Origin of the sequence: Streptomyces spiralis, from assembly GCF_014654675.1 — a bacterium.
Lineage (GTDB): Bacteria > Actinomycetota > Actinomycetes > Streptomycetales > Streptomycetaceae > Streptomyces > Streptomyces spiralis.
Genome location: NZ_BNBC01000012.1, coordinates 88940 through 146610, shown reverse-complemented (window position 1 = coordinate 146610; position 57671 = coordinate 88940). Strand labels below are relative to the sequence as shown.

The window sequence follows — 57671 nt, the reverse complement described above, 5'->3', positions numbered from 1 at the left end:
ATCGGCCCGCAGATCAGCGCGAGCGGGACGATGCCCACGCAGGCGATCATCCCGAACTCCACGACCCAGATGTTGCGGACCGGGTCACGGTAGGGGCCGTAGAACGCGACCGCGATGACGAGATGCGCGAACGCCAGCCAGTCCGTGCCGTACAGCAGGAACGGGTAGTCGGCGTCGGCGGTGTCGAGCCCGTGCCGCACCCGCTCGATCCAGTCCATGAGCCCGGGCAGATGATCGGGCACCCCCAGGAACCGCAACGCGCTCTCGGTCCACCGCAGTTCGTGCACCAGCGGGAAGGCGGTGGCCCCGCTGAGCACCAGACAGACGACGAAGACAACCAGCCAGACACGAATGCCCTTGAGCAGGGCGGCTCTGTCGCTCATGGCAAGAGCGTACGCCCGTCTTGAACATGTTCAAAAAGAGGGTCGGGCATTCCCGGGCCACCCCGGCTCACCCCTCCCCTGCCCGCCGCCGAGGACGCGTCGGGACGGCGCACGCCGCGGCCCCGGGTGGTCCGTCCTTCCACCCGGGGCCGCGAGTTGGGTCACGTCGGAGCCGTCGCGGTGCTCAGCCGTCCAGGGACGTCATCACGTGCTTGATGCGCGTGTAGTCCTCGAAGCCGTAGGCCGACAGGTCCTTGCCGTAGCCGGACTTCTTGAAGCCGCCGTGGGGCATCTCGGCGACCAGCGGGATGTGGGTGTTGATCCACACGCAGCCGAAGTCGAGCTTCTTGGACATGCGCATGGCGCGGGCGTGGTCCTTGGTCCACACGGAGGAGGCCAGCGCGTACTCGACGCCGTTGGCCCACTCGACGGCCTGGTCCTCGTCCGAGAAGGACTGGACGGTGATGACCGGGCCGAAGACCTCCTTCTGGATGATCTCGTCGTCCTGCTTGACGCCGGAGACGACGGTCGGCGCGAAGAAGTAGCCCGTGTCGCCGACGCGCTTGCCGCCGGCCTCCACGCGCGCGTGGGCGGGCAGCCGCTCGATGAAGCCCTCGACCTGCTGGAGCTGGTTGGGGTTGTTGAGCGGGCCGAAGAGGACGTCCTCGTCGTCCGGCAGGCCGGTCTTCGTGTCCTCCGCCGCCTTCGCCAGCGCGGTCACGAACTCGTCGTGGATCGACTCGTGGACCAGGACGCGGCAGGCGGCCGTACAGTCCTGGCCGGCGTTGAAGAAGCCGGCGACGGAGATGTCCTCGACGGCCTTGGCGATGTCGGTGTCCTCGAAGACCACGACCGGGGCCTTGCCACCGAGCTCCAGGTGGACGCGCTTGACGTCCTTGGAGGCGGACTCGGCGACCTGGATGCCGGCGCGTACCGAGCCGGTGATGGAGGCCATCGCCGGGGTGTCGTGCTCGACCATCATGCGGCCGGTCTCGCGGTCGCCGCAGATGACGTTGAAGACGCCCTTGGGCAGGACCGAGCCGAGGATCTCCGCGATCAGGACCGTGGAAGCCGGGGTGGTGTCCGACGGCTTCAGGACGACCGTGTTGCCGGCCGCGATCGCCGGGGCGAACTTCCACACGGCCATCATCATCGGGTAGTTCCACGGCGCGACCTGCGCGCAGACGCCGACCGGCTCACGGCGGATGATCGACGTCATCCCCTCCATGTACTCGCCGGCCGAGCGGCCCTCCAGCATCCGCGCCGCGCCCGCGAAGAAGCGGATCTGGTCGACCATCGGCGGGATCTCCTCGGAGCGGGTCAGCCCGATCGGCTTGCCCGTGTTCTCCACCTCGGCCGCGATCAGTTCCTCGGCCCGCTCCTCGAAGGCGTCCGCGACCTTCAGCAGGGCCTTCTGCCGCTCGGCGGGGGTGGTGTCGCGCCAGCCCGGGAAGGCCGCGGCGGCGGCCGCCATCGCGGCGTCGACGTCCGTCCGGCCGGACAGCGGCGCGGTCGCGTACGCCTCTCCGGTCGCGGGGTTGACCACCTCGGTGGTCCGTCCGTCGGCGGCGTCCCGGAACTCACCGTCGATGAAGTTGCGCAGACGACGCAGCTCGGTGCTCACTGCCGGCCCTCCTGGGTTGGTTCATGGTGTCCGATCTCTGAGACACCCACCCTAGTCCGGACTCCGACGTTTTCAACACCCCCATCGCCATCACTTCTGCGAAATCCGCACCTCCCGGTCCTTCAAACAACGAATTTCATCGCTCCAGGCTTGCGGAACTGTCGAGACGTCGTGCACAGTGAGCACGTGGCCAGTCGAAGCGCAGACCAGAAGGACTCGTCCCGCGAGTCCCGCAACGGGAACGGCACCCCCCAGCTGGACGCCGTCTCCCTCGCCATCATCGAGCAGCTCCAGGAGGACGGCCGCCGGCCGTACGCCGCGATCGGCAAGGCCGTCGGCCTGTCCGAGGCGGCCGTGCGCCAGCGTGTGCAGAAGCTGCTGGACCAGGGCGTCATGCAGATCGTCGCCGTCACGGACCCGCTCACCGTGGGCTTCCGCCGGCAGGCGATGGTCGGCATCAACGTCGAGGGCGATGTCGAGTCGATCGCGGACGCGCTGACCGCCATGTCGGAGGTCGAGTACGTGGTGATGACCGCGGGCTCGTTCGACATCCTCGCCGAGATCGTCTGCGAGGACGACGACCACCTGCTGGACGTCATCAACAAGCGCATCCGGGCCCTGCCCTCGGTGCGCTCCACCGAGAGCTTCGTCTACCTCAAGCTCAAGAAGCAGACCTACATGTGGGGAACCCGATAACCGTGAGGACCCGATAACCGTGAGCACCAAGGACCTCAGCCGCACCGCGTACGACCACCTGTGGATGCACTTCACCCGCATGTCCTCGTACGAGAACTCCCCCGTGCCGACCATCGTGCGCGGTGAGGGCACCTACATCTACGACGACAAGGGCAAGCGCTACCTGGACGGTCTGGCGGGCCTGTTCGTGGTCCAGGCCGGCCACGGCCGCACCGAACTCGCCGAGACGGCCTTCAAGCAGGCTCAGGAGCTGGCGTTCTTCCCGGTGTGGTCCTACGCCCACCCCAAGGCCGTGGAGCTGGCCGAGCGCCTCGCCGACTACGCGCCGGGCGACCTCAACAAGGTCTTCTTCACCACCGGCGGCGGCGAGGCGGTCGAGACCGCCTGGAAGCTCGCCAAGCAGTACTTCAAGCTGGTCGGCAAGCCCACCAAGCACAAGGTCATCTCCCGTGCGGTCGCCTACCACGGCACCCCGCAGGGCGCCCTGTCCATCACCGGCCTGCCGGGCCTGAAGGCCCCCTTCGAGCCGCTCGTCCCGGGCGCGCACAAGGTCCCGAACACCAACATCTACCGCGCCCCGATCTTCGGCGACGACCCCGAGGCCTTCGGCCGCTGGGCCGCCGACCAGATCGAGCAGCAGATCCTTTTCGAGGGCCCGGACACGGTCGCGGCCGTCTTCCTGGAGCCGGTGCAGAACGCCGGCGGCTGCTTCCCGCCGCCGCCCGGGTACTTCCAGCGGGTGCGCGAGATCTGCGACCAGTACGACGTGCTGCTCGTGTCGGACGAGGTCATCTGCGCCTTCGGCCGGCTCGGCACGATGTTCGCCTGCGACAAGTTCGGCTACGTCCCGGACATGATCACCTGCGCCAAGGGCATGACCTCGGGCTACTCCCCGATCGGCGCCTGCATCATCTCCGACCGCCTGGCCGAGCCGTTCTACAAGGGCGACAACACCTTCCTGCACGGCTACACCTTCGGCGGCCACCCGGTCTCCGCGGCCGTGGGTCTGGCCAACCTCGACCTGTTCGAGCGCGAGGGCCTGAACCAGCACGTGCTGGACAACGAGGGCGCGTTCCTGTCCACCCTCCAGAAGCTGCACGACCTGCCGATCGTCGGCGACGTCCGCGGCAACGGCTTCTTCTACGGCATCGAGCTGGTCAAGGACAAGAACACCAAGGAGTCGTTCAACGAGGAGGAGACCGAGCGCGTCCTGTACGGCTTCCTCTCCAAGGCGCTGTACGACAACGGCCTCTACTGCCGTGCCGACGACCGCGGCGACCCGGTCGTCCAGCTCGCCCCGCCGCTGATCTCCAACCAGGAGACCTTCGACGAGATCGAGCAGATCCTGCGCGCGACGCTGACGGAGGCGTGGACCAAGCTGTGACCGCCGCGCCGCGCACGAGCGCGGTGAGGCGCACACCTCCGATCAGATGATCATCACCGGCCCCGGAGCCGTCCGTTCGAGTGGGAAACGGCGGCCCGGGGCCGTGTGCTGTCCGGGCACCCGGCACCTGCTGCCTAGCGTCGTGACCGATCGGCTCCGCCTTCGTTCCCCCATATGGGGAATTCGTACGAAGGATCCCACGGACCCGCACGGCAACACGGACCCGCACGGCAACCCGTGCGGCATTCGAGCTCCGAACCGAGGTGTACGCCATGGTGGCCCCGCCGGACAACGACGTTCTCTGGGCACGCGCCCTGCACTACACCCACAGCGACGGCTCACCCGCGCTCGGCGGCGTCTCGCTCGGTGTCCGGCAGGGCGAGATCCTCGCCGTCGCCGGACCGAGCGGCAGCGGCAAGACGACCCTGCTGCGCTGCCTGTCCGGCATGGTGCGCGTCCGCAAGGGCGAGGTGTGGTTCAACAGCGCCCCCGTGCACACGCTCGGCCCGCTGGCCCGCGAACGGCTGCGCCGGGACCGGTTCGGCTGGATCGACCCGGCCCCCGTGCTCGTACCCGAGCTCAACGTCTGGGAGAACACCGCCCTGCCGCTGATGCTGCGCGGCACCAGCCGGCGCCGGGCCAAGGTGGCCGCCCTGGAGTGGCTGGAGCGCCTGGACGTCGGCGAGCTGGCCCGCAGACGGCCGCACCAGCTACGCCAGGCCGAGCGGCAGCGGGTCTGCCTCGCCCGCGCCCTCGCCCCCGCGCCGACGGTGCTCTTCGCCGACGAACCCACGGCCCCGCTGCACCGGGCCGACCGCGCCCATGTGCTGCGCACGCTCACCACGGCGTCCCGCTCGCACGGCATCACGGTCGTCCTGGCCACGCACGACCCGGAGACCGCGGCCCTCGCCGACCGCACGGTGGCACTGCTGGACGGACGGTGCGTGAAGACCGTGCACCTGCCCCCCGCCGGCGACACGACGGAAGGCCGGGCCGCGTGCTCGCTCTCCGTCTGACCCGCGTCGCCCACCCGGCCGTCCAGCTGCGCCGCCTGACCGTCGCGGCGGCCTCGGCGGGCACCGGCTTCCTGCTGCTGAGCAGCCTCGCCTACGCCCTCCGCCACCCCGACGACCCGTCCGCCGCGCTGCTGCGCCTGTCCTGGTGCGCGGTGCCCCTGGCCGCCACGGCGTACCTGGCGGTCGCGGTGGCCCGCACCGACCCCGGCACCCGGCCCCGCAGCGCCCTGTCGGCCCTCGGCCTCGGACCCGGCCGCCTGATGGCCGTCTCGGCGGCCACGACCGCACTGGCCTGCTCGTTCGGCGCCCTGCTCGCGCTGCTGGTCTTCCTCCAGCTGCGCGGGGGCGGCCTCGCGGACCTGCCCTTCGACGGCGCCGCCTCGCACTTCCTCGCCGCGGACAAGCCCCTGCCCGTGCCGGGGACCCTGATCCTGCTCGCGATCGTCCCGGCGCTCGCCTCCGCGGCGGTGGCGCTGGCCCTGCGGCCCCGGGAGACCAAGCCCCCGGCCCGGGCCCGCGAGGCGAAGGGGGGCGCCACGGAGCCTGCCCGGAGCGCCAAGGTGCAGGCGGACGCGGGTGGTTCTCCGGCCGAAGGGACCGGTGCACCGTCCGGGGTCCTCCTCGAGGACGCCCCCGGACCCGAGGACGACCCCGAACCCGGCGAGGCCGACCCCCAGCGTCCCCTCCCGCCCCGCCGACCGCCCACCGGCCTGCCCTGGGGCATCGCCGTGCTGGCCGCCGGCCTCGCCGTCGAGGCCTACGCCGGCCGCACCCCGGCCTCCTCCGGCGCCTCCACCACCGCGCTCCCCGGCGGCCTCGCCGCCGACTCCACGCCGGTGCTCGTCGGCTGGCTGCTGACCGCTCTCGGCCTCGCCCTCGCCGGCCCCGGCCTCACCCACCTGTGCGGGCGGCTGCTCCAGGCGGCCGGGCCCGGGGCCGTGCGCCTCCTGGCCGGCCGGATCCTGATGGAGGAGGCGGGCCGCATCGGCCGCCCGCTGGGCGTGGTGTGCGCGGTGGCGTCGGGGGCGTACGCCATGGGCGTCCTCTACGAGGGCAGCACGCCCGTCCTGGGTCCGCTGACCGCCCTGGGCACCCTGCTCGTGGCAGGCTGCACCGTGGCCACCCTGCTCACCGCGGCCGTGGAGGCGCGGCAGGCCCGCGCCGACGTCACCGCCGCCCTGCTGCGGCTCGGCGCGCCCGCCACGACGCTGCGCTCCGCCGCGGCCCTGCGCGCCGGCGTGCTCCTGGCCGTCTTCGTCCCGCTGACCTTCCTGATCGCCGACCTCGCCGCGCTGCCGCTGACCCGCTGACGAACGCGGGAACGCGAGGAACGCGGGAACGCGGACGAAAAAAAGTTCCGCGCCGACGATGAGTTCCGCGCCGAGGCCCGGTCTACCCCACCGAGCGGCACGAACGACGTGCACGTGCACACCGACGGGAGAGACCCACCATGTACCAGCAGATGATCTTCGTGAACCTGGCGACCGACGACGTGGCCGCGTCCCGGAAGTTCTTCACCGAGCTCGGCTACACGATCAACCCGCAGTTCTCCACCGACGACTGCTCGTGCGTCGTCATCAGCGACACGATCATCGCGATGCTGCTCAGCAAGCAGCGCTACGCCGACTTCACCAAGAAGGAGATCGCGGACGCCAGGAAGACCAGCGAGGTGCTGATCTGTCTGAGTGCCGAGAGCCGCGAGAAGGTCGACGAGCTGGTCGAGAAGGCCCTCGCCGCCGGTGGCACCGTGAGCGGCGAGACCCAGGACCACGGCTACATGTACGGCCGCGCATTCGACGACCTCGACGGGCACACCTGGGAGGTCATGTGGATGGACCCGGCGGCGGTGCAGGGCTGAGCGAGACGGCGGGACACGGGGCCGCCCAGGACGTTCAAACGTCTGCGCGGTTAATAAAACGGCAAAGCCAACGCCCTTGCGGGGCATATGCGTTGACAGTTCTGACGGAGCGCTTATAGACCTGAGCCTCCTGGGGGTGCCGGGGCAGCCGCGTCCTCCGTGGTCGCCCCAACGCCCCCTTCACCCCCCGCAATTGCGCATCCCGTGAAGGGCCAAGGCCATCTTGTCCATATCACTGTCCCGCCGCACCGCACGTTCCGTGCGCATCCTGGGCGTCGCCGCCTCAGCCGCCGCACTCGCGCTCGGCGTCGCAGGCAACGCGCTCGCGTGCAACATCAGCGAGTTCTCCGCCGAAGCCACGTGCGCCGGCGGCAAGGGCGTCATCGTCGTCACCGACAAGGACGGGTCCGGTACCCCGGCCGTTGTCTCCGTGTTCCTGGAGAACAACGGCGCCGACGCGAGGAAGGTCGGCACCCAGGAGGTCAAGGGCTCCGCCCAGGGCACCACCGTCACCTTCGCCGAGGACTGGCAGCCGAACGCCGTCTACCGCATCCACGTCCAGGCCCGAGGCACCAAGGTCGACAACGACATCAGCCCCAACCTGACCACCCCGTCCACGGCCTGTGCGCCGGCCACGCCGAGCGCACCGGCCACCCCGTCGAAGCCGGCCACCCCGACCCCGTCCGCATCGGCGTCGTCGGCGACGCCGTCGACCCCCGGCTCTGCGACTCCGGCTCCGTCCGAGTCGCAGAGCAGCACCGCTCCCGCGGGCACCGTGAGCAACGCTCCCTCGCCCGCCGCCGGTGACTCCAACCTCGCCGAGACCGGTGCGAACTCCAACACCGGCCTGATCGCCGGCATCGCGGCCGCCCTGGTCGTCGTCGGCGGAGGCGCGGTCTTCTTCGGCCTGCGCCGCCGTGGCGCGAGCAACGGTCGCTGACGACGCGCCTCCGTACGCCGTACGCCTCCGTACGCCGCCCGTGTGGCCCGTCCCCGAAACCGGGGGCGGGCCACACGGCTTTCACGCCGGCCGCGTGATCAGCCGAGCACCACGACGTCCGCCGGGTCGAACTCCACCCCGACCTCGTCCCCGACCTCCGGTGCCGATCGCAGCGGGCAGGCCGCCTCCAGGCGGGGCGCGTCCTGCGGCTGGAGGTGGACGGCGACGTGGGTGCCCTGGAAGGTACGGGCGGCGACCCGGCAGCGCAGGCCCTCGTCGGTGGGGACCAGACGGACACCGGCGGGCCGTACGACGAGGCTGCGGGCGCCCTGCGGGGCGTCCTCGGGCACCGGCACCTTGCCCCACGGGGTGACCGCCGCCTCTCCCTCGACCCTCGCCTCGACGACGTTCTCGAAGCCGAGGAAGCGGGCCACGAAGGCGTCCGCCGGCCGCTGCCACACCTCAAGGGGCGTACCGGACTGGGCGATCCGGCCCTCCCGCATCACCACCACCCGGTCGGCGAGCGCGAACGCCTCGCCCTGGTCGTGGGTGACGGCCAGCACGGTGGTGCCCAACCTCCCGAACAGCTCCCGCAGTTCGACGACAAGGCGTTCGCGCAGCGAGCGGTCGAGCTGGCCGAGGGGTTCGTCGAGCATCAGCAGCCGGGGCCGGGGCGCGAGGGCGCGGGCGAGGGCCACCCGCTGCTGCTCACCGCCGGAGAGCGCGGCCACGGCCCGGGCACCGGCCCCCGGCAGCCCGACCAGGTCCAGCAACTCCCCCACCCTGGCGGCCCGTTCACCCTTCGACGCGCCGCGCATCCGCAGTCCGAAGCCGACGTTCCCGGCCACGTCCCGCTGCGGGAAGAGCTGGTGGTCCTGGAACATCAGGCCGACCTCGCGCCGGTGCGCCGGCACCCCCGACTGGTCCCGCCCGTCGAGCAGCACCCGCCCGGAGTCCAGCGGCTGGAGTCCGGCCACCGCCCGCAGCAGCGTCGACTTGCCGCTGCCGCTGGGTCCGAGCACACACACGATCTCGTGCTCGGCGACCGCGAGATCGACGGCATCGAGCGCGGCCCGCCCGCCGAAGCGGACGGTCGCGGCCTGAAGGCCCAGCAGCATCTAGAACTCCCCGCTCCGGTCGGTGCGCAGCCGTTCGAGGACGAGCAGCGCCACCGCGCACACCACCATGAGAATCGTCGACAGGGCCATGGCCTGCCCGTAGTTGAGGTCGCCCGGACGTGACAGCAGCCGAGCCACGGCGACCGGCAGGGTCGGGTTGTCGGGCCGGGCGATGAACACGGTCGCCCCGAACTCCCCCAGCGACACCGCGAAGGCGAACCCGGCGGCGACCAGCAGCGCCCGCCGCACCATCGGCAGATCGACCTCCCGCCACACCCGCCACGGCGACGCCCCGAGCACGGCCGCCGCCTCCCGCAGCCGTACGTCCACCGCGCGCAGCACCGGCAGCATGGTCCGCACCACGAAGGGCACGCCGACCAGGGCCTGGGCGAGCGGGACCAGCATCCAGGACTGCCTGAGGTCGAGCGGCGGCTCGTCCAGCGCGATCAGGAAGCCGAAGCCGACCGTCACGGCGGACACCCCGAGCGGCAGCATCAGCAGCGCGTCGAAGCCGCGCACGATCCGGCCGGAGTCACGGCGGGCGAGCGCGGCCGCGGCGAGGCCGCCCACGACCACGGCGACGGCGGTCGCGGCGGCGGCGTAGGACAGGGAGGCGCCGATGGCGTGGATCGGCGCGACCAGGAAGGTGCCGCCGTCGGCGTCGGTCAGCGCCCGGTAGTAGCCGAAGCCGGGCGCGGTGAGCGAGCGCTGCACCAGCACGGCGAGCGGCAGCAGCAGGAGCAGGGCGATCGTGGCGAGGACGGCGGCCAGCAGCGCCCACTGGCCCGCGCCGCGCGGGCGGCGGGCCGTGAGGGAGGCGTCCACCAGCTTCAGCGCGGTCTCCCGGCGCCGTACGGTCCACGCGTGCACGGCCAGGATCGCGCCCACCGCCAGGAACTGGACGATCGTCAGCACGGCCGCGGTGGACAGGTCGAAGATCTCGGAGGTCTGCCGGTAGATCTCCACCTCGAGGGTGGAGAAGGTGGGGCCGCCGAGGATCTGCACCACGCCGAAGGAGGTGAAGGTGAACAGGAAGACCATGAGCGCGGCGGCGGCGAGGGCCGGGGCCAGGGCGGGCAGGGTGACCTTGCGCCAGGCCGTCAGCGGCGAGGCGCCCAGCATCCGGGCGGCCTCCTCCTGCCGGGGGTCGAGCTGGGACCACAGCCCGCCCACCGTCCGTACGACGACCGCGTAGTTGAAGAAGACGTGGGCCAGCAGGATCGCCCACACCGTGGTGTCCAGCCGCAGGCCCCACAGCTCGTCGAGCAGTCCCCCGCGCCCGACCAGGGCGAGGAAGGCGGTGCCGACGACGACGGTGGGCAGCACGAACGGCACGGTGACCACGGCCCGCAGGACCTGGCGGCCGGGGAAGTCGAAGCGGGCGAGGACATACGCGCCGGGCAGCGCGACCAGCAGGGTGAGCGCGGTGGAGGCGAGCGCCTGCCAGGTGGTGAACCACAGCACGTGCCGGATGTCGGACTGCCCGAGCACGTCCGCGATCCGCCCGACGTGCCAGGCCCCGTCGTCCTTCAGACCGCGCCGGACGATCGCGGCGACGGGGTAGGCGAAGAACACCGCGAAGAACGCGACGGGCACGGCCATCAGGCCGAGCCGCGCCGCGTTCCCCTTACGGCTGCCCGTACGGTCCTCGCCGCCGGCTACTTCAGGACGAGCGAGGTCCACGACTTGACCCACTGGTCACGGTTGGCGGCGATCCTGTCGGGGGCCATGGTCTCGGGGTGCTTGGCCTGGGGGCCGTACTCCGTGAACTCCGGCGGCACCTGGGCGGCCTCGCGGACCGGGTAGACGAACATGTTCAGCGGCATGTCGTCCTGGAACTGCTTGGTGAGCAGGAAGTCGAGGAACGCCTTGCCGCCCTTGGTGTTCCGGGCGTTGTCGAGCAGTCCCGCGTACTCGATCTGCCGGAAGCAGGTGCCGTACGCCACCCCGGTCGGCGCGGTCTTCGGCTTCGGGTCGGCGTAGACGACCTCGGCGGGCGGCGAGGAGGCGTAGGAGACGACGAGCGGCCGGTCGCCCTTGGCCTTCTTTCCGCCGGCGGATCCGGAGAACTCCTGGTTGTAGGCCTGCTCCCAGCCGTCGACGACCTTGACGCCGTTGGCCTTGAGCTTCTTCCAGTAGTCCTGCCAGCCGTCGTCACCGTACTTGGCGGCGCTGCCGAGCAGGAAGCCGAGGCCGGGCGAGGAGGTGGCGGCGTTCTCGGTGACGAGCAGGTTCTTGTACTGCGGCTTGACGAGGTCGTCGAAGGAGGCCGGCGGGGTCAGCTTGTGATCGGCGAAGTACTTCTTGTCGTAGTTGACGCAGATGTCGCCGGAGTCGATCGGCGTGACCCGGTGCTTGGCCTCGTCGACCCGGTACTCGGGCAGCACCAGGTCCGAGCCCTTCGGCTGGTACGGCTGGAACAGGCCGTTGTCCAGGGCGCGGGAGAGCAGCGTGTTGTCGACGCCGAAGAAGACGTCGCCCTGCGGGTTGTCCTTGGTGAGGATGGCCTTGTTGACGGCCTGGCCGGCGTCGCCGTCCTTGAGGACCTTGACGGTGTAGCCGGAGCTCTTCTCGAAGTCCTGGAGCACGTTCTTGGAGACGGCCCACGAGTCGTGGCTGACGAGGGTCACGGTCTTGGAGTCCGCGGCCTCGGACGTCCCCTTGCCGTCGGTCGACCCGCACGCGGACAGCGTGACGAGGCCGAGTCCGACCGCCACGGCGACGAACGTCTTGTTGTGCACTGGTTTTCCTCCTGGGGGTTGGCCAGGAAGAGACGCGGCCCTGCCCGGGATCCGCGAGGATGCCCGGGCAGGGCGCAACAGCTCGAGTGATGACCGAACTTCCTACCCAGAATGACCTGGGCAAGGTTCAGAGGGTCTGCGGCCGGTGCCGCACTCTCAGCGCTGTGGCGCTCCCCTGTCGGAATATGAAGATATGGACGGTCACAGACTACCGCCCGGCCTCCACGCGGCCGTCGACCGGCCACCGTCCGGCTACCTCTCGGTGGCCGCCAGCTGTCCACACGCCCCGTCGATCTCCTGACCGCGGGTGTCCCGGACGGTCACCGGCACCCCGTGCGCCGCGATCGCCTCGACGAACGCCTTCTCGTCCTCGGGGCGTGAAGCGGTCCACTTGGATCCGGGGGTCGGGTTGAGCGGGATCAGGTTGACGTGCACCGGCTTGCCCTTGAGGAGGCGGCCGAGCCGGTCGCCGCGCCAGGCCTGGTCGTTGATGTCCCGGATCAGCGCGTACTCGATGGACAGCCGGCGCCCGGACTTCGCGCTGTACTCGAAGCCGGCGTCCAGCACCTCACGCACCTTCCACCGCGTGTTCACGGGGACGAGGGTGTCGCGCAGCTCGTCGTCGGGAGCGTGCAGGGAGATGGCGAGCCGGCACTTGAGGCCCTCGTCGGCGAACCGGTGGATCGCCGGGACCAGGCCCACCGTGGAGACGGTGATCCCGCGCTGGGAGAGCCCCAGCCCGTCCGGCTCGGGGTCGGTCAGCGCACGGATGGCACGGATCACCCGGTTGTAGTTGGCGAGCGGCTCGCCCATGCCCATGAAGACGATGTTGGACAGCCGCGCCGGCCCCCCGGGCACCTCGCCGTCCCGCAGAGCCCGCATCCCGTCGATGATCTGGTGCACGATCTCGGCGGTCGACAGGTTCCGGTCGAGCCCGGCCTGCCCGGTGGCACAGAACGGGCAGTTCATCCCGCACCCGGCCTGCGAGCTGATGCACATGGTCACCCGGTCCGGGTAGCGCATCAGCACCGACTCCACGAGCGTGCCGTCGAACAGCCGCCACAGCGTCTTGCGAGTGGTCCCCTGGTCGGTCGACAGATGCCGCACGACCGTCATCAGCTCGGGAAGCAGCGCCTCCTGCAGCTTGACGCGGGATCCGGCCGGGATGTCGGTCCACTGCTCCGGGTCGTGCGCGTACCGCGCGAAGTAGTGCTGCGAGAGCTGCTTGGCACGAAACGGCTTCTCACCGATCGCGGCCACGGCCTCCTTGCGCTCGGCAGGCGAGAGATCGGCAAGGTGCCGCGGCGGCTTCTTGGCTCCGCGCGGGGCGACGAAAGTGAGTTCTCCGGGCTTGGGCATGGTGGTACCAGTGTCGCAGATCCACTTGGGTGACCTGGGGCTGTCGCTTCCTACGACTGTCGTCAGCAGTCGTCACCGGTCGCCGCTGAGCGGCCTCGGACGGCCCGGAGACGGCCCAGGAACGGAGCGCCGCCGCGCTGCCGCAGGGCGCCCGGGGCCTCCGTCACCGGCGGCTCAGCGGGTGGTGTCGGAGCCGGAGCCCTTACGCGACAACGGTGCTCTGCCGACCAGGCCCGCGACGTCTGAACGCCATGGACGCCTGGGCCGGGCATGGAGACGGCGCCTCTTCCGTGTCACTCGTCTGCACTGTCGAAGGCGACGGCGGACAGCCGTCCGCTGAGGCTGGGACCTGACACAGGTGCGGCGCGCTGCCTCTTCCGGGAGCCGACCGGGCAAATGGGATCGCGGCACGGCGGAACGCACTGCCGAAGGTGAGAGAAGGTGTCTCCGCATGTCACACCACACGGCGATGGCGCCGGAGGCCACCTGGGTGGCCAGGTGGGCGGGAGCTCTGCTGTGTCTCGTGGTGGCCGCCATCCATGTCGTGGACCAAGGCGGCATCACGGCGACGAGAGACCCCTACTATGTCGGCGTCGCCTACCACGTCCTGGAGATCGCGGCCGTGGTCGCCGCCGTGCTGCTCCTCATCGGTCTCGTCAGACTGGGATGGCTGCTGGCAGCGGGGGTCGCCATCGGCCCCCTGCTGGGCTACATCTTCTCCAGGGGGACGGGACTTCCCGACTACAGCGACGACATCGGCAATTGGACGGAACCGCTCGGGCTGGTCAGCCTGGCCGTCGAGGGAGCCCTGCTCCTGCTGTCAGTGCCGCTCTTCGTGCGAAGCCTGCGCCGCAGAACCTAGGAAAGCTGCGCCGAGTAGCTCGTACACGCTCCCGCCCGGACTGCGAGTGTGACCGACGACAAGGGGTCAGCCCCGGAGGAAGCCCCTCCTGAGCCGCCCCTTCGTCCGGTGCCCCCGGCAGGATTCGACCCTGTGACACCCGCCTTGGGAGCGAGGTTGGCCGATCCTGGACCTGACGTCCGGTTTCCCTGCCTTGGACACAGTCCGGTGGAACTCACCCCTGCGGACCCTGGTTCCCCGTGAGTCCCCGTCCGTTCCGGCACGGGAGTGGCACGAGCCAGGGAACCTGCCCCGGACCTCTCGATGCGAACTACGGGCGAGCAGGTCATCGAGGTCATTCGACCTGACGGTTCATCACCGAGCGGGTCCGGCTCCTCGGTTGAGGGCTCCTCGGATCGGTGGCTCAGCTTTCCGGGTCGTACATGATCTCGCGCACCTCCTGTGCGCACCGGCACGCCCCGGCGATCTTCGCGGCCCACATCAGCGCGTCCTCGCGCGACGGGACCTCGATGATCGAGAAACCGCCGACGACCGCCTTGGTCTCGGGGAACGGTCCGTCCGTGACCGTGCCGTCGGTGGCCACGATGCTCGCCTGCTGACGTTCCACTCCGGCGCCGAAGATCCAGACACCTGCGTCCTTGGCCTCCTGGACCACCCGGTGGGATGCCTCGGCGACCGCCGGGAAGTCCTCCTCGGGGAAGGTCATCGATCCGTCGTCGAACGAGATCAGGTACCGCGACATCGTGTTCGCCTCCTTGTTCAGCGACCACCCGGCCGCCTCGTCACTGCTCCCGGTCCGACAGACCGCGTGTCAGCTACTCATCGGTAGTCTCGCCCCGCTTCAAGAGAGGTCTAGGGAGTCTCAATGGGTGAGTCAACCCCGAGAGATCTTGAAAACCGCCGTGACGCGAGCCACCGTGGGTTCAAATCCCAAACCCACCGCGCACGTGAACGGCCCCTGACCAGGCGAATCGGTCGGGGGCCGGTGCGTTGTGCCGTGCCCGCTCGTCACCCTGGTTCCCCGCGCTATCGGGCACGGAGGGGGCACGGGCCCCTTGGTTACCCGCCGGATAGCGATGATCAGTAGGTGGTCAGACACTCACCCGCAGTGCGGCCCGGCGCTTAGAAGAGAGGCGGGCGCTCACGCTTACTCAGGGCTCTGACGTGCGCGTTTACTGGTGCAGGGCTGCATCCCTCGGCCAACTTAACCGCGTATTCACCGGAGAAAGGCATTCCGGTGTGCATCCCGATGCCTGATGACCGCCGTGCAGAAGAGGACTGATGCTGGTCAACCAGGAAAGTGGCGCAGGGTCAGTAGCCCCCACGGAGAACTGCCGCCCCGGTCCGCAACAGGATCGACAGGTCCAGGCCCATCGACCAGTTGTCTACGTAGTAGAGATCGAGCCGGACCGCCTCGTCCCAGGGCAGGTCGGAGCGTCCGCTGACCTGCCACAGTCCGGTGAGGCCGGGCTTGACGAGCAGCCGGCGCCTGATGTCCGGCGGGTAGGCCGCCACCTCTTCGGGCAGCGGCGGCCGTGGACCGACGAGGGACATGTGGCCCATGACGACGTTGAGGAGCTGTGGCAGATCGTCGAGTGACCTGCGGCGCAGGAAGGCGCCGAACCGGGTGATCCGCGGGTCGTGGCGCAACTTGAACAGCGGACCGTCGCTGTTCTCGATCGAATGCGCAAGCGTCGCCTGGAACGCTTCAGCATCCCGATGCTTGCTGGGCTGACCTGTGCCGGAGCGCTACGGGGCCTGACTGCCGGCGACCTGGTTCCCGCCATTCCCCGTGGTTCCCCGCACGATCTTGCACGGTTCTGGCACGACTGTTCCCCCACTCATCCGAAGACCAGGTCGAGGCAGCAGTCGCCGCTCTCCACGTTGCGGGAGAAGCGGGCAGGGGCCAGGCAGCCGCCGGAATGGGGCCCCGGGCCTTATCGGCGGACGGCCCGGTCAATCAGCTGCCGGCCCAGGGCCGGCCCCGGCCCACCGAAAAGCCCCCCTCTTTGCGGCGGGAACCGCAGGTAGGGGGCTTCTTCAGTGTGAGTTTGGAGAGCGCGCTGTCGGATCTCGCCGGCCGGGGGATCAGGGCCGGGGAGATCCAGCCGGGCGCCCAGCAGGTGCGGTTCGCGGCGGTGCTCGACCCGGACGGCAACCGGGTCACGCCGATCGAGAATCCGGTGACGTAGCCGCTCCAGGCGCGGCGGGGGTGGTCAGGACAGGATGCCGACGACGGCGGTGACGACCCAGGAGACGTACGTCTTCGTCCGGTGCCAGCCGTTGCAGTACCGCCGCGGCCTGCGCCGTCCGCCCTGTGCGATGAGCGCCTCGCACCAGCGGCACGGCAGGTCGCCGTGGTAGGTGCCGTCCTTCTCCAACCGTGCCCGCCCCATGGGCCGAACCCTAGCCGCGGGTCCCGCCCAGGGGGAGGTGCGGTCGTCAGCCGCCTCCGACGAACAGCACCAGGAGCAGCCACACCACCGGGGCCGTCGGCAGGAGGGAGTCCAGGCGGTCCATGATGCCGCCGTGGCCCGGGAGCAGGGTGCCCATGTCCTTGATGCCCAGATCGCGTTTGATCATGGACTCGCCGAGGTCGCCGAGGGTGGCGCTGGCGGCGACGGCGAGGCCGAGGACGAGGCCCTGCCACCAGGCGCCGTCGTCGATCAGGAACTGCAGGCACAGCGCCCCCGCCACCATCGCGAAGGCGACCGCGCCGAACAGGCCCTCGCGGGTCTTGCCGGGGCTGATGCGCGGGGCGAGCTTGTGCTTGCCGAAGCGCCAGCCGACGGCGTACGCGCCCGTGTCGCTGACCACTGTGAGGATCAGGAAGGTCAGGACGCGGAACGGGCCGTCGTCCGCGGTGAGCATCATCGCCACGAACGTGGCCAGGAACGGAACGTAGAACGCCGCGAAGACGCCCGCGGTGACGTCCCTGAGGTAGCCCTCCGGCGGCTGTGTCATCCGCCAGACCAGGACCGCGAGCGCGGTCAGCGCCATCGCCACCCAGGCGCCCTCGGCGTCGCGGACGTATCCGGCGACCACCATCGCGGCGCCGCCGACCGCCAGCGGCACCAGCGGAGCCCTGATGCCCTTGCGCTCCTCCAGCCGCTTCGTCAGCTCCCACAGGCCGACCACGACCGCGACCGCGATCACGCCGACGAACACGGCCTTGACGATGAACAGCGAGGCGATGATCACCACGCCGAGCCCGAGGCCGACTCCTATGGCAGCGCCCAGGTCACGGCCCGCGCTCTTCTTCTGCGGCGCGGGCGCCGGCTGCGGGGCGTCGGGCATGGGCTCCGGATTCTGCTGTGCCGTCCCGTGGGCGGGCGGCGTCTGCGGCGTGTCGTAGGGCCGGGGCTGGGCCGCCTGGTACGGCTGCGGGTCGTAGGCCCCCGGCTGCGGGTCATGAGGCTGCCGCGGGTGCGGCTGTGCGTCGTAGGACTGCGGGTACGGCTGTGCGTGCTGCGGCCTGCCGTACTGCTGTGGCTGCTGCTGCGGATGCGGCCGCGACGTCTCGTCTCGGAACAAGGGGCCGCCCGTCCGAGCGGCCCCCCGGTCGGTCTCCTGGTTTCCGCCGTCTGCGGGCACCTCGGGCACGATGGGCATGGGGCGAGTCTGCTGGGCGCCCTGCGCACCGTACGCGGGGTCCGCCGGGGCGGCCCCCGGGACGGGTCCCTGGGCGGGTGACCGGTCCGTGGGCCCCCAGTACCCGGCTTGCGGCGGCGCTCCCCAGGAAGAGTCGTTCATCAGACCTCGAGCAGCTCCGACTCCTTGTGCTTCAGGAGCTCGTCCACCTGCGCGACGTACTTCGCGGTGGTGTCGTCGAGCTCCTTCTCCGCACGGCGGCCCTCGTCCTCGCCGACCTCGCCGTCCTTGATCAGCTTGTCGATGGCGTCCTTGGCCTTGCGGCGCACGGAGCGGATGGACACCTTGGCGTCCTCGCCCTTGCCCTTGGCGACCTTGATGTACTCGCGGCGGCGCTCCTCGGTGAGCTCGGGGAAGACCACCCGGATGATGTTGCCGTCGTTGCTCGGGTTGACGCCCAGGTCGGAGTCCCGGATCGCCTGCTCGATGTTGCGCAGCGCGCTCTTGTCGAACGGGGTCACGACCGCCATCCGCGGCTCCGGCACGGAGAACGAAGCCAGCTGGTTGATCGGCGTCGGCGCACCGTAGTAGTCGGCCACGATCTTGTTGAACATCGCCGGGTGCGCACGGCCGGTGCGGATCGCGGCGAAGTCCTCCTTGGCGACCACGACGGCCTTCTCCATCTTCTCCTCGGCCTCGAGGAGGGTCTCTTCGATCACCACTTGCTCCTGCGTGTCTTGAGTGGAACCGGCTGCGGTTCCTTGTCGGGGCCGGCGGCCGGCTGCGTCGCGTCTTCTTCCTGCACGGTTCCCGACCGGCAGGACATTGTCCATCCCCCGGTCAGGGTCCGTCGGTGTTGCCGGTCAGTCCCGGCTGCCGTGATCACCCACAAGTGTGCCGATCTTCTCACCCTTGACGGCGCGGGCGATATTGCCCTCCGCAAGAAGCTCGAAGACGAGGATCGGGAGCTTGTTGTCACGGCACAACGTGATCGCCGTGGCGTCGGCGACCTTCAGGTCGCGCGTGATGACCTCGCCGTAACCGAGGGAGTCGAACTTCACGGCGTCCGGGTTGGTCTTCGGGTCGGCGTCGTACACCCCGTCCACGCCGTTCTTGCCCATGAGCAGCGCCTCGGCGTCGATCTCCAGGGCGCGCTGGGCGGCGGTGGTGTCGGTGGAGAAGTACGGCATGCCCATACCGGCGCCGAAGATGACCACACGGCCCTTCTCCAGGTGGCGCACGGCGCGCAGCGGGATGTAAGGCTCGGCGACCTGGCCCATGGTGATGGCGGTCTGGACCCGGGACTGGATGCCTTCCTTCTCCAGGAAGTCCTGCAGCGCGAGGCAGTTCATCACGGTGCCGAGCATGCCCATGTAGTCAGAGCGGGCGCGGTCCATGCCGCGCTGCTGGAGTTCGGCGCCGCGGAAGAAGTTGCCGCCGCCGATCACGACCGCGATCTGGGCGCCGTCCCGTACGACGGCCGCGATCTCGCGGGCGATGGCGTGCACCACGTCCGGGTCGACGCCCAGGCCCCCACCGCCGGAGAATGCCTCTCCGGACAGCTTCAGCAGAAACCGGCCGGTCACTTTGCCGTCGTCGCTCTTCTGGGCCTTGGTGGTCATGGAGATCCCGCCTCTGTTACGTGGTGCACATGCGAAGAAGGCCATTGCCGGTGGGGCGTGTTTCGCATCCCATGCAGCGGCAATGGCCTCCTCGTCAGATCTGCTGTCGTGTGTCACGCGCGCGTGCGTGGTGGCACTCGCGGGCGACGTGGACGACTGCTGTCGACCCTATCGGGCCGGGCGTCCGTCGCGATACGGACTTCGGCCTCAGATGCCGACCTTGATGCGCGTGAAGCGCTTCAGGGTGACACCGGCCTCGTCCAGAACCTTCTGGACCGACTTCTTGTTGTCCAGCGCGTAGGGCTGGCCGAGCAGGGTGGCGTCCTTGAAGAAGCCGTTCAGACGACCCTCGACGATCTTGGCGATCGCGGCCTCGGGCTTGCCCTCGGCGCGGGTGGTCTCCTCGGCGATGCGACGCTCGGACTCGACGACGTCGGCCGGGATCTCGTCCTTGGAGAGGAACTTCGGCGCGAAGGCGGCGATGTGCTGGGCGACGCCCTTGGCGACCTCGGCGTTCGGCTTGTCGAGCTCGACGAGGACACCGATCTGCGGGGGCAGGTCGGGCATCGTGCGGTGCATGTAGGCGGTGACGAAGCCGTCCGAGAACTGCGCGAAGCGGTCCAGGACGATCTTCTCGCCCAGGTTGGCGTTGGCCTCGTCCACGAACGCCTGGACGGTCTTGCCGGCCTCGATCTCGGAGGCGAGCAGGGCCTCGAGGTCGGCCGGGGAGGTCTTGGCGACGTGCTCGGCGATGGCCTTGGCGACGGCCTGGAACTTGTCACCCTTGGCGACGAAGTCCGTCTCGCACTTCAGCTCGACGAGGACACCGGAGGAGTTGTCGTCGGCGATGATCGAGACCACGGCGCCGTTCTCGGCGGAGCGGCCCTCGCGCTTGGCGACGCCCTTCTGGCCCTTGATGCGCAGCGCCTCGACAGCCTTCTCGACGTTGCCCTCGGCCTCGTCCAGCGCCTTCTTGCAGTCCATCATGCCGGCGCCCGTGAGCTCACGGAGCTTCTTGACGTCGGCGGCGGTGTAGTTCGCCATGAGTCTGTGAATCTTTCTCGAAGTCTGGAAGATCGAAGATCAGGGGGTCCGCGGGGCCCGTGCCCCCTCAGGGAGCCTCTCGCTCGTCGAGCAGGGCCCGCTGACGCGCCGCTGACCTACGGGTGAACGGCGGGAGCGGACTTCATGCACCGCTCCCGCCGTCAACACTGACGCTGACGGGTCAGGCCTGCTGCTCGCCCTCGGCGGCCGGGGCCTCTTCGGCCGGAGCCTCGGCAGCAGCGGCAGCCGGGGCCTCGGCAGCGGCGGCCTCGGCCGGCTTCTCGGCCTCGGCGGCCGGAGCCTCTTCGGCCTTCTTCTCACCCTCGAGCAGATCGCGCTCCCACTCGGCGAGCGGCTCGCCCGCGGCCTTCTCGCCCTTCTCACCGGCGGCCACGCCGGAGCGGGCGATGAGGCCCTCGGCGACGGCGTCGGCGATCACACGGGTGAGCAGGGTGACGGAGCGGATCGCGTCGTCGTTGCCCGGGATCTTGTAGTCGACCTCGTCGGGGTCGCAGTTGGTGTCGAGGATGGCCACGACCGGGATGTTGAGCTTCCGGGCCTCGCCGACCGCGATGTGCTCCTTCTTGGTGTCCACGATCCAGACGGCGCTGGGCACCTTCTGCATCTCGCGGATACCGCCGAGGGTCTTCTCCAGCTTGGCCTTCTCGCGGGAGAGGACCAGCAGCTCCTTCTTCGTGAGGCCGGAGGCGGCCACGTCCTCGAAGTCGATCTGCTCGAGTTCCTTCAGGCGCTGCAGGCGCTTGTAGACGGTCGAGAAGTTGGTGAGCATGCCGCCCAGCCAGCGCTGGTTGACGTAGGGCATGCCGACGCGGGTGGCCTGCTCGGCGATGGCCTCCTGCGCCTGCTTCTTCGTGCCGACGAACATGACCGTGCCGCCGTGGGCGACGGTCTCCTTGACGAACTCGTAGGCGCGGTCGATGTACGACAGCGACTGGAGCAGGTCGATGATGTAGATGCCGTTGCGCTCGGTGAAGATGAAGCGCTTCATCTTCGGGTTCCAACGACGGGTCTGGTGACCGAAGTGGACGCCGCTCTCCAGCAGCTCCCGCATCGTGACGACGGCCATGGCCGTTCTCCTTGAGTTTCTCGGTTGTGCCGCGGATGCCGGACGGCTTCCGCGCCTGACGCCCGCGGCGCGCCGTGCCACGAAGGACCGAGGGGCGCTGACACCGGCCGTTGCCGGCCAGAGTGTCGGGGCGTGCGAAGTCGACCCGGTGACCCGGATCGCCATCAGAAGTGTACGGGACCCGGGAGGCGCCGGGTGACGCCGCTACCGACAACCGGTGAGTTGTCCACAACCGCCGGGTTGTCCACAGGCTCCGGCGGGGTGCGGCGGGGGTGCGGGACCGTGGGGCCATGTGCGCAATGGGCGGGAAACGACGGGTGGGCGTGCGGCTCGGACTGCTGCTGGGGACGGTGGTGGCCCTGCTCGCGTCGGTGGCATGGGCGGGCGGGGGCGGTGCTCCGGCTCCGCAGGGGGCTGCCGGGCGGGTGGCAGTGGAGACGCCCAGGCCGGCGGCGGCAGCGGACGGGGCGGTGCCGGCGGCGGTGGGCCGCTTCTGGCCGGTGGGGGTACGTCCGCCGGTGCTGCGCGGCTGGGAGCCGCCGGCGACGGAGTACGGCCCCGGGCACCGGGGTGTGGACCTGGCGGCGCCACCGGGTGCTCCGGTACGGGCAGTGGCGGCCGGCCGGGTGTCCTTCGCGGGCCCGGTGGCGGGACGGGGCGTGGTGTCCGTGGAGCTGGCGGGTACGGGCGCCCCTCCCCTGCGGACGACCTACGAGCCGGTGCGCCCCGCGGTGAGGGAGGGCGATGAGGTGGACGCGGGCGAGGCGCTCGGCACGGTGGAGCAGACGGCACCGGGCGGCGCCTCGCACTGCGCGACGGGCTGCCTGCACTGGGGCCTGCTGAGAGGAGGGGCGTACCTGAACCCCCTCCTGCTCCTCCCCCCGTGGCTGCTGAACCCGGCTCCGCCGAGGCTGCTGCCGGTACTGGGCGTGCCGTTGCCGACCTAGGAGGTGTCTCGTCGATCATGCCGGGCTCGCGGCGCCTGGCACCGCTCCCTGATCCGCCCTGATCGACGAGACACCCCCTAGCACGCACAACCTCAGCCGCGTACCCCCCGCAGCGCCATCCCCACCGCCGCCTCCGCCACGACCGAGGGCTCCTCCGCGGCTCCCAGCTCGATCCTCCGCACGGCCGCGTCCACCACGCCCTGCAGCAGCATCGCCGCCAGCCGGGGCTGCCCGTGGCCCAGCTCCCCCAGCGCTTCGACGATCATCGCGACGAGCTCGCCGTGCGCGGCGCGGATCTTCTCGCGCGCCCCCGCGTCCAGCTCGCTCGCCGAGATCGCCACCACGGCCCGGTGCCGCCGGTCCCCGACGAGTTCCAGCTGCTTGCGGACGTACGCCTCGACCTTGGCCGCCGGGCCGTCGGCCGCGGCCATCGCCGCCGAGACCTCCGCGGCCCACACCGGGAAGTCGACCTCGCACAGCACCTCGACCACGGCGGCCCGCGACCGGAAGTACTCGTACACCGACGACCGCGCCAGCCCCGTCCGCTCGGCCAAGGCGGGGAAGGTCAGCGCCTCCGTCCCGCCTTCGGACAGCAGGGTCCGCGCCGCGTCCAGCAGGGCGGCTCGCTGCATCGACCGGTGCTCGGCCACGGAGGCCGCTCGAATCCTTGGCACGTCGACCACTGTACGGAGGCGCCACCCGGGTCGGGGCGGCCCGGGTCCCGGCGGGTCATGCCCGCGGGTCGGGCCCGCGGATCAGGCCCACGGATCAGGCCCGGCGGGGTCAGCGGCCGAAGCTCGCCAGCTTGGCGCGCAGTTGCAGCACCGACTTGGTGTGGATCTGGCTGACCCGGCTCTCGGTCACTCCCAGCACGTTGCCGATCTCGGCGAGTGTGAGGCCCTCGTAGTAGTACAGCGTGACGACGGTCTTCTCCCGCTCGGGCAGGGTGTTGATCGCCCGGGCCAGGAACCGGCGCAGCTCCCGGTCCTCGGCCACCTCCACCGGGTTGTCGGCGGCGGTGTCCTCCAGCGTGTCCATGAGGCTCAGCCGGTCGCCGCCCTCACCGCCCACGTGCAGCAGCTCCTCCAGCGCCACCACGTTGGCCAGTGACAACTGGCTGAAGACGGCGTGGAGTTCGTCGACCGCGATGCCCATCTCGGCGGCCACCTCGCTCTCCGACGGGGTGCGCCGCAGCCGGGCCTCCAGCGTGGCGTACGCCCGCTCGACGTTCCGCGCCTTCTGCCGCACCGAGCGGGGGATCCAGTCCAGTGCGCGCAGTTCGTCGATCATGGCGCCCCGGATCCGGGTGATCGCATAGGTCTCGAACTTGATCTCCCGGTCGATGTCGAACTTCTCGATCGCGTCGATCAGCCCGAAGACCCCCGAGGACACGAAGTCGGCCTGCTCCACGTTGGGCGGCAGGCCCACGCTCACCCGCCCCGCCACATACTTCACCAAGGGTGAGTAGTGCAGGATCAGCTGCTCACGCAGCCGGTCGTCCCCCGTCGCCTTGTACGACCGCCACAGCTCGTCGAGCGTCGAGGGAGCGGGCGGCCGCACGCTGCCACCGTCGCGGGCGGCTGGGGGGATCTCCGCCCGGTCGGAGCCGGAGGTGTGCTGGGGCATTCGTCGCCTTGTGCCGTTCTGCCGTGGGTGCGGCTTCCTGGGTGAGTTGTCGTATGGGTCGGGGATCGGGTTTCTGTATCGGAACCACGTGAGCGTAGCGTGACTGGAGTGTCGCGGTGCGCGAACGGCGGGGCGCGGGGCGTGCGCAGATTCGTTCCGCAGGGCGCTCCACCGGGTCAGCCGCGTCACCCTGGGTGACCGGCGAAACGCCCAACTGCGGGAATTTACGCAGGCGTCGGCGTTCCCCCGGACGGTCGAACACGCTCGGTCAGCACCCCTCCCGGCCGGCCCGGACGGAGATCATCGCCTGGCGTGTCAACTTCCATCCGTCGCCATGTCGTTCGACGTAACCAAGCGATCGGAGCTCGTACAGTCTCGCGACCGCGTCGTCCGGCGTCGTCCGGGCGCCGCGGGCGATCTCGGCCGCGTCCGCCGCGCCGCGCCCGGGGAGCGCGGCCAGGACCTGCCGGGCCTCCGGTTCCAGCAGGTCGCGCGGGAGAACGGGGCCGCGCCGGTCCGGGGCCAGCTCGCCCATGTCGCCGACCAGCTCGACGACTTCCGCGGCGTCGGTGACCAGCGCCGCCCCGCCGCGCAGCAATTCGTGGACACCGGCGGAGAGCGCGCTGGTGGCCGGGCCGGGCACCCCCATGGTGTGACGGCCCAGCCGCTGTGCGGCCCGGGCGGTGACCAGCGAACCGCTGCGGTAGGCGGCCTCCACGACCACCGTGCCGCGGGTGAGGGCCGCGATGACTCTGTTGCGGACGATGAACCTGTTCGGCGTCGGGTGGTCGCCGGGAGGCAGTTCCCCGACCACGAGTCCCTGCTCGGCGATCCTGTTGATCAGCTCGGTGTGCCCGCGTGGATAGGGCCGGTCGACGCCGCAGGCCAGGACGGCGACGGTGGCACCGCCGCTGCCGAGCGCGCCGCGGTGCGCGGCGCCGTCGACTCCGTAGGCGCCCCCGGACACCACCACCCAGCCGCGTTCGGCGAGCCCGGCGGCGAGGCAGGCGGCCATGTGGGCGCCGTACTCGGTGCAGGCCCGGGCGCCGACCAGGGCGACCGACCGCAGCGCCCACATCCGCAGGCTGGCCCGGCCGCGCACCCACAGTCCGGTGGGGCGGGCGTCGCCCAGGTCGTCGAGCTGGGCGGGCCACTCGGTGTCGCCGGGGCGCACGAACCGCACCCCGGCGTCCCGGGCGACGGCGAGGTCCCGTTCGGGATCGGCCCGCGCGGCCCGTGCGCACAGTCCGGCCCATCGCTTGTCGGACACCCCGGCGAGCCGCGGCGCGCCCTCCCGCAACCGCCGCACCAGGGCCACGGCCCCCAGTTCCCTCACCCACCGCCCTGCTGTCTCGTCCCCCGGCTCGACGACCCGGCTGAGAAAGACCCGGGCAAGCAGCTCACGCCCGCCATCGGCGCCACGGCCGCCGTCAGGGCCACGCCCGCCGGCAGGGCCGGGCACGCCATGAGCACCACGCCGGCCGTCCGGGCCACGCCCGCCGTCCGCGTCACGCTCGGCGTTCCGCCCGCCCCCGGCGCTCCGCTGCGGGGTCATGCGGGTGTCCCGATGGTCATGGGTACGCCGCGGGGGACCCCGGTGCGCAGTTGCAGTGCCAGGGCGACGTCGGAGGCGTCCGGGCGGTCGTGGCCGGCGAGGTCCGCCACCGTCCAGGCGACCCGGAGGACCCGGTCGAGTCCGCGGGCCGTGAGCACACCGCGTTCCAGATTGCGCTCCGCCTCGTCCAGCGCGCCGGCCGCCGCGTGCCAGCGGCTGCGCAGCTCACGCCCCGGCACCTCGCTGTTGGTCCGCCAGGGCGTGTCGGCCAGCCGTGCCGTCGCGCGCTCCCGGGCGGCCCGCACCCGGTCGGCCACCGCCGCCGTGGACTCCCCCCGGGCGTCGCGGGTGAGCTCCGACCGGGTGACCGGGTCGACCTCGACCCGCAGGTCCACCCGGTCGAGCAGCGGTCCGGAGAGCCGGGCCTGGTAGCGCCGGACGGCCGAGGGCGGGCACTCGCACAGGCTGTCGCGCTGCGAGAACCGGCCGCAGGGGCACGGGTTGGCCGCGAGCACCATCAGGAACGTCGCGGGAAAACGCACGACCCCGGCGCTGCGGGCGATCACCACGTGCCCGGCCTCCAGGGGCTGGCGCAGGGCGTCGAGGGCGTGGCTGCTGAACTCCGGGGCCTCGTCCAGGAAGAGCACGCCGCGGTGGGCGAGGGAGACGGCGCCGGGGCGGGCGACGCCGGGTCCGCCGCCGACGAGTGCCTGCATCGTCGCGGAGTGGTGCGGCGCGCAGTAGGGGGCGAGGTCGATGAGCGGTTTGCCCGGTGGCAGCAGCCCGGCCACCGAATGGACCGCCGTGACCTCCAGGGACTCCTGCCGGCCGAGCGGGGGCAGGATCCCGGGCAGTCGCTCGGCGAGCATGGTCTTGCCCGCGCCGGGCGGTCCCTCCAGGAACAGGTGGTGTCCCCCGACCGCGGCGACCTCCACCGCCGTGCGCGCGGAGATCTGGCCGACGACGTCGGCGAGGTCGTGCCCATGGTCGTGCTGGCCGGCGCCCACGCTGTGCATGCCGGTGGCCGCACCGGTGCCGGGCACGCGCAGCCCGGCGAGGAACGGATCGGGCCGTCCCTGCTCGTCCGGGTCCTCCTCGGGCACGGGTTCGTCGGTCAGTACGGCGATCAGCTGGCGCAGGCTGCGGACGCCGAGCACGGAGATTCCGGGCACCAGTGAGGCCTCGGCGGCCGCGCACTCCGGCACGACCACCTGTTCATAGCCGGCGTCCGCGGCGGCCAGCACCGCCGGGAGGATGCCCCGCACGGGCCGCACCCGGCCGTCCAGGCCGAGTTCCCCGATCATCACGACGTCGGCCAGTACCCGGGGGTCGATCCGCTCGGCGGCACCGAGCACCGCGCAGGCCACGGCCAGGTCGAAGCCGCTGCCGGCCTTGGGCACGGAGGCCGGGCTGAGTCCGACGGTGAGCTTCTTCTGCGGCCACTCGGCACCGGAGTTGACCACCGCCGCCCGCACCCGGTCCCGGCTCTCGGTCAGGCTCTTGTCCGGCAGCCCCACCAGGGTGAAGGCGGCGACACCCGGTTCGAGGTCGGCCTGGACCTCGACGACCACGCCCTCGACGCCGACGAGGGCCACGGAGCACGTACGCGCGAATCCCATCAGGCCGCCCCCCGTACGTGCTCGACGCGGGGCGCGCCGCGCCGGGGCAGCAGGACGCCGACGAGGTCGATGCGGACGCCGCCCGGGGGTGCTCCTCCGTGGGCGGCGATCCAGCGTTCCGCCAGCGCGCGCAGCCGCAGGGTCTTCTCCGGTGTGATCGCGGCCATCGGATGCTGGAAGGTGCCCGCCCTGCGGGTCTTCACCTCGCAGACGACCAGGACGTCCCCGTCCCGGGCCACGATGTCGATCTCACCGGTCCTGCCGCAGCGCCAGTTGCGCTCCAGGACCGTCATGCCGGTTCCGGCCAGCCGGCGGGCGGCGAGGTCCTCGCCGTACCTGCCGAGTCCGTTGCGTGCTTTGCTCATGTCGGCACCACCTCCGGCGCCAACGGTCACGCAACCGGCCCGGCGGAGTGGATCTTGGTGGGCTACTCACCGGTTGTGGACAACTCCGTCACTCACACGAGTGGTCTTCCCCACCACGGTCCGCCGCCGCCCCACGGCCGTCACCCGCTGGGCAGCTCCAGGTCGCTCTTGTTCAACTCCTCAATGTTCACGTCCTTGAACGTGAGGACACGCACCTGCTTCACGAACCGGGCCGGCCGGTACATGTCCCACACCCAGGCGTCAGCCATCGTCACCTCGAAAAACACCTCACCCTGGACCGAGTGCACCTGCATCTCGTAGTCGTTGGTGAGGTAGAAGCGCCGCTCGGTCTCGATCACGAATTTGAACAGACCGACGACATCGCGGTACTCCCGGTAGAGCTTGAGCTCCATCTCGGTCTCGTACTTCTCGAGGTCCTCGGCGCTCATGGCATGTTCCCCTTCAGCCGTACGGTCCCCCCATTGTGCGCCAGTCCCGCGAGCCCCTAGACGATTTCGGTGTCCAGAGTCACGGGCCCGGCCGGAGGACCTTCGTCGAGCAGTGTGCGCAGCAGCTCGGCGAGTCTGGTCGGATACACCGTCTCACGTGCCCGGGCCAGTTCCTGACACGTCCACCAGCGCGCTCCGGCGACGCTGCGCCGCTCCAGTTCCGTCAGGGCCGTCGCGGCGGTCGCCGTCTGGGTCGTACGGGCCAGGTAGTACCACTCGTCCTGGTCCCAGCGGCGGCCCGCGAACGGGAAGGAGCACCGGCGCCGCCACAGCACCGGCCCGAGCTCGACCTCGGTGATGCCGGTCTCCTCCGCGAGCTCCCTCAGAGCGGCCTCCTGGCGGCTCTCCTCGCCCTCCAGGCCACCGCCCGGCGTGAACCACCAGTCGTCGGCCGGATCGTCCGGCTCATGGCCGTGGAGGAGCAGGATGCGGTCCGCGGGGTCGAGCAGGACCACCCGGGCCACCTTGCGCAGCCCGTCGCCGGCCACGTCCTGGGTCTCAGCAAGCACCGGCCGGCTCCGTCCGGGCGCGGGCACGGGAGCGGCCCAGCCGCTTGGCGATCGGACCGTAGGCGCCACCGGCGAGGACCAGGACGGCGCCGACGACGACCAGCAGGACGATCGTGCGCAGCGGTCCCGGCCGGGAGAGGGCGCCCAGCTGCTCGAAGCCGGTGGGGCGCTCCAGCATGCCCTTCATGGGCCAGACGACGGCGTCGACCCGGGCGGTCACGTCGGCGCGGGCCACGGTGCCCTTGGCCGCGTCGTCGAGGTGGGCGCTGGAGTCAAGGGAGCCCTGGCGTTCGTCGCCGAGCAGGAACAGGCGGCCCTCGGGGACCTTCACGGTCGGGATGTTCTTGTCCTCGGCGACGCCGCCCTTCAGGTACGGCTCGTCGATCGGCTTGCCGTTGACGGTCAGCTTGCCCTGCGTGCAGCAGGCGACCGTGTCACCGCCGACGGCCACCACGCGCTTGACCACGGGCGCGTTCGACACCCAGCTCTTGTCGTAGAAGACGACGACGTCACCGCGGCGGATCTCGTCGCCGTCGACGCGCTGGGCGAGCACCCGGTCGCCCATGGCGATCGTCGGCGTCATGGAACTGGTGGGGACGGTGTACGGCCGGTAGACCACCGCCGCCCACGCGAATCCGCCGAGGAACAGCACCAGACCCAGCGCCACGGCCAGTCCGGACAGTCTCTGTCCCGTCCTGCCGCCCGCCGGGCCCGTGCCTGTGCCGCCGCTGCGCGGGGCCGTACGCGTCGTGCTCTCGCCACCCATGGACCCGCACCCTACCGGGCGGTACCCAGGCGGGGCAGCCCCTGCCGTGCCTGCGGGGAAGAGCTCCACGGCGGCTTCACACAGGGCGGGGCGCCACGAGCGGCTTCACCGCCAGGCCCCGCCCAGGGGACGCGGCCCGTACACGCGGAACGCCCCCGCCGAAGGGCCCTCAGCGGCTCCCGGCGGCCGTCGTCCTGTCGCCCGTGCCGCTCTCGGCCTTCGCGGTCCGCCTGCGGCGCCACACCACCAGCGGTACGGCCGCGCTGAGCGCCACGCCGCCCGGGGCCACCGTCAGGGCGCCCGCGGCCGAGGGCTGCTGCTGGCCGAGACCCGGCTGGTCGAAGGTGTCGGGCACGGGCAGGGTGCCCCAGCGGTTGATCGGCCAGGCCCGCACGATGGCGCGTCCGACGACGTCCTTGACCGGGACCATGCCGTGGTTCTTGTCGGCCTGGTTGTAGCGCGAGTCCCGGGAGTTCTGCCGGTGGTCGCCCATGACCCAGATGTAGCCGGCGGGCACGGTCACCTTGAACTGGCCGCCCTGGTCGTCCTGGCTGCACGGCGTGTTGCCGGGGTAGACGTACGACGACTCCTCCAGCGCCTTGCCGTTGACGATCAGGGGCCCGGTGCCGTGACACTCGACGGTGTCGCCGCCGACGCCGACGACTCGCTTGATCAGGTCCTTCTCCTCAGCGGACGGCATCAGGCCGATCCAGCTGAGCACCGTCTGCAGGGCGTTGGGCTTGGCCGTCGGCTCACCGGCCAGCCAGTCGTCCGGGTCGTGGAAGACGACGACCTCGCCGCGGTCGGGCTCGGAGCCGAACCAGGGGGTCAGCTTGTCGACCAGGACCCGGTCACCGCGCTGCAGGGTGTCCTGCATCGAGTCGGACGGGATGGAGAACGCCTGGACGAGGAACGTCTTGATCAGCAGCGCGAGCACCAGCGCGATGCCGATCAGGATCGGCAGTTCCTTCCAGAAGGAGCGGGGTTTCCTCGCCTCCGAGGTGGTCTCGCCGGTCCCGTGTTCATCGGTCTGGTTGTGCTCGGTCACCCTGTCGTCCTCGGCCGCTTCGCTCTCACTCCCGGAGGCCACGGCGGGGTGCGCGGGGCGGGCCGCCGCATCCACGGGGTGTCCGCGGTGCTCCTCGCCGTCGCTGCCGGACCGTGCGCCAACCGCCACATCCCCCACGCCAACTCCTTACTCCGTGCCGCTGCCCGCGCCACGCCCGGCGCAGGCCCACCACTCCCATAACGAGCGGGAGTTCCGCAGGGGTCGGGAGCTGAACCGATCTGTTGGGATCGTCCGGGGCAACCCTATGCGACAGGCGGGCGGCGGCGGTCGACCCGGCCGCCGCGTCGGACACGGCGGCGAAGGTTTTCGGCTCCTTCAGTGTGCTCCAGTGGCCGAGCGGCCAGCCGATGACCATGGCCCGGCCCACGACGGATTTCTCCGAGACCGTGCCGCCGTACGGCGTGTTGCGGTGCGCGCGCGAGTCGGCGGAGTTGCCCCGGTGGTCGCCCATCACCCACAGCCGTCCCGGCGGAACCGTGATGTCGAACGGCTGCTCCGAGGGCGTGTCACCCGGATAGATGTAGTCCCCCTCGTTCAGGGGAACGCCGTTCACGGTGACCCGCCCCTGCGCGTCGCAGCACTTGACGTGGTCGCCGCCGACGCCGATGACCCGCTTGATGAGGTCCTTCTCGTTGTCGGAGGGCAGCAGGCCGATGAAGGTCAGGCCCTCCTTGACCTGCTTGACCCCGACCGGGTCGTTCTTCTTCGTGGTCTGCTCGCCCGCCAGCCAGCCGCCCGGGTCGTGGAAGACGACCACGTCCCCGCGCTGCGGCTCGGAGCCGAACCACGGGGTGAGCTTGTCGACCAGCACCCGGTCGCCGATGCGGATCGTCTGCTCCATCGAGCCCGACGGGATCACGAAGGCCTGCACGAGGAAGGTCTTCAGGACCAGGGCTATGAGCACGGCGACGCCGACCAGGAGAGGGATCTCCCGGACGGCGGAGCGCCTGCGCTTGCGCTTGACCTTGCGCTGCAGCTTGCGCCGCTCCGCGCGGGTGCGGCCGCCGGCCGGACCGCCGGCGCGCCGGGCCCCGGTGGGCAGCAGCTCGTCGGCGGCGCTGACCGGCGCGCCACGTGGTTTGCCGCGGTTACCCATGGGCGCCGTCCGCGTGGTCGGCGGCCGGCACGCGCGCGTAGGCACCGGGGCGGGTGAGGTGGGTCCAGTGGCCGTAGGGCCAGACGATCCAGTCGGCCCGGCCGACGACGTCGCCGACGGGGATCATGCCGCCGCCCGGGGAGCCCAGATGGTCGCGGGAGTCGCTGGAGTCGCTGCGGTGGTCACCGAGGACGAACAGGGTCCCGTCGGGCACGGCGACGTCGAAGGGCACCGTGGAGGGGCGGTCGCCGGGGTACAGGAAGGTCGACTCGTCGACCGGCCGGCCGTTCACCTCGATCCTGCCCTCCTTGTCGCAGCAGACCACATGGTCACCCCCCACACCCACAACGCGTTTGATGTAGTCGGCGTGCCCGAAGTAGCCGGTGCCGTCGAACACGACGACATCGCCGCGCCGCGGCGCGGCTCCGAAACGGTACGCCAACTTGTTTACGAGAACGCGGTCCCCGATCCTCAATCCCTGTTCCATGGATCCGCTCGGGATCTGGAACGGTTGCAGCACGAACGTGTTGAGGAGCAGGACGAAGACCAGGCAGATCAGCACGGTCAGGGTGATCCGCCCACCGGGCAGCCATTCGGTGATCCCTGCCACCAACGACGAACGCGACCGGTCCTCCGGCCCCCGCGCACCGGGAGCCTGTTCGGCTCCGGCGTCGGAGGGGCGGGAGGAGCGGTCGCGCTCCGTCGACTGTGCTTCGGTGTCCATCGGGGCGGAATGCTATCCCGCCCCGCTGAGAACCCGCGCCGGACCCGTGGTGCTGTCCGGCGCGCGTAAAGCGCTCAGCTCTCGCGCTTCTCCTTGATCTTCGCGGCCTTGCCGCGCAGCTCACGGAGGTAGTACAGCTTGGCGCGGCGCACGTCACCCCGGGTGACGAGCTCGATCTTCTCCACGATCGGGGTGTGCACCGGGAAGGTGCGCTCGACGCCGACGGAGAAGGAGACCTTGCGGACCGTGAAGGTCTCGCGCACGCCGGAACCCTGGCGGCGGATCACCACGCCCTTGAACTGCTGCACACGGGAGCGGTTGCCCTCGATGACGCGGACGTGGACGTTGACGGTGTCGCCCGGGCGGAAGGCCGGGACGTCGCTGCGCAGCGACGCGGCGTCGACGGAGTCGAGCAGGTGAGACATTTCGTCTGCTTTCTTCGCCGATGCCACAGGTCATCAGCGGAAACTAGGGGGTTTTCCGAAAGGGACCGCCGTGCGGTCGGGGCGGGCGTCGTGTCCCCCTGTGGCAGGGGCGCACGCCGGACGGCGCACAGCAGCGGCCTATTCTTCCACGTCGTCGGTCCTGCGCCAAAATCGGCCGTACGACTCGCCGTCGGGGTCAGGCGCCCAGCCCAGGATGGACAGCATCTCGCGGTCCTTCTTGTCGAAGGCCTTGGGGTCGCAGCGTTCGATCAGGTCGGGCCGGTTGGCCGTGGTGCGCCGCAGGGCCTCGTCGCGGCGCCAGCGGGCGATCTTCCCGTGGTGGCCGCTCAGCAGCACCTCGGGGATTCCGCGCTCGCGCCACCGGGGCGGCTTGGTGTAGACGGGGCCCTCCAGCAGGCTCGCCATGGCGCCGGGCGCGAAGGAGTCGTCCCGGTGGGACTCGGCGTTGCCGAGGACACCGGGCAGCAGCCGGGCCACGGCCTCCGTGACGACCAGGACGGCCGCCTCTCCGCCGGCGAGCACGTAGTCGCCGATGGACACCTCGTAGACGGGCATGCGGGTCGCGTACTCGTCCACGACCCGGCGGTCGATGCCCTCGTAGCGGGCCGGGGTGAAGATCAGCCAGGGGCGTTCGGAGAGCTCGACGGCGAGTTCCTGGGTGAAGGGGCGCCCGCTGGGGGTCGGGACGATCAGCGCGGGCGCCCGGGAGCCGGTCTCGTAGCCGTCGGCGAGGACGGAGTCCAGGGCGTCGCCCCAGGGCCCGGTCATCATCACCATGCCGGGACCGCCGCCGTACGGGGTGTCGTCGACCGTGTTGTGGCGGTCGTGCGTCCAGGAGCGCAGATCGTGCACGTGCACGTTCAGCTGCCCGCGCGCGCGTGCCTTGCCGACGAGGGAGACGTTCAGCGGCTCCAGGTACTCGGGGAAGATCGTGACGACGTCGAGGCGCATCAGGACTCGTCTCCGGAGTCCTCGGCTGCCTGGGGGGCCTCGGAGTCCTCGGCGGCCTCGGGCGCCTGCCAGGAGGCGGCGTCCCGCGAGGAGGCGATCTCGGCACGGTCGTCGATCAGACCCGGCGGCGGCGCGATGACGGCCCTCTGCTCCTCCAGGTCGATCTCGGTGACGATCTCCGCGACGAAGGGGATCATCACCTCGGTGCCGTCCGGACGCTCGACGATGAACAGGTCCTGGGAGGGCAGGTGCGAGATCTCGCTGATCCGGCCGACCGTCTCACCGTCCTCGGTGACCACGTCGAGGTCGATCAGCTGATGGTCGTAGTACTCGTCCTCCTCCTCGGGCAGCTCGTCCGGGTCCACCTCGGCGATGAGCAGGGTGTTGCGGAGGGCTTCGGCGGCGTTGCGGTCGCCGACGCCCTCGAAGCGCAGCAGCAGACGGCCACTGTGGACGCGTCCGGTCTCGATGGTGAGCGGTCCCGCGGAGGCGGGATCGGTGGCGAGTACGGCGCCGGGCGCGAGCCGGAGTTCCGGCTCGTCGGTACGGACCTCCACGGTGACCTCGCCCTTGATGCCATGGGCACGGCCGATCCGTGCGACTACCAGCTGCACGTGTCCAAATCTCCTGTCATACGACTGCGGGCCGGGGACGGCCCAGTGGCCCTCCCCGGCCCGAGCCGGTTGCGATGCGTCAGCGGATGTTGTCCACGTCGACGAGGTCGACACGGACACCACGACCGCCGATGGCACCCACGACGGTGCGCAGGGCGCGTGCGGTGCGGCCGTTGCGGCCGATCACCTTGCCGAGGTCGTCCGGGTGGACCCGGACCTCCAGCACGCGTCCGCGGCGCAGGTTGCGCGAGGCGACCTGCACATCGTCAGGGTTGTCGACGATGCCCTTCACGAGGTGCTCAAGCGCCTCTTCGAGCATGCTGCTCAGGCCTCGGTCGACTCGGACTCGGCGGCCGCCTCGTCCTTCTTCTCAGCCTTCTTCTTCTGGGTGATCGCCTCACCCTTGCCCTCGTCCTCGCCGCCAAGGGCCTCGAACGACGGACGCGCGGCCTTCTCCTGCGGCTGCAGCAGCGGCGCAGGGGCGGGCTCGCCCTTGAACTTCTGCCAGTCGCCGGTCTTCTTCAGGATGGCGAGCACGGGCTCGGTGGGCTGGGCGCCGACGGAGAGCCAGTACGCCACACGCTCGGCGTTGACCTCGATGCGCGAGGGGTTCTGCACCGGGTGGTACAGACCGATCTCCTCGATGGCCCGGCCGTCACGGCGGGTACGGGAGTCGGCGACGACGATGCGGTAGTGAGGCGAACGGATCTTGCCCAGACGCTTCAGCTTGATCTTGACTGCCACGGGAGTGGGTTCTCCTGGATTTGACGTGGTTGGGCACGGCGGAGACGCCGCGTGGGGTTGCGGTACCCGAGTGCCCGACGGACGCGTCAGCCGGAGGAGAGAGGGGTCCTGTGCGGCTGTCGAGTACAGCTAGTCATTGTGCCATACGCCGCGGGTCGCCTCTGGCGCGGGGCGGAACCCGCCGCGCGCGGGCACGCCTGACCCGCACCCGGCGTTCCGGGTGCTCGAGGCGTGGCCCCGGGGTACGGCTGCCACGAGCAGCCGTACCTCAGCTCGCCGCGGCGCCCACGATCTCCGGGATCCTGAACGGCTTCCCGCAGCCACCGCACATGATCGGGGCCTGGGCAAGTACCGAGGGGACGACCCGGACGTTGCGGCCGCAGTCACAGACCGCCTTGACCCGTACCCCGCCGCCGGAGGAGCCGTGCCGGGCCGCCGGGCCGCGGAAGGTGCGGCTGGTGTCGGCGGACGTGGCGGCCGTGTGCGCCTTCAGCGCGCGCTGGAGGCGCTCGATGGTCGGACGGTAGCGCCGCTTCGCCTCGGGGCTGAGCGTGACCAGCGAGAAACCGCTGCTCGGGTGCGGCTCCTCCGGATGGTCCAGGCCCAGCTCCTCGGCGATGGCGAGGAACCGACGGTTGTGGTAGCGGCCGGCACGCGAGGTGTCGCGCACTCCGCGCGCGGCGGCGATGCCGTGGACTGCCTCATGGAGCAGTCGCTCGAAGGAGAGTTCGTGTCCGCACGCGGACGACGACTCCCCGATCAGGGACTCCGGCGCGGCGAGATCCGGCAGCTCGGGGTGGTACCGCTGAATGTCGGCCCACGCCTGCGCCAGTTCCGCGGCGAGAACAGGTGGTGTCTGTGTCGTGCTCACGTAATGAGAACGAGCGTGGGGCCCACTGTGTTCCTATTCCGGGGCATCCCAAATAATTTTCACGTACCCGTCAGTTGCCGCTGATGCGTCCTGACGAGGGCGGGTGCGCTGAACTGCGGAGAAGCCTCACAGCTCGTATCAAGGTGGTGCGTAGGCCCGCGTACGCACCCGCGCGTAGGACCGGCTCGCACACCGGTGCGCATGTCCTCGGACGATGTGCAAGAGGCGTTTCGGCCGCTTCCCGAGCGGAAGCCTGTACCTGGGTCAGCGTGCGCGACGGCCGTGACGTTACCGGGCGCGTCCCCGGCGTCCCGCACCGGCCCGCTCCGGTGGGCGACCGTACGGCGCGGCGAGGCCCGGGTTACCGGATTGTGAAATCTCGCGCCAGGTGCCCGGAAGACACCAACCATGGCCTCACGACCCCTGGACGCGTTGCGGAGCGGGGAGTTACCTGGCATACGGGAAGTGCGGCGCACGGGGGCCACGGAATCGGGCAGCGGCAACCTCTCGGCGGATTGGGGCGCTTATCCATGACACCTACGCTCGTGCGGCAGCATGCGGAACTCGCCGGGCCGCCGCCCCAGGTGGATCTGCGGGCCCGCGCGCGTGACTGGGCCGAGATCCAGGAGCGGATGCTGGTGCCGCTCTACGAGGCCGTCCACGAGCGACTGGAGGTGGGCCGCGGCACCAGGGTGCTCGCCCTCGGCTGCGGCTCCGGGCTCGCCCTGCTCATGGCCGCCTCCAGAGGAGCGGCCGTCACCGGTGTCGACCCCTGTTCACCCGAACGGCTCGCTCTCGCACGCCGGCGGCTGCAGCCCGAGGCATGGGGCACGCGCGCGCGTGCGGACGCCCGCGTGCTCGACGGACCGGTCGACGACCTCACGGACACCTCCGGCACGGGGACGCCCGCGTACACCCTGGTGACCGCCTTCGAGCCCATCGGGTGCCTCGCGGGCGACTCGGCCGCCCTGGCCGGGCAGCTCAGCGCGGCCGCACCGCTCGCCGAACGCGGGGCGCCGGTGGTGCTGGCGGGCTGGGGACCGCCCGAACGGTGCGCCACGTCCTCGGTGGTGCGCGCAGTCGTCCGCCCGGCCGATCCTCCGGCCGCGCTGCGCGACGGCCTGGAGGAGGTGGCCCTCAGCGCCGGTCTGCGCCCGGACGGCTCCGGCCGGGTGGCCTGCCCCTTCGGTTACGCCGGCCTGGACAGCGCGGTCCGCGGCATGCTCTCCACGGGGCTGTTCGACGCGGCGATCGCGGCGAGCGACGAGAACCAGGTCGGCAAGGAACTGACGGAGGCCCTGCACGCCCACCAGCGGCCCGACGGCACCGTGTGGATGCCGAATGTGTTCCGCTATCTGATCGCGCGGACCGCCTAGGTGTCCCGTCAGGAGGTCTGCCCAGGGGGCTGTCCCGGGTCTGCCGCGGCCGCCTCCGGGTCCTTCTTCAGGCGCGGTATGCCGGCGACCCGGTAGGCGTCGGCCTCCTCCAGCGTCTCGTTCTCCAGCAGGGCCGCGGCCAGCGCGTCCAGCTGGTCGCGGTGGTCGCCCAGCTTGCGGCACGCCTCCTCGTAGCACTCGTCGACGATGCGCCGCATCTCGGTGTCGATGGTGTCGAGGGTCTGCGGCGCGGCGGCCAGCCCGTATGCCTGCTGGGCGTCGCTGGGCAGGGCCGACAGACGGCCCAGGTGCTCGCTCATGCCCCAGCGGGCCACCATCCCGCGCGCGATGTTGGTGACCTGTTCCAGGTCGTTCTCCGAGCCGGTCGTGATCACTCCGTAGACCACGTGCTCCGCGGCCATGCCGCCGAGGGCGCCGATGATCCGTCCGCGCAGGTACTCCTCGGTGTACGCGTACTTGTCGGACTCCGGCGTCGACAGGGTCACCCCGAGGGCCCTGCCGCGCGGCACGATGGTGATCTTGCGGACCGGGTCGGCGCCGGGCTGGAGCATGCCCAGCAGGGCGTGCCCGCTCTCGTGGTAGGCGGTGCGCCGCCGCTCCTCCTCTGGCATCACCAGGGCGCGTTCCGCGCCGAGCTGCACCTTCTCCAGGGCCTCGGAGAAGTCGGCCTGGGTGACCGACCGCTGCCGCCGCTTGACCGCGAGCAGGGCGGCCTCGTTGGCCAGGTTGGCCAGTTCGGCACCGGTCATGCCCGGGGTCGTACGGGCCACCCGGGCGAGGTCGACGTTCGGCGCGAGCGGGATGTCCCGGGTGTGGATCCGCAGGATCGCCTCGCGGCCGCCCCGGTCCGGCTGCGCGACCGAGACCAGCCTGTCGAAGCGTCCCGGGCGGGTCAGGGCCGGGTCCAGGACGTCGGCGCGGTTGGTCGCGGCCAGCACGATCACGCCCTCGGAGCCGGAGAAGCCGTCCATCTCGGTCAGGATCTGGTTCAGCGTCTGCTCGCGCTCGTCGTGGCCGCCCATCGACGCGCCGCCGCCCCGCACCCGGCCGATGGTGTCGATCTCGTCGATGAAGATGATCGACGGGGCCACCTTGCGGGCCTCCGCGAACAGCTCGCGCACCCGGGAGGCGCCGACGCCGACGATCATCTCGATGAACTCGGACGCGGACGCCGAGAAGAACGGCACCCCCGCCTCACCGGCCACCGCGCGCGCGAGCAGCGTCTTGCCGGTGCCGGGCGGGCCCGTGAGCAGCACACCGCGGGGCATCTTGGCGCCCATGCGGCGGTAGTCGTCCGGATACTTCAGGAAGTCGACGACATCGTCCAGCTCACCCTTGACCTCGTCGATTCCGGCCACGTCGGCGAAGGTCGTGCGCTGGGTGCCCGGCCGCAGCTCCACCGGCCGGGGCGGTGTCCTGCGGCCGAAGAGGCCGCCGGCTCCGCCCAGTCCCGCTCCGATCCGCCGTGCGAAGAAGATCCACAGCACCGCCAGGACCGCGATCGGCGCCAGCGACAGCAGCAGGTTGGACACGAAACCGCGCTCCTGCACCACCGGCTGCGCGGTCACGGTGACCTTGTGGCTGCTCAGGCTCTGCCAGAGGTTGTCGCCGGCGAACGCCGGCCGCTGCGTCTTGAACTTGGTGTAGGTGCCGCCGCCGCTGGGCTTGGGACGGGCGCTCTTCAGCTGCCCCTGGATGGCGTCGCCCTTGGAGTAGATCGTTCTGACGTTGCCGGCGTCGACCTGCCTGCTGAACTCCGTGTACGAGATCGTCGGCTCGTTGCCCGTGTTGTAGTAGCTCAGCCCGCCGTAGGCCACCAGGAAGACGATCACCGCAGTGATGAGCAGCCCCCACCATCTGCCGCGCAGCTTTCGCCCGCCGGGCCGCCTCGGCGGCTCCTCCGGGGTGCCTTCGGTGCGCCACGGCTGATCAGGTGCCTTGCGTGGTGGCGCGGCATTGCTCATATCTGGACGTTACGGCAGATGCCCGGCCCTGGCACGCGCTGAGGGCGCCCCCCATGTGGGGGACGCCCTCGACGTCGTACGGCCGGGCGCGCGTGGTACGGCCGGGCGCGCCTCCCGCCGGGCGTGTCAGCCCATGAACTTCTTGAACTCGTCCGGCAGCTCGAAGTTCTGGCCCTCCTGCTGCGGCAGCCCGAGCGCGTTGCCGCTCTGGGCCGCGGCGGCGCGGCGCGCGGCCTCCTCCTGCTCCTGCTGCTTGCGCTTCATCGGGTTGCCCGAGCGCTGCTTGCCCTTGGTCTTCTTCTGCTGCTTCTTCTGCCGGCCGGGGCCGCCGCCCATGCCCGGGATCCCCGGCATGCCGGGCATGCCGCCGCCCTGGGCCATGCGGGACATCATCTTGCGGGCCTCGAAGAACCGCTCGACGAGGTTCTTCACCGCGCTGACCTCGACGCCGGAACCCCTGGCGATACGGGCGCGACGGGAGCCGTTGATGATCGTCGGGTCCTGGCGCTCACCCGGGGTCATCGACTTGATGATCGCGGCGGTGCGGTCGACGTCGCGCTCGTCGATGTTGTTGATCTGGTCCTTGATCTGCCCCATGCCCGGCAGCATGCCGAGGAGCTTGGAGATGGACCCCATCTTCCTGACCTGCTCCATCTGGGACAGGAAGTCGTCCAGGGTGAAGTCCTGGCCCTTCTTCGACGCCAGCTTGGAGGCCATCTTCTCGGCCTCTTCCTGGCTGAACGTCTTCTCCGCCTGCTCGATCAGGGTGAGCAGGTCACCCATGTCGAGGATGCGGGAGGCCATCCGGTCCGGGTGGAAGGCGTCGAAGTCGTCGAGCTTCTCACCGTTGGACGCGAACATGATCGGCTTGCCGGTGATCTGCCGGATCGACAGGGCCGCACCACCGCGGGCGTCACCGTCGAGCTTGGAGAGCACCACACCGTCGAAGCCGACGCCGTCGCGGAAGGCCTCCGCGGTGTTCACGGCGTCCTGACCGATCATCGCGTCGACGACGAAGAGGATCTCGTCGGGGCCGACCGCGTCCCGGATGTCCGCGGCCTGCTGCATCATCTCGGTGTCGATGCCGAGGCGGCCGGCGGTGTCCACGATCACGATGTCGTGGACCTTGGTGCGCGCGAAGTCGATGGAGTCCTTGGCGACCTTGACCGGGTCACCGACGCCGTTGCCCGGCTCGGGCGCGTAGACGGCGACGCCGGCGCGCTCGGCGACGACGCTGAGCTGGTTCACGGCGTTGGGACGCTGAAGGTCACAGGCGACCAGCAGCGGGGAGTGGCCCTGCTCCTTGAGCCACCTGCCGAGCTTGCCCGCGAGGGTGGTCTTACCGGCACCCTGCAGACCGGCCAGCATGATCACGGTCGGCGGCTGCTTGGCGAAGCGCAGGCGGCGGGTCTCGCCGCCGAGGATGGTGACCAGCTCGTCGTTGACGATCTTGAGGACCTGCTGGGCCGGGTTCAGCGCCCTGGAGACCTCGGCCCCGAGGGCGCGCTCCTTGACGTTCTTGATGAACGTACGGACGACGGGCAGCGCCACGTCGGCTTCCAGGAGGGCGATGCGGATTTCGCGCGCCGTGGCGTCGATGTCCGCCTCGGAGAGCCGCCCCTTGCCACGCAGGTTCTTGAAAGTCGCTGAGAGGCGGTCGGAGAGAGTATCGAACACAGCGGCGTCGGTCCTCGGAGTAGGAGTCGTCTTGGGCTGCCCTCCAGGGTATCCGGCCCTGCAAGCGATTCGTCCCCACCCGCTGAAGACAGCGAGCAGGGACACACCCCGCCCGGCGCGGACCGCGAGGTCAGGCCCGCAGCGCCTCCTCCAGCCGCCGTGCCACGGACGCGGCCTCCTCCTCGGGCAGCGGGTCGCCCGCGGGGCCGGTGACGTAGAACGCGTCGACGGCGTTCGCGCCCAGCGTGCTCACGTGCGCGCTGCGCACCCGTACCTTCGCGTCCTCCAGCGCCCGCCCGATGCGGAACAGCAGTCCCGGCGCGTCCTGGGCGCGGACCTCGATCACGGTGGCGTGCCGGGAGGCGGCCGGGGCGACCGTCACACGCGGCGGGGGCGCCACCACGCCCCGGCGGCGCGGGTAGGCGGCGTCCCGTTCGGCGAGCCGGCCCGCGATGTCCAGGGAGCCGTCCAGGGCCCGCACGAGGTCGGCGCGGAGCCGGGCGGCCTGGGGCAGCGAGCCGTATTCGGCAGCGACCCGCCAGTTCAGCAGCAGCACGGTGCCGTCGTCGACGCCGTCGGGCAGCTCCAGGGCGCGCAGCTCGGCCGTGCGGACCGTCAGCCGGTGCACGGCCAGCAGCCCGGCGACCGACGGCAGCACGCCCGGCTGGTCGGGGACGGCGATCAGCAGTTCGACGCCGAGGCGTTCGGGTTCCCCGGAGGGCTCCCCGAGGGGCGCCTCGGGCTGCGGGCGCAGCGCCAGGACCGGGCCGCCGGTGCGCCAGGCCTCGACGGCGAGCCGCTCGTGCTCGGCGGTGGGCGCGGCGGCGGTCTCGGAGTCGTCGGGTACGTCCCCGGCGAGGACCGCGGAGACCCGCCGGACCAGCTCGGCGACGAGGGATCCGCGCCAGGACGACCAGGCGGCCGGGCCGGTGGCCAGCGCGTCCGCCTCGGTCAGGGCGTGCAGCAGTTCCAGCGTGCTCTGGGTGCCGACCGCGTCGGCGACCGCGCGGACGGTGGCGGGGTCGTCCAGGTCGCGCCGGGTGGCGGTCTCGACGAGCAGCAGGTGGTGGCGGACGAGACCGGCGAGGACGGCCGCGTCGGCGCGGTCGAAGCCGATCCGCCCGGCCACGTCCCGGGCGATGGTCTCGCCGGTCAGGGAGTGGTCGCCGGGCCAGCCCTTGCCGATGTCGTGCAGCAGCGCGGCCACCAGGAGCAGGTCGGGGCGGCCGACCCGGCGGGTGAGCGCGGAGGCGCGCACGGCCGTCTCGATCAGATGGCGGTCGACGGTCCAGACGTGGACGGCGTTGCGCTGCGGGCGGCAGCGCACCCGCTCCCAGTCGGGCAGCAGCCGGCTGATCAGGCCCTCGGCCTCCAGCGCCTCCCAGACGTCGACCGTGGGGCGGCCGGAGCCGAGCAGGGTGACCAGCTGTTCGCGGGCCTCGGCGGGCCAGGGCGTGGGCAGGGGGCCCGCGGCGGCGGCCAGGCGGCGTACGGCGTGCAGGGAGAGCGGGAGGCCGGCCTGCGCGGCGGCGGCCGCGGCGCGCAAGGGCAGCACGGGGTCGCGTTCGGGGCGCGCGGTACGGGCGAGCACCACCTCGCCGTCCTGCTCCACCACCCCTTCGGCGAGCGGGGACCTGTCCGCCGCCTGTTTGCCGCCGCCCAGCATGGCGCGCAGCCTCGGCCGCACGGCCCGTGACCTGAGCACGCGCCCCACTTCGCGCCAGGTGACGTCGCTGGCGTAGGAGATGACCCGCGCCGCCTCGTACACCTGGCGCAGCAGGGCGTCGGCGTCGAGCAGGTCCAGCGCCGTGGCGACCTGGTCCTGCTCCTGGAGGGCGAGCCGGTCGGTGGCGCGGCCGGTGGTCAGATGCAGGGCGTCCCGTACGTCGAGCAGCCGGCGGCGGGCGTCGGCGAGGCCCTCTCGCGGGGCGTCGGCCAGCCAGGAGGCGGCCACGGCGCGCAGGGCGGTGGCGTCCCTGAGTCCGCCGCGGGCCTCCTTCAGGTCCGGCTCCAGCAGGTAGCGCAGCTCACCCTGACGGGCGGCACGTTCGGCGCACAGCTCCCTCAGCTCGGGCAGGCGCCTGGCCGCCTGGTTGCGCCAGTCGGCGAGGACGGTCGTGCGCAGCTGGGCGGTCAGGGTCACGTCGCCCGCGAGGTGGCGGGCGTCCAGCAGGCCGAGCTGCACCTTGAGGTCGTCCCCCGCGGTCCTGCGGGCCTCGGCCGGGGTGCGGACCGAGTGGTCGAGGGCGAGACCGAGGTCCCACACCGGGTACCAGAGGCGGTCGGCGAGGGCGGCGATCGCGCCGGGGTCGCCGCCGTCGTGCAGCAGGAGCAGGTCGAGGTCGCTGCGCGGGGAGAGCTCGCCGCGTCCGTAGCCGCCGACGGCGACCAGGGAGACGCCCCGCGGCGGCCGTCCGGCGCCCGTCTCGGCCGCGACCGCGTCGAACAGGCCGGCGAGCCAGTCGTCGGTCAGTCCGGCGAGGGCGGCACGGCGCGGCGGCCCGGACCGCGCCCCCTCATCGAGGAGGCGCAGCCGGGCCGCCGCATAGCCGCCGGGTCCCGAGTTCTCCGCTTCGTCCCGCACATCCGTACCCGTCACCCGGCGACTCCTGTTCTCGTGCTCAGAGCGCGTCTGTCATGCCGTTCAGAGCGCGTCCGGGCCGCGCTCGCCGGTCCGCACCCGGACGGCCGTGTCGACCGGCAGGCACCAGACCTTGCCGTCACCGATCTTGCCCGTGCGGGCCGCCTTGACCACGACCTCGATGAGCTGTTCGGCGTCATCGTCCTCGGCCAGTACCTCGATACGGATCTTGGGCACCAGGTCCACCGTGTACTCCGCGCCGCGGTAGACCTCGGTGTGCCCGCGCTGCCGGCCGTAGCCGCTGGCCTCGGTGACCGTGAGGCCGTGGACGCCGAAGGCCTGCAGGGCCTCCTTGATCTCGTCGAGCCGGTGGGGCTTCACGACGGCGGTGATGAGCTTCATGCGTCCACCTTCTTGCTCTGCGCGCTCTGGATGCTCTGCGAGGCGGCGCCGGCGGTCAGGGCGCCGGCGACCCCGCCGCCCGCGCCGCTGAAGTCGTATGCGGTCTCGGCGTGCTGGGCCTGGTCGATGCCGGAGATCTCCTCGTCCTCGGTGACCCGCATCCCGATGGTCTTGTCGATCAGGAAGGCGAGGACGGCCGAGGCGACCAGGGAGTAGGCGAGGACGGCGAAGACTCCGGCGCACTGCTTCCAGAACTGGTCCAGACCCCCACCGTAGAACAGGCCCTTGACGTCGGACTGCCCCTTGCCGCTGGCGAAGAAGCCGATCAGCAGGGAGCCGAGGACACCGCCGACCATGTGGACGCCGACCACGTCGAGGGAGTCGTCGTAGCCGAACCTGTACTTCAGGCCGACCGCCATGGCGCACAGGACACCGGCGATGACGCCGACGGCGATCGCGCCGAGCGGGGAGACGGCGCCGCCGGACGGCGTGATCGCGACCAGGCCGGCGACGGCGCCGGAGGCGGCACCGAGCGTGGTGCAGGCGCCGTGGCGGACCTTCTCGTAGCCGAGCCAGGCGAGCATGGCGGCGGCGGTGGCGATCTGGGTGTTGACGAACATCAGCGGGCCGACGCCGTCGTCGTTGCCGAGCCAGGAGCCGGCGTTGAAGCCGAACCAGCCGAACCACAGCAGGCCCGCGCCGAGCATGACCAGCGGAAGGCTGTGCGGGCGCATGGGGTCCTTCTTGAAGCCGACCCGCTTGCCGATGACGAGGATCACGCCGAGCGCCGCCGCACCGGCGTTGATGTGCACCGCGGTGCCGCCGGCGAAGTCGATGACGCCGAGGTCGAAGGCCCAGCCGCCGGTGCCCCAGACCCAGTGGGCGACCGGGAAGTACACGATCGTCGCCCACAGCACCACGAACAGCGACCAGGCGGTGAACTTCACCCGGTCGGCCAGGGCGCCGCTGATCAGGGCCGGAGTGATGATCGCGAACATCAGCTGGAAGACGGCGAAGACGAAGACCGGGATGGTGTAGCCGGGCCACAGGTCCGCCTTGCCGATCCCGCCGAAGCCGACGAAGTCGGAGGTCCAGCCGACGAGCGAGCCGTGGTCGGTGCCGAAGGCCATCGAGAAGCCGTAGAGCACCCAGAGAATGGTGACGATCCCGAGGCTGATGAAGCTCATCATCAGCATGTTCAGCGTGCTCTTGACGCGGACCATGCCTCCGTAGAAGAAGGCCAGGCCCGGGGTCATCAGCATCACCAGGGCGGAACAGATCAGCATGAAGCCTGTGTTGGCGGACGACAGCTTGGGTGCGTCCGCCGCAAGCATGATGGCTGGTGCCATCGGCGTCTCCTCGTCGGTTGTACGGCCCCGTGCGGGCGAAGCCTTGAGCGGTCCGGGCATCGGGTCCGGGCAGTGTCCGGGCCATGAGGGGTGGGCCGGTTATGCGCCATGAGACTGGCGCAGCGCGGTTTCAGTGGAAGCCCCTCGTTGTTTCGCCGGGGTGACGAAGGCGCCGTGCGTGTTACGCATGGATGAACTACGCGCGGGCACGAGTCCGGCCGCGGCGGCCTTCCGATGACCTGGCATGGGGGAGCCGAGTCGGGCAGTTCGGGAGGGCCGGCCGCGGCCGGGGTTCAGGGTGTCGTGACGAGGTCGAAGGTGTCGTGACGGGGTTCGGGGGCGGGATCAGACGGCCTCGGCGGTTTCGGGCAGCTCGGCGGCGAGCTGCTCGGTGAGGTCGATGACCTCGCCCAGGTCGCCGTAGTCGCGTACGGCGTTGTCGACGGTCTTGCGGATACGGGTGTTCACACGCTCGGAGCGGACCTTCTTGGCCACCTGCATGGCGTGCGCGGCATAGCGGGTGCTCTGCTCGGGCTCGCGCTGGAGCAGATGGACCGTGGCCATGCCGATGAGGTTCAGCGCGTACGACCGCTGGTGTTCGTGGTCCTCGGCGAAGAGCCGTACGGCCTTCTCCATCAGGGGCTCGGCCAGCGAGGCGTACGTGGGGCTGCGGCCGGCGACGTAGGCGAGGTCGCGGAAGGAGTGGGAGTTCTCGCCGTACAGCTCGGCCTCGGAGAAGAAGCGGATCCAGTCGGGGTCCGGCTCGTCCCAGTCCTCGGCGTCGGCGAAGGCGTCCTCGGCCATCCGCACCGCGCGCTTGCACTTGCCGGGCTGGCCCATGTTGGCGTAGGCGCGGGCCTCCATCGCATACAGCATCGACTGGGTGCGCGGACTGGCGCAGTCACGGCTGCCGTACTGGGCGAGATGGACGAGCTCCAGGGCGTCGTCGGGGCGGCCGAGGTGGATCATCTGGCGGCTCATGCTGGACAGGACGTAGGAGCCGAGCGGCTTGTCACCGGCTTCCTTGGCGGCGTGCAGGGCGAGCACGAAGTACTTCTGCGCGGTGGGCTGCAGACCGACGTCGTAGCTCATCCAGCCGGCCAGTTCGGACAGCTCGGCGGCGACCTTGAACAGGCGCCTGGTGGTGGCCTCGGGCTGGGGCTCCTGGAGGAGGTCCGTCACCTCGTGCAGCTGGCCGACGACGGCCTTGCGGCGCAGGCCGCCGCCGCACTGCGCGTCCCACTGCCGGAACATCCTGGTGGTGGTCTCCAGCAGCTCCAGCTCGGGGCGGGAGAGGCGGCCGGGGCGGCGGTTCGCGGCGGACGGCTCGGGCTCGCCCAAGGGGGCCGGGGGCGAGGGCACGAGCCAGCGCTGCAGCGGCTCGATGAGGGACGGGCCCGCAGACAGCACCAGCGAGGTCCCGAGGAAGCCGCGCCGCGCCAGCATCAGGTCGCTGCGCGAGAACTCGCTGAGCAGGGCCACCGTCTGCGGGCCCGTCCAGGGCAGGTCCACGCCGGTCGCCGACGGCGACTGGCGGACGGTGCGCAGTCCCAGGTCCTCCACCGAGACGACGCACCCGAAGCGCTCGGAGAACAGCTCCGAGAGAATCCTGGGGATCGGTTCGCGCGGGTTCTCGCCGTCCAGCCAGCGCCGTACGCGCGAGGTGTCGGTGGAGATGTGGTTGGCGCCCAGCTGGCGGGCCCGTCGGTTGACCTGACGGGCGAGCTCGCCCTTGGACCAGCCGCTGCGCACGAACCACGAGGCGAGCAGCTCGTTCGGGCGCTTGTCGCTCGCAGCGTTCGTCCCGCTACCGCCTTTGCCGCTCACTGGAACGCCCCCATTCCTGAGACCACTTGTCGCCGAGTGCGCCAAGCCCTATCAGAATGCCGGTGACCGCCGCCGCCCGTCCGCCGGTTCTCACCCGTCGAACGGAGGGCCGACTTGCCTCCGGCATACCCACGAGTGCATGTGCCCCCAGGACTCGCACACTCAGAGTAATCCTACGATCACCGTTCCAGCCATGGGGATCCTTGAAACGCCACCATTCGCCACCCCTTCGAATGAACTCTCGGTGGCCTTGGCGCGATTCACTTGACATAGGACAACCGCGGGCCGGTGAAGCGGTGCACACCGGGGCGCGTGTTGACGAGCGCACCACCTGGGGCGCATCCGGACGCCGCCTGGAGCCGGCGCGGCCGGGGAGGGCCGAGAACAGAGAGTCACGATCCGCATCCGAGTCGTAACCATCGAGGCGGCGGACCCGTTGGAGGGGGCATGGGCTTCACGATCGGCGGCATTCGCGAGATCCGCTCCGGCGCGCGGCGGCGCGGCCGGTCGTACCGCTCCTCGGAGTGCACGGCGGTGGCCGAGTACACGGGGCTGTGGGGCTGGGACGTGGTGCGGGGCGCGCGGGCCGTCGGCGGCGCCTGCTCCTGCGGCCGCGCAGACTGCCCGGCGCCGGGCGCCCACCCGCTGGACTTCGCCCCCGAGATCCCGGCCGGGGCCACGCTCGACGAGGTGACCAGGGCGTGGGCCGAGCTGCCGGGCGCCGCGGTGATGCTGGTGGCCGGGCGGGCGTTCGACGCGATCGAGGTCGCCGAGCCCACCGCGCGGCGCGCCCTGACCCGCATGGAGCGCATGGGCCTCCCCCTCGGCCCGGTGACCGCGACCCCGGACGGCCGCGCCCACTTCTTCGTCGCCCCGGGGACGGCGTCCCAGCTGCCCCGTCTGCTCTACCGCATGGGCTGGGACGACCCGGCCTCCCTCGACCTGCGCGGCCTGGGCCCGGGTACGTACCTCACGGCCCCGCCCTCGGATGTCGGCGGCCGGGGCCCGGTCCGCTGGCTGCGCCCACCTGCCCTCGACACCGCGGGCCCCCCGGAGGCCCGCCTGCTGCTGGGCACCCTGGCGTACGTGGCCCATCGCTCGAGGGCGCGGGAGAACTGAACCAGCGGCTCACGTCCACATCGGCACCGCGTCCCATACGACGGCAGCGCCCGTCCCCACTGGATCAGGGGACGGGCGCTGCCGTGCGGAGGAGGGCGGTCAGTCGCCGATGAGGGCGTCGACGAACGCCTCCGGCTCGAACGGGGCCAGGTCGTCCGCGCCCTCGCCGAGCCCGACCAGCTTGACCGGGACACCCAGCTCGCGCTGGACCGCGACCACGATGCCGCCCTTGGCGGTGCCGTCGAGCTTGGTGAGCACGATGCCGGTGATGTCGACGACCTCGGCGAAGACCCGGGCCTGCACCAGGCCGTTCTGTCCCGTGGTGGCGTCGAGCACGAGCAGCACCTCGTCCAGCGGGGCGTGCTTCTCGACGACGCGCTTGACCTTGCCGAGCTCGTCCATGAGGCCGGTCTTGGTGTGCAGGCGGCCGGCGGTGTCGATGAGCACCACGTCGGAGCCCATCTCCTTGCCCTCCTTCACCGCGTCGAAGGCCACGGAGGCGGGGTCGCCGCCCTCCGGGCCGCGCACGGTGTAGGCGCCGACCCGCTCGCCCCAGGTCTGCAGCTGGTCGGCGGCGGCGGCGCGGAAGGTGTCGGCGGCGCCGAGCACGACGCTGCGGCCGTCGGCGACCAGGACCCGGGCGAGCTTGCCGGTGGTGGTGGTCTTGCCGGTGCCGTTGACGCCGACGACCATCACGATGCCCGGCTTGCTGGTGGCGGGCTCGGTCTTCACGACGCGGTCCATGTCGGTGCCGACCAGGGTGAGCAGCTCCTCGCGCAGCAGCCCGCGCAGCTCCTCGGGGGTGCGGGTGCCGAGCACGCGGACCCGCTCGCGCAGCCGCTCGACCAGCTCCTGGGTGGGCTGCACGCCGACGTCGGCGGTCAGCAGGGTGTCCTCGATCTCCTCCCAGGTGTCCTCGTCGAGGTGCTCGCGGGACAGCAGAGTGAGCAGGCCCTTGCCCAGGGCGTTCTGCGACCGGGAGAGACGGGCGCGCAGCCGGACCAGACGGCCGGCGGTGGGCTCCGGAACCTCGATCTCGGGTACCGGGAGCTCTTCGACGACGGGCGGCTCCTCCACGGCGACGGGAGGCGCGCCGTCCGGAAGATCCACCTCCTCGATCGTCCGCCGCGGCTCCTCGCGCGGCGTCTCGGCCTCCTCGCCGACATGCGGCTCGGCCGGAGGGGCGGTGATGTCGGGCGGGCTGGGCGGTGGCGGCGGCAGCGGCTTCCTCCGCCGGCTGCCGACGACGAGCCCGCCGAGCGCGCCGAGCACCACCACGGCGATGACTACAGCAAGGATGATGGTTTCCATAACGCGTCCAGTATCGGCCATGGGTACCGGCGGGAACCGGTTTGTGTGTTCCGCCGAGAGACAAACGCCACTTAAAGCAATGAGTCGGATCAAAGTACGATGGTCCCGGTCGCGTCCGTACGCGTAGAGTCCCGACGTCACCGTCCCCCGCGAGGGCCCGCTCGACTCCCCCACGACGGCATCTCGCGCCCCCCACGAACGAGGCACGGACCACTTCTTCATGAGCAAGACCGCCGAGACCGAAGGCGCGCTGGAAACCCGTGGCATCGAACAGGTGCCCGACCATGAACGCACCGCACGGACCCGCGAGCTGTTCCCCACCTGGGTCGGCGCCAACATCAGCGTGCTGCTGCTCACGATGGGCGCGAGCCTCGTCGTGGCCTACCACCTCAACCTCTGGCAGGCGCTCGTCGTCGCCGTGGCCGCGCCCGTCGTGTCGTACGGCCTGGTCGGGCTGATCGGCATCGCGGGCAAGCGCGGCGGGGCGCCCGGCATGGCGCTGTCCCGCGCGGTCTTCGGACAGCGCGGCAACCTGCTGCCCGGTTCGCTGATCTGGGTCGCCCGCTGGGGCTGGGAGACGATCAACGCGGTGACCGGCGCCTACGCCATGCTCTCCATCCTGGACATCGTGTTCGGTCTGAAGGCGAACAGCGTGCTGGACATGGTGATGCTGCTGGCGTTCGTGGTCGCGACCTTCGCGATCTCCGGGCTCGGCATCAACGCCGTGCAGAAGTGCAACAAGTACGCGACGTACCTCTTCGGCCTCTTCTCGGTGCTGGTCCTGGGCTATCTGGTCGTGGACACCGACTGGTCGAAGGTGTTCGCCCACTCCGCCGGTTCGACGGCCGCGGTGATCACCGGTATCGGCATGATCGCGGCGGGTGGCGTGAGCTGGATCCCGAGCGCTCCGGACTTCACCCGCTACCTGCCGCGCACGGCCTCGTCCAGGGCGATCGTGGGCACGTCCGTCGGCGGCGCCGGCATCGTCGTCCTGCCCATGGTGCTCATGGGCGCGGTGATGGCGGTCTCCACCCCGGACCTGGCGTCGGCCTCCGACCCGGTCTCCTTCCTCGGCGAGATCCTGCCGACCTGGATCGCGGTGCCGTACCTGCTGATCGCGCTGATCGGCATGCTGCTGATCAACTCGATGTCCATGTACTCGGCCGGCTTCACCGCGCAGACCCTCGGCTTCAAGGTGCCGCGCCACTGGGCGGTCTCGGTCAACGCCGTGATCTCGCTGGCCTTCGGCGGGGTGCTGATGCTGGTGGCGACCAGCTTCATGGGCTCCTTCATCGCCTTCCTGTCTCTGCTCGCGGTCGCCTTCTCCGCCTGGGTCGGCGTCTTCGGCGCGGACATGCTGCGGCGTAAGGAGTACGACGGCGCGGCCATGGCCGACACCACCCGCACCAGCGCCTACTGGTACCGGGGCGGCTTCTCCCCGGCCGCGGTGGCCGCCTGGGCCATCGGCCTCGGCGCGGGCCTGCTGTTCACCACGTCCGACTGGTTCACCGGCCCCCTCGCCCACAACAACATCATCGGCGAGTACGGCCTCGGCTGGGTCGCCACCATCGTGATCTCCGGCGCGCTGTACCTGCTGCTGCCGAAGCCGACGGCGCCGGCGCCCCCCACGGCGGCCACCACGGCCCCCGTCGAGCAGCCGGAGACCGTCACCGTCTGACGCTCGGCCACAGTCCCCCTCCACGGCATCTCGGTGGAGGGGGACTTTCGCATGCGCAGGGGCCGTACGCGTGGCACCCGGCGCCCCGCAGGAGGCGCACCCCGACCAGCCGCCCACCGGACGGCGCACCACACCCCGACGACGGGAAAGCCGCAAGCGGACGGAAGCGGACCGTGGGGGTGCGTCCACAAGCCCGCCGCGTACTGCGGTCCCTCCTCCGACCAGCCCGACCCCTCCGGGCCGTATGTCCGTGTGCGGCGGGCTGGACGCACCCCCACGGCCCGCGCCCCACAACGCGCCCCGGGCGCCTTCCACAACGCACGGCAGGCACCTCCCCCACAACGCACGGCAGGGCACCCCCCACAACGCACCACACGCGCCCTCCACAACCCACCGCGGACGACCCACCGGACCGCAGACACGCGGGCACGCACGCAAAAGCCGCCGCCCCCCGGTCCGGGCAGTGGCCGGACCGGGGGGCGGCGGACGGTGCGAGGAGAGGGGCAGCGGGGATTTGGCCCGTCTCCTCGGGACTGTGGGGGCTGCCAGGCAGGAGTTACCCCATCTCCTCCAGCGACTTGCCCTTCGTCTCCTTGACGAACTTCAGGACGAACGGGATGGAGAGCGCCGCGAAGACCGTGTAGATCACGTACGTACCGGAGAGGTTCCAGTCGGCCAGCGACGGGAAGCTCGCGGTGATGGCCCAGTTGGCGATCCACTGCGCGGCGGCGGCCACGCCGAGCGCGGCGGCGCGGATCTTGTTCGGGAACATCTCGCCGAGCATGACCCAGACGACCACGCCCCAGGACAGGGCGAAGAAGAGTACGAACACATGGGCGGCGATCAGCGCGACCCAGCCCTGGGTGGCGGGCAGCCTGCCGTCCACCAGGTGGGCGGAGAACGCCCAGGCCTCCAGCGCGAGGCCGACGGCCATGCCGATCGAGCCGATCAGCGCGAGCGGCTTGCGGCCGACGCGGTCCACGAAGATCATCGCGATCACGGTGCCGACGATGTTGATGATCGACGTCGTGAACGAGTAGAAGAACGAGTCCGTCGGGTCGACACCGACCGACTGCCACAGCGTCGAGGAGTAGTAGAACGCGACGTTGATGCCGACGAACTGCTGGAAGACCGACAGGCCGATGCCGACCCAGACGATCGGCTTGAAGAAGAAGCCACCGCCGAGCAGGTCCTTGAACGAGGACTTGTGCTCGCTGGTCATCGCGTGCTCGATCTCGGCGACGCGGGCGTCGAGGTCGACGTCCTTGCCCTCGACCTCGGCGAGGATCTCCCGGGCGCGGTCGCGCTTGCCGACGGAGAGCAGGAAGCGCGGGGACTCGGGGATCGCGAAGGAGAGCATGCCGTACAGGACGGCCGGGACGACCATGACGCCGAGCATGACCTGCCAGGCTTCCAGGCCCATCAGCGTGCCGCGCTGGTCACCGCCCGCCGCGTTGAGCAGTCCCCAGTTGACCAGCTGGGAGAGGGCGATGCCGACGACGATCGCGGCCTGCTGGAAGGAGCCGAGGCGACCGCGGTAGGCGGGCGGGGCGACCTCGGCGATGTAGGCCGGGCCGATCACGGAGGCCATGCCGATGGCGAAGCCGCCGACGATGCGCCAGAAGGCCAGGTCCCACAGCGCGAAGGGCAGCGCCGAGCCGACGGCGCTGATCGTGAACAGGACGGCGGAGATCTGCATGCAGCGGATGCGGCCGATCCGGTCGGCTATGCGGCCGGCGGTCGCGGCGCCGATGGCACAGCCGATCAGGGCGACGGCGATGACCTGGGCGAGGGCCGCGGAGCCGATGTCGTAGCGGTCCCGGATGGCCTCGACGGCGCCGTTGATGACGGAGCTGTCGTAGCCGAAGAGGAAGCCGCCCATGGCGGCAGCCGCCGCGATGAAGATGACGTGCCCGAGATGTTCGGGGTGAGCCGTCCTGGCTCCTGTCTGAGGTGCCTGCGTAGTGCTGGTCACGTGTATCTCCTCGGGCCGCGGCAACGCTGCCGCGTGGGGGGCGAGCCCTTACAGGTGAGACCTGAAGGTAAAAGTGACGTTGCTGAGACTATGCCTTCAAGTTTCGAAGTCAATAGTTTCAGTCACTATGAGATTCGGGACACGCGACGCTCACCTCATGTTCACTTCTTGAACATGAGGGCTGATCTTGGGAGTCCGCCTACCGCAGGCGCTGCGAGATGACCTTCGACACACCGTCGCCCTGCATGGAGACGCCGTACAGCGCGTCGGCGACCTCCATGGTGCGCTTCTGGTGCGTGATCACGATGAGCTGCGAGGCCTCCTGCAGCTCCTGCATGATCCGGATCAGCCGCTGGAGGTTGGTGTCGTCCAGGGCCGCCTCGACCTCGTCCATGACGTAGAAGGGGCTGGGGCGGGCCTTGAAGATCGACACCAGCAGCGCCACGGCGGTCAGCGACCGCTCGCCGCCGGAGAGCAGGGACAGGCGCTTGACCTTTTTGCCCGGCGGGCGCGCCTCGACGTCGACGCCCGTGGTGAGCATGTTCTCCGGGTCGGTCAGGAGGAGACGTCCCTCACCGCCCGGGAACAGCCGACTGAAGACGCCCTCGAACTCGCGCGCGGTGTCCCGGTACGCCTCGGTGAAGACCTGCTCGACCCGCTCGTCGACCTCCTTGACGACCTGGAGCAGGTCGGCGCGGGTCTTCTTCAGGTCCGCCAGCTGCTCGCTGAGGAACTGGTGGCGCTCCTCCAGCGCCGCGAACTCCTCCAGGGCCAGCGGGTTGACCTTGCCGAGCTGCTGGTAGGCACGCTCGGCGGCCTTGAGCCGCTTCTCCTGCTCGGCGCGGTGATACGGCCGGGGCTGGTTGCGGGGGTGCTCGGGGTCGTCCGGCAGCTCCTCCCCCTCCGCCGGAGGGGACGGCGGGACCAGCTGGTGCGGCCCGTACTCCGACACCAGCGCCGCCGGCTCGACACCGAGTTCCTCCAGCGCCCTGGTCTCCAGCTGCTCGATCCGCAGCCGTTTCTCGGCTCCGAGGACCTCGCCCCGGTGGACGGAGTCGGTCAGCTTGTCGAGCTCGCTCTTCAGCTCGCGCCCCTCGGTGCGGGCGGCGGCCAGCTCCTGCTCCCGGCGGCCCTTGGTGGCCTCGGCCGCGGCCCGTTCCCGTTCGGCGCGGCCCAGGGAGACCTCGATGTGCGCCAGCAGCTGCCGCGCTCCGGAGGCGACGGCCTCGGCGACGGACGCCTCGTGGCGCAGCCGGGCCCGCCGCTGCTCGGCACGCGCGCGTGCCTCGCGTTCGGCGCGGGCGGCCCGGTCCAGGGAGTCGGCCCTGCCGGCCAGCCCCTTGACCCGTTCCTCGTGCGTACGGGCCTGGAGACGGGCCTCCATCTCGGTCTGGCGGGCGTTGGCGCCGTCGGCGGCGAGCCGGTCCCGTACGGAGGTGTCGGGCTCCTCCTCGATCGGCATCTCCTCGGCGACGGCGAGCCGTTCGGCGAGTTCCTCGACCTCCGCGAGGGCCGCGTCGAGGGAGTCCTGGGCGCGGGCCGCGGCGGCCGTGGACCGCTCGGCCTCTCCTGCGGCGCCGCGCGCCTGCCCGGCGAGCCGCCCGAGCTGCTGTGCGACCGCCGACTTCTCCCGGTCGGCGGCCCGGCGCCGCTCCCCCAGCTCCTCGACGAGCGCGGCGCACTCCCGGCGCCGCTCGCCGGCCCGCTGCTGGGCCACGGTCAGCTCCTCGCAGCGCACGGCGAGTTCCGCCAGCTCGGCGGCGGCCTCGTCCACGGAGGCCTGCACCTCCAGCAGGCTGGGCGCGCCGGCGGACCCGCCCTGCGCGAAGTGGGCTCCGAGCAGGTCGCCCTCGGCGGTGACGGCGGTCAGGTAGGGGTGGGCGGCGACGAGGTCCTCGGCGTCCTCCAGGGTGCCGACCACGACGATGCCGCGCAGCAGCCGCCGTACGGCGGGCATCAGCTCGGCGGGACCGCTGACGAGGTCGGCCGCGAGGGGCGGCCCGTCGGGGAGCGGCTGCGGCGCCACGGCGTCCTCGGCCGCGCCGCTGAGCAGCAGGGCCGCGCGGCCCGCGTCCTGTTTGCGCAGCAGGCGGATGGCGTCGGCCGCGGCCGACGGCGAGGTGACCACGAGGGCGTCCGCGGCGGTGCCGAAGGCGGTGGCCAGGGCGGTCTCGTGACCGGGGGCGACGGTCAGGAGTTCGGCCGCCGGGCCCAGCAGGCCGGTGAGGCGGTCCCTGGCGTCGAGCAGTGCGCCGGTTCCGTCCTTGCGGCGCAGGCCGAGGGCCAGGGCGTCGTGCCGGGCCTGGGTCGCCGCCCGTTTGCGTTCGGTGGCGGTGGCGGCCTCGCGGGCGGCGGTGAGGGCGGCCTCCGCCTCGGCCAGTTCCGCCTTGGCCGCCTCGTGCCGTTCGGCCAGTTCGTGGTCGTCCGCGTCCAGGCCGTCGACCTCGGCCTTCAGGGCCTCGTACTCCTCCTGGGCGGCCGCGGCACGCTCTCGCGCCTCGTCCCTGGCGGTGGCCAGGCGGTCGATCTCGGCCTGTGCGGAGGCGGCACGGGAGCGGGCCGCGTTCACCTGGCCCCGCAGCCGGGCCAGGCCCTCGCGGCGGTCGGCGATGGCGCGGGCGGCGTCCTTCAGGCGGCGTTCCTCGACCGCGAGTTCGCGCTCCAGGTCGGCGCGGTGGGCCACGGTGTCGTCGAGGGCCCGCTGGGCGGCTTCCAGGGCCGCTTCCAGTTCGGCCTCCTGCTCACGGACGCGGGCCGCCTCGCGTTCCAGGTCCTCGGGGTCGCGTCCGCGTCGCTCCTCGGGGGGTGCGGAGGTCGCGCTCTTCACCCGGGCGTCGGCGAGCGAGACGGTGCCGCGGACGCGTTCGGCGAGCTGGGAGAGCTCGTACCAGGTCTGCTGGGTGTGCTGGAGGCGCGGGGTGAGCCGGCGTACCTCGTCCTCCAGGAGTGCCTCGCGCTGGAGGGCCTTCTTCAGTTCCTGCTCGGCGGCCTCCTTGCGCTCCTTCAGGGCGGCCTCGTCGGCGACCTCCGCCTTCAGGGCCCCGCGCAGGCGTACGAGATCGTCGGCGAGCAGGCGCAGGCGGGCGTCGCGGAGGTCCGCCTGGATGACGGCGGCTCGCCGGGCTACGGCCGCCTGCCGGCCGAGCGGCTTGAGCTGGCGGCGCAACTCGTCGGTGAGGTCCTGGACGCGGGCGAGGTTGGCCTGCATCGCGTCCAGTTTCCTGAGCGCCTTCTCCTTGCGCTTGCGGTGCTTGAGGACGCCGGCGGCCTCCTCGATGAACGCGCGGCGGCCCATGGGGTCGGCGTGCAGGACGGAGTCGAGCTGGCCCTGGCCGACGATGACGTGCATCTCGCGGCCGATGCCGGAGTCCGACAGCAGATCCTGGATGTCGAGCAGCCGGCAGGTGTCGCCGTTGATCTGGTACTCGCTGCCGCCGTTGCGGAACATGATCCGCGTGATGGTGACCTCGGAGTACTCGATGGGCAGCGCGCCGTCGGAGTTGTCGATGGTCAGGGACACCTCGGCGCGGCCGAGGGGTGGACGGCCGGTGGTGCCGGCGAAGATGACGTCCTCCATCTTGCCGCCGCGCAGCGACTTGGCGCCCTGTTCGCCCATGACCCAGCTGAGCGCGTCCACCACGTTGGACTTGCCCGAGCCGTTCGGGCCGACGACGCACGTGATCCCCGGTTCGAACCGGAGCGTGGTCGCCGAGGCGAACGACTTGAACCCGCGGAGGGTCAGGGCCTTGAGGTGCACGCCGTCGGACTCTACCGGGCGCCGTTACCTCACTCCACGAACCCCCGCAACAGCTGCGGTTTCACTGGTGAATATGCAGGGCACACCAGATGTTGAAGAACCTGAAAGGGTGCGCGGGGGCACGAAGGCCGGGAAGGGCCGGCGCGGAAAGATCGACGCAAGAAAGAAGGGACGCCGAAGCGTCCCTTGCAACTCTGACAACTGAGCGGTTGATACGGGCAGCCCAACCACTGTGTCGTTGTGCGATGCAGTGATCAGGTGAGCGCAGGCTCCGCCTGGTGTGCGTCGACGCGCTCCATGATCCTGTCGTGAGAAGCGGCAGCCGCCAGCGCGTCGTTCTCCGCCTGGATCCGTACGAGCTCAGATTCCAGGTCCTGGACGCGCTGCTGGAGCCGTCGCATCTCGGCGAGGAGTCGAGGGTCGGAGCCACCGACGTAACCGAGAAGCGCCTTTGCCATGATGGATGGTCCTCCACACTGAGTGACCGACCGAAGCGGTGTGGGTCGTGAGGGATTCGCACCCGCGGTGCTTGGCACTGTTGAGTTGTGCTGCCGTTCATCCATGCCAAACAGCTAAGGTGCGCGGGCTTTCAGCGTCTCACCAAAAAGTTTGACGGTCAACACGATCACGCCCCGTATCGATGGGCGTCCCGGGGGCGCGCGACCGGAAATCGGTGGCGCTGCGTCTCCTACGGGCCCCGGGGGGCGTGGCGATCATCCTGCCCTGCCGGACCGGGGAGGACAAGCCGTTCTCGGCAATCACCTGCTTCTTTTCCCCTGGGGCAGGTGCCCGCGGCAGATTTCGCCGTCTTCGTCCGGCGCCGGGACGTCGCCGGATCAGCGGACCGCGAAGCCGTCGTAGCCTCCCCGTGGTGTGTCCCAGATCTCGGTCACACCCT

53 protein-coding genes and 1 pseudogene (2 of these 54 running past the window's edge) are annotated in these 57671 nt (G+C 71.2%); 12 read left to right on the top strand and 42 right to left on the bottom strand.

Going from position 1 to position 57671, the window contains the following annotated elements:
• Together IE318_RS15240 and IE318_RS15235 are read right to left on the bottom strand one after the other, a co-directional pair.
• Positions 1-383: the 5' portion of a hypothetical protein gene (locus tag IE318_RS15240; protein WP_189900607.1), read on the bottom strand. Its footprint begins 151 nt before the window's first position; only the first 383 of its 534 coding nucleotides appear in the window; the start codon lies at positions 381-383; its stop codon lies beyond the left edge, outside the window.
• A 184-nt stretch (positions 384-567) separates the two neighbouring features.
• Positions 568-2007 carry a gamma-aminobutyraldehyde dehydrogenase gene (locus IE318_RS15235; RefSeq protein WP_189900605.1) on the bottom strand — a complete coding sequence of 480 codons (1440 nt, stop codon included), beginning with the start codon at positions 2005-2007 and terminating at the stop codon, positions 568-570.
• A 171-nt stretch (positions 2008-2178) separates the two neighbouring features.
• On the opposite strand from IE318_RS15235, the gene IE318_RS15230 reads away from it, so the two are divergent.
• From IE318_RS15230 to IE318_RS15205, 6 genes are all read left to right on the top strand, one after another.
• The gene (locus IE318_RS15230; protein ID WP_030168165.1) at positions 2179-2703 is read left to right on the top strand and encodes an Lrp/AsnC family transcriptional regulator; all 525 of its coding nucleotides are present in this window, start codon (positions 2179-2181) and stop codon (positions 2701-2703) included.
• A gap of 19 nt (positions 2704-2722) precedes the next feature.
• The gene (locus tag IE318_RS15225) at positions 2723-4087 is read left to right on the top strand and encodes an aspartate aminotransferase family protein (RefSeq protein WP_030168169.1); all 1365 of its coding nucleotides are present in this window, start codon (positions 2723-2725) and stop codon (positions 4085-4087) included.
• 272 nt (positions 4088-4359) lie between these two features.
• Positions 4360-5103 (top strand): ABC transporter ATP-binding protein, encoded by a 744-nt coding sequence (locus IE318_RS15220; protein ID WP_189900603.1) that lies wholly within the window; start codon positions 4360-4362, stop codon positions 5101-5103.
• Positions 5085-6413 (top strand): hypothetical protein, encoded by a 1329-nt coding sequence (locus IE318_RS15215; protein WP_189900601.1) that lies wholly within the window; start codon positions 5085-5087, stop codon positions 6411-6413. Before IE318_RS15220 ends, IE318_RS15215 begins: the two co-directional genes overlap by 19 nt.
• A 140-nt stretch (positions 6414-6553) precedes the next feature.
• Positions 6554-6961 (top strand): VOC family protein, encoded by a 408-nt coding sequence (locus IE318_RS15210; protein WP_030168176.1) that lies wholly within the window; start codon positions 6554-6556, stop codon positions 6959-6961.
• A 229-nt stretch (positions 6962-7190) separates the two neighbouring features.
• On the top strand, positions 7191-7901 hold the full coding sequence (locus IE318_RS15205; RefSeq protein ID WP_189900678.1) for an LAETG motif-containing sortase-dependent surface protein: 711 nt from the start codon (positions 7191-7193) through the stop codon (positions 7899-7901).
• 98 nt (positions 7902-7999) lie between these two features.
• On the opposite strand, the gene IE318_RS15200 is transcribed toward IE318_RS15205, so the two are convergent.
• From IE318_RS15200 to rlmN, 4 genes are all read right to left on the bottom strand, one after another.
• A complete protein-coding gene (locus tag IE318_RS15200) occupies positions 8000-9019 on the bottom strand; it encodes an ABC transporter ATP-binding protein (protein WP_189900598.1) in 1020 nt (339 codons plus the stop codon).
• Entirely contained in the window at positions 9020-10621 is a 1602-nt protein-coding gene (locus tag IE318_RS15195) for an ABC transporter permease (protein WP_189900676.1), read from the bottom strand. It lies immediately after the preceding gene.
• A gap of 56 nt (positions 10622-10677) precedes the next feature.
• Positions 10678-11760 (bottom strand): thiamine ABC transporter substrate-binding protein, encoded by a 1083-nt coding sequence (locus IE318_RS15190; RefSeq protein WP_189900596.1) that lies wholly within the window; start codon positions 11758-11760, stop codon positions 10678-10680.
• A gap of 252 nt (positions 11761-12012) precedes the next feature.
• Complete coding sequence (rlmN, locus tag IE318_RS15185) at positions 12013-13119, bottom strand: dual-specificity RNA methyltransferase RlmN (protein WP_189900594.1); 1107 nt, start codon at positions 13117-13119, stop codon at positions 12013-12015.
• A gap of 451 nt (positions 13120-13570) precedes the next feature.
• Here rlmN and IE318_RS15180 point away from each other — a divergent pair, with 451 nt between their 5' ends.
• Complete coding sequence (locus IE318_RS15180) at positions 13571-13981, top strand: hypothetical protein (protein WP_030168195.1); 411 nt, start codon at positions 13571-13573, stop codon at positions 13979-13981.
• Between the two features lie 403 nt (positions 13982-14384).
• Here the strand turns inward: IE318_RS15180 and IE318_RS15175 are convergent, their stop codons facing one another.
• Both IE318_RS15175 and IE318_RS15170 read right to left on the bottom strand, forming a co-directional pair.
• Positions 14385-14723, bottom strand: a complete 339-nt coding sequence (locus tag IE318_RS15175) for a YciI family protein (protein WP_189900592.1) — start codon at positions 14721-14723, stop codon at positions 14385-14387.
• Between the two features lie 569 nt (positions 14724-15292).
• Positions 15293-15679: pseudogene (locus IE318_RS15170) on the bottom strand (sugar transferase); the annotation flags it as partial.
• 347 nt (positions 15680-16026) lie between these two features.
• Between IE318_RS15170 and IE318_RS15165 the strand changes: the two are divergent.
• Positions 16027-16173 (top strand): hypothetical protein, encoded by a 147-nt coding sequence (locus IE318_RS15165; protein ID WP_229903526.1) that lies wholly within the window; start codon positions 16027-16029, stop codon positions 16171-16173.
• A gap of 24 nt (positions 16174-16197) precedes the next feature.
• On the opposite strand, the gene IE318_RS15160 is transcribed toward IE318_RS15165, so the two are convergent.
• From IE318_RS15160 to rpsB, 6 genes are all read right to left on the bottom strand, one after another.
• Positions 16198-16377, bottom strand: coding sequence for a hypothetical protein (locus tag IE318_RS15160; RefSeq protein WP_189900590.1), 180 nt, complete (start codon positions 16375-16377; stop codon positions 16198-16200).
• A gap of 46 nt (positions 16378-16423) precedes the next feature.
• Positions 16424-17734 carry a phosphatidate cytidylyltransferase gene (locus IE318_RS15155; RefSeq protein ID WP_373311175.1) on the bottom strand — a complete coding sequence of 437 codons (1311 nt, stop codon included), beginning with the start codon at positions 17732-17734 and terminating at the stop codon, positions 16424-16426.
• Positions 17734-18291, bottom strand: coding sequence for a ribosome recycling factor (gene frr / locus IE318_RS15150; protein WP_030168208.1), 558 nt, complete (start codon positions 18289-18291; stop codon positions 17734-17736). The genes IE318_RS15155 and frr overlap by 1 nt, the downstream gene beginning before the upstream one ends.
• A 144-nt stretch (positions 18292-18435) precedes the next feature.
• Positions 18436-19194 (bottom strand): UMP kinase, encoded by a 759-nt coding sequence (pyrH, locus tag IE318_RS15145; protein ID WP_030168212.1) that lies wholly within the window; start codon positions 19192-19194, stop codon positions 18436-18438.
• A gap of 207 nt (positions 19195-19401) precedes the next feature.
• The gene (tsf, locus tag IE318_RS15140; protein WP_030168216.1) at positions 19402-20238 is read right to left on the bottom strand and encodes a translation elongation factor Ts; all 837 of its coding nucleotides are present in this window, start codon (positions 20236-20238) and stop codon (positions 19402-19404) included.
• A gap of 181 nt (positions 20239-20419) precedes the next feature.
• On the bottom strand, positions 20420-21325 hold the full coding sequence (rpsB, locus tag IE318_RS15135) for a 30S ribosomal protein S2 (RefSeq protein ID WP_189900586.1): 906 nt from the start codon (positions 21323-21325) through the stop codon (positions 20420-20422).
• Positions 21326-21624: 299 nt separating this feature from the next.
• Between rpsB and IE318_RS15130 the strand changes: the two genes are divergently transcribed.
• Positions 21625-22272 carry a murein hydrolase activator EnvC family protein gene (locus tag IE318_RS15130; RefSeq protein ID WP_189900584.1) on the top strand — a complete coding sequence of 216 codons (648 nt, stop codon included), beginning with the start codon at positions 21625-21627 and terminating at the stop codon, positions 22270-22272.
• A gap of 92 nt (positions 22273-22364) precedes the next feature.
• Here the strand turns inward: IE318_RS15130 and IE318_RS15125 are convergent, their stop codons facing one another.
• From IE318_RS15125 to IE318_RS15045, 17 genes are all read right to left on the bottom strand, one after another.
• Positions 22365-22922 (bottom strand): TetR/AcrR family transcriptional regulator, encoded by a 558-nt coding sequence (locus tag IE318_RS15125; protein WP_030168226.1) that lies wholly within the window; start codon positions 22920-22922, stop codon positions 22365-22367.
• Between the two features lie 133 nt (positions 22923-23055).
• A complete protein-coding gene (whiG, locus tag IE318_RS15120) occupies positions 23056-23898 on the bottom strand; it encodes an RNA polymerase sigma factor WhiG (RefSeq protein WP_189900581.1) in 843 nt (280 codons plus the stop codon).
• A gap of 268 nt (positions 23899-24166) precedes the next feature.
• The gene (gene dprA / locus IE318_RS15115) at positions 24167-25453 is read right to left on the bottom strand and encodes a DNA-processing protein DprA (protein WP_189900579.1); all 1287 of its coding nucleotides are present in this window, start codon (positions 25451-25453) and stop codon (positions 24167-24169) included.
• Positions 25450-27072, bottom strand: a complete 1623-nt coding sequence (locus IE318_RS15110; protein WP_189900570.1) for a YifB family Mg chelatase-like AAA ATPase — start codon at positions 27070-27072, stop codon at positions 25450-25452. Before IE318_RS15110 ends, dprA begins: the two co-directional genes overlap by 4 nt.
• Entirely contained in the window at positions 27072-27467 is a 396-nt protein-coding gene (locus IE318_RS15105) for a YraN family protein (protein WP_107473269.1), read from the bottom strand. Before IE318_RS15105 ends, IE318_RS15110 begins: the two co-directional genes overlap by 1 nt.
• Before the next feature lie 110 nt (positions 27468-27577).
• Entirely contained in the window at positions 27578-27886 is a 309-nt protein-coding gene (locus IE318_RS15100; RefSeq protein WP_030168242.1) for a DUF2469 domain-containing protein, read from the bottom strand.
• 56 nt (positions 27887-27942) lie between these two features.
• Positions 27943-28455 carry an NUDIX hydrolase gene (locus IE318_RS15095; RefSeq protein WP_189900568.1) on the bottom strand — a complete coding sequence of 171 codons (513 nt, stop codon included), beginning with the start codon at positions 28453-28455 and terminating at the stop codon, positions 27943-27945.
• Positions 28445-29221 (bottom strand): signal peptidase I, encoded by a 777-nt coding sequence (gene lepB / locus IE318_RS15090; protein ID WP_189900566.1) that lies wholly within the window; start codon positions 29219-29221, stop codon positions 28445-28447. Before lepB (IE318_RS15090) ends, IE318_RS15095 begins: the two co-directional genes overlap by 11 nt.
• A 169-nt stretch (positions 29222-29390) precedes the next feature.
• A complete protein-coding gene (gene lepB / locus IE318_RS15085; RefSeq protein ID WP_189900564.1) occupies positions 29391-30407 on the bottom strand; it encodes a signal peptidase I in 1017 nt (338 codons plus the stop codon).
• Positions 30295-31386, bottom strand: coding sequence for a signal peptidase I (gene lepB, locus IE318_RS15080; RefSeq protein ID WP_030168256.1), 1092 nt, complete (start codon positions 31384-31386; stop codon positions 30295-30297). The genes lepB (IE318_RS15085) and lepB (IE318_RS15080) overlap by 113 nt, the downstream gene beginning before the upstream one ends.
• On the bottom strand, positions 31379-32110 hold the full coding sequence (lepB, locus tag IE318_RS15075) for a signal peptidase I (protein WP_189900562.1): 732 nt from the start codon (positions 32108-32110) through the stop codon (positions 31379-31381). Before lepB (IE318_RS15075) ends, lepB (IE318_RS15080) begins: the two co-directional genes overlap by 8 nt.
• 74 nt (positions 32111-32184) lie before the next feature.
• The gene (gene rplS, locus IE318_RS15070) at positions 32185-32535 is read right to left on the bottom strand and encodes a 50S ribosomal protein L19 (protein ID WP_030168262.1); all 351 of its coding nucleotides are present in this window, start codon (positions 32533-32535) and stop codon (positions 32185-32187) included.
• A 138-nt stretch (positions 32536-32673) separates the two neighbouring features.
• A complete protein-coding gene (gene trmD / locus IE318_RS15065; RefSeq protein WP_030168264.1) occupies positions 32674-33507 on the bottom strand; it encodes a tRNA (guanosine(37)-N1)-methyltransferase TrmD in 834 nt (277 codons plus the stop codon).
• Positions 33507-34121: a ribosome maturation factor RimM gene (rimM, locus tag IE318_RS15060; protein WP_189900560.1), complete on the bottom strand. Its 615-nt coding sequence runs from the start codon at positions 34119-34121 to the stop codon at positions 33507-33509. The genes trmD and rimM overlap by 1 nt, the downstream gene beginning before the upstream one ends.
• A 79-nt stretch (positions 34122-34200) precedes the next feature.
• The gene (locus IE318_RS15055) at positions 34201-34440 is read right to left on the bottom strand and encodes an RNA-binding protein (protein WP_030168271.1); all 240 of its coding nucleotides are present in this window, start codon (positions 34438-34440) and stop codon (positions 34201-34203) included.
• Between the two features lie 5 nt (positions 34441-34445).
• Positions 34446-34865 carry a 30S ribosomal protein S16 gene (gene rpsP / locus IE318_RS15050; RefSeq protein WP_030168274.1) on the bottom strand — a complete coding sequence of 140 codons (420 nt, stop codon included), beginning with the start codon at positions 34863-34865 and terminating at the stop codon, positions 34446-34448.
• Positions 34866-35133: 268 nt separating this feature from the next.
• Entirely contained in the window at positions 35134-35736 is a 603-nt protein-coding gene (locus tag IE318_RS15045) for a hypothetical protein (RefSeq protein WP_030168278.1), read from the bottom strand.
• 530 nt (positions 35737-36266) lie between these two features.
• Between IE318_RS15045 and IE318_RS15040 the strand changes: the two genes are divergently transcribed.
• Positions 36267-37112, top strand: a complete 846-nt coding sequence (locus IE318_RS15040) for a methyltransferase domain-containing protein (RefSeq protein ID WP_189900557.1) — start codon at positions 36267-36269, stop codon at positions 37110-37112.
• Positions 37113-37120: 8 nt separating this feature from the next.
• Here the strand turns inward: IE318_RS15040 and ftsH are convergent, their stop codons facing one another.
• The 6 genes from ftsH to nsdA form a co-directional block, all read right to left on the bottom strand.
• Positions 37121-39097 (bottom strand): ATP-dependent zinc metalloprotease FtsH, encoded by a 1977-nt coding sequence (ftsH, locus tag IE318_RS15035; protein ID WP_189900555.1) that lies wholly within the window; start codon positions 39095-39097, stop codon positions 37121-37123.
• A 126-nt stretch (positions 39098-39223) separates the two neighbouring features.
• Positions 39224-40774, bottom strand: a complete 1551-nt coding sequence (gene ffh, locus IE318_RS15030) for a signal recognition particle protein (protein ID WP_030168287.1) — start codon at positions 40772-40774, stop codon at positions 39224-39226.
• 130 nt (positions 40775-40904) lie between these two features.
• Complete coding sequence (locus tag IE318_RS15025) at positions 40905-43373, bottom strand: [protein-PII] uridylyltransferase (RefSeq protein WP_189900553.1); 2469 nt, start codon at positions 43371-43373, stop codon at positions 40905-40907.
• Between the two features lie 45 nt (positions 43374-43418).
• On the bottom strand, positions 43419-43757 hold the full coding sequence (locus IE318_RS15020) for a P-II family nitrogen regulator (RefSeq protein ID WP_030168294.1): 339 nt from the start codon (positions 43755-43757) through the stop codon (positions 43419-43421).
• Positions 43754-45106 (bottom strand): ammonium transporter, encoded by a 1353-nt coding sequence (locus IE318_RS15015; protein WP_030168297.1) that lies wholly within the window; start codon positions 45104-45106, stop codon positions 43754-43756. The genes IE318_RS15020 and IE318_RS15015 overlap by 4 nt, the downstream gene beginning before the upstream one ends.
• Before the next feature lie 345 nt (positions 45107-45451).
• On the bottom strand, positions 45452-46933 hold the full coding sequence (nsdA, locus tag IE318_RS15010; RefSeq protein ID WP_189900551.1) for a transcriptional repressor NsdA: 1482 nt from the start codon (positions 46931-46933) through the stop codon (positions 45452-45454).
• A gap of 447 nt (positions 46934-47380) precedes the next feature.
• Here nsdA and IE318_RS15005 point away from each other — a divergent pair, with 447 nt between their 5' ends.
• On the top strand, positions 47381-48052 hold the full coding sequence (locus tag IE318_RS15005; protein ID WP_189900549.1) for a bifunctional DNA primase/polymerase: 672 nt from the start codon (positions 47381-47383) through the stop codon (positions 48050-48052).
• A gap of 99 nt (positions 48053-48151) precedes the next feature.
• On the opposite strand, the gene ftsY is transcribed toward IE318_RS15005, so the two are convergent.
• Positions 48152-49363: a signal recognition particle-docking protein FtsY gene (ftsY, locus tag IE318_RS15000; RefSeq protein ID WP_030168306.1), complete on the bottom strand. Its 1212-nt coding sequence runs from the start codon at positions 49361-49363 to the stop codon at positions 48152-48154.
• Positions 49364-49583: 220 nt separating this feature from the next.
• On the opposite strand from ftsY, the gene IE318_RS14995 reads away from it, so the two are divergent.
• Positions 49584-51041, top strand: a complete 1458-nt coding sequence (locus tag IE318_RS14995) for a cytosine permease (RefSeq protein WP_189900547.1) — start codon at positions 49584-49586, stop codon at positions 51039-51041.
• Between the two features lie 556 nt (positions 51042-51597).
• Here IE318_RS14995 and IE318_RS14990 read toward each other — a convergent pair.
• The 4 genes from IE318_RS14990 to IE318_RS14975 form a co-directional block, all read right to left on the bottom strand.
• Entirely contained in the window at positions 51598-53016 is a 1419-nt protein-coding gene (locus IE318_RS14990; protein ID WP_030168312.1) for a sugar porter family MFS transporter, read from the bottom strand.
• A gap of 199 nt (positions 53017-53215) precedes the next feature.
• Positions 53216-56773, bottom strand: a complete 3558-nt coding sequence (gene smc / locus IE318_RS14985; protein ID WP_189900544.1) for a chromosome segregation protein SMC — start codon at positions 56771-56773, stop codon at positions 53216-53218.
• 254 nt (positions 56774-57027) lie between these two features.
• Positions 57028-57231: a hypothetical protein gene (locus IE318_RS14980; RefSeq protein ID WP_018567931.1), complete on the bottom strand. Its 204-nt coding sequence runs from the start codon at positions 57229-57231 to the stop codon at positions 57028-57030.
• 378 nt (positions 57232-57609) lie between these two features.
• Positions 57610-57671, bottom strand: partial view of an acylphosphatase gene (locus IE318_RS14975; protein ID WP_030168320.1) — the 3' end only. The gene runs 220 nt beyond the window's last position; the window shows 62 of its 282 coding nt (coding positions 221-282); the start codon falls outside the window, past its right edge; it ends in the stop codon at positions 57610-57612.

Bases quoted from the DNA above. Each gene is read 5' to 3' on its own strand.
- IE318_RS15220 (WP_189900603.1), top strand. From the start codon at position 4,360: ATGGTGGCCCCGCCGGACAACGACGTTCTCTGGGCACGCGCCCTGCAC.
- IE318_RS15210 (WP_030168176.1), top strand. From the start codon at position 6,554: ATGTACCAGCAGATGATCTTCGTGAACCTGGCGACCGACGACGTGGCC.
- IE318_RS15200 (WP_189900598.1), bottom strand. From the start codon at position 9,019: ATGCTGCTGGGCCTTCAGGCCGCGACCGTCCGCTTCGGCGGGCGGGCC.
- IE318_RS15195 (WP_189900676.1), bottom strand. From the start codon at position 10,621: ATGGCCGTGCCCGTCGCGTTCTTCGCGGTGTTCTTCGCCTACCCCGTC.
- rlmN (WP_189900594.1), bottom strand. From the start codon at position 13,119: ATGCCCAAGCCCGGAGAACTCACTTTCGTCGCCCCGCGCGGAGCCAAG.
- IE318_RS15180 (WP_030168195.1), top strand. From the start codon at position 13,571: ATGTCACACCACACGGCGATGGCGCCGGAGGCCACCTGGGTGGCCAGG.
- IE318_RS15175 (WP_189900592.1), bottom strand. From the start codon at position 14,723: ATGTCGCGGTACCTGATCTCGTTCGACGACGGATCGATGACCTTCCCC.
- IE318_RS15160 (WP_189900590.1), bottom strand. From the start codon at position 16,377: ATGGGGCGGGCACGGTTGGAGAAGGACGGCACCTACCACGGCGACCTG.
- IE318_RS15155 (WP_373311175.1), bottom strand. From the start codon at position 17,734: ATGAACGACTCTTCCTGGGGAGCGCCGCCGCAAGCCGGGTACTGGGGG.
- pyrH (WP_030168212.1), bottom strand. From the start codon at position 19,194: ATGACCACCAAGGCCCAGAAGAGCGACGACGGCAAAGTGACCGGCCGG.
- tsf (WP_030168216.1), bottom strand. From the start codon at position 20,238: ATGGCGAACTACACCGCCGCCGACGTCAAGAAGCTCCGTGAGCTCACG.
- rpsB (WP_189900586.1), bottom strand. From the start codon at position 21,325: ATGGCCGTCGTCACGATGCGGGAGCTGCTGGAGAGCGGCGTCCACTTC.
- IE318_RS15130 (WP_189900584.1), top strand. From the start codon at position 21,625: ATGGGCGGGAAACGACGGGTGGGCGTGCGGCTCGGACTGCTGCTGGGG.
- whiG (WP_189900581.1), bottom strand. From the start codon at position 23,898: ATGCCCCAGCACACCTCCGGCTCCGACCGGGCGGAGATCCCCCCAGCC.
- dprA (WP_189900579.1), bottom strand. From the start codon at position 25,453: ATGACCCCGCAGCGGAGCGCCGGGGGCGGGCGGAACGCCGAGCGTGAC.
- IE318_RS15110 (WP_189900570.1), bottom strand. From the start codon at position 27,072: ATGGGATTCGCGCGTACGTGCTCCGTGGCCCTCGTCGGCGTCGAGGGC.
- IE318_RS15100 (WP_030168242.1), bottom strand. From the start codon at position 27,886: ATGAGCGCCGAGGACCTCGAGAAGTACGAGACCGAGATGGAGCTCAAG.
- lepB (WP_189900566.1), bottom strand. From the start codon at position 29,221: ATGGGTGGCGAGAGCACGACGCGTACGGCCCCGCGCAGCGGCGGCACA.
- lepB (WP_030168256.1), bottom strand. From the start codon at position 31,386: ATGGGTAACCGCGGCAAACCACGTGGCGCGCCGGTCAGCGCCGCCGAC.
- lepB (WP_189900562.1), bottom strand. From the start codon at position 32,110: ATGGACACCGAAGCACAGTCGACGGAGCGCGACCGCTCCTCCCGCCCC.
- rplS (WP_030168262.1), bottom strand. From the start codon at position 32,535: ATGTCTCACCTGCTCGACTCCGTCGACGCCGCGTCGCTGCGCAGCGAC.
- trmD (WP_030168264.1), bottom strand. From the start codon at position 33,507: ATGCGCCTCGACGTCGTCACGATCTTCCCCGAGTACCTGGAGCCGCTG.
- IE318_RS15055 (WP_030168271.1), bottom strand. From the start codon at position 34,440: ATGCTCGAAGAGGCGCTTGAGCACCTCGTGAAGGGCATCGTCGACAAC.
- IE318_RS15040 (WP_189900557.1), top strand. From the start codon at position 36,267: ATGACACCTACGCTCGTGCGGCAGCATGCGGAACTCGCCGGGCCGCCG.
- ftsH (WP_189900555.1), bottom strand. From the start codon at position 39,097: ATGAGCAATGCCGCGCCACCACGCAAGGCACCTGATCAGCCGTGGCGC.
- IE318_RS15020 (WP_030168294.1), bottom strand. From the start codon at position 43,757: ATGAAGCTCATCACCGCCGTCGTGAAGCCCCACCGGCTCGACGAGATC.
- IE318_RS15015 (WP_030168297.1), bottom strand. From the start codon at position 45,106: ATGGCACCAGCCATCATGCTTGCGGCGGACGCACCCAAGCTGTCGTCC.
- IE318_RS15005 (WP_189900549.1), top strand. From the start codon at position 47,381: ATGGGCTTCACGATCGGCGGCATTCGCGAGATCCGCTCCGGCGCGCGG.
- ftsY (WP_030168306.1), bottom strand. From the start codon at position 49,363: ATGGAAACCATCATCCTTGCTGTAGTCATCGCCGTGGTGGTGCTCGGC.
- IE318_RS14995 (WP_189900547.1), top strand. From the start codon at position 49,584: ATGAGCAAGACCGCCGAGACCGAAGGCGCGCTGGAAACCCGTGGCATC.
- IE318_RS14980 (WP_018567931.1), bottom strand. From the start codon at position 57,231: ATGGCAAAGGCGCTTCTCGGTTACGTCGGTGGCTCCGACCCTCGACTC.